Annotated in this window: 49 protein-coding genes (2 of these 49 only partly in view); 16 read left to right on the forward strand and 33 right to left on the reverse strand. The window is 69.7% G+C overall.

Annotated elements, in window-relative coordinates; genetic code table 11:
* Together ACFY3V_RS26045 and ACFY3V_RS26050 are read left to right on the forward strand one after the other, a co-directional pair.
* Window positions 1-141 carry the 3' portion of a hypothetical protein gene (locus tag ACFY3V_RS26045; protein WP_389777000.1) on the forward strand. The gene continues 90 nt to the left of window position 1, outside the view, so 141 of the gene's 231 nt are visible here — the last part of the coding sequence; the start codon falls outside the window, past its left edge; the stop codon is at window positions 139-141.
* Complete coding sequence (locus tag ACFY3V_RS26050; protein WP_362902235.1) at window positions 131-451, forward strand: type II toxin-antitoxin system PemK/MazF family toxin; 321 nt, start codon at window positions 131-133, stop codon at window positions 449-451. The genes ACFY3V_RS26045 and ACFY3V_RS26050 overlap by 11 nt, the downstream gene beginning before the upstream one ends.
* A 137-nt stretch (window positions 452-588) precedes the next feature.
* On the opposite strand, the gene ACFY3V_RS26055 is transcribed toward ACFY3V_RS26050, so the two are convergent.
* A complete protein-coding gene (locus ACFY3V_RS26055) occupies window positions 589-2,079 on the reverse strand; it encodes a pyridoxal phosphate-dependent decarboxylase family protein (protein ID WP_389777003.1) in 1,491 nt (496 codons plus the stop codon).
* A 344-nt stretch (window positions 2,080-2,423) separates the two neighbouring features.
* On the opposite strand from ACFY3V_RS26055, the gene ACFY3V_RS26060 reads away from it, so the two are divergent.
* Window positions 2,424-3,668, forward strand: coding sequence for a hypothetical protein (locus ACFY3V_RS26060; protein ID WP_389777006.1), 1,245 nt, complete (start codon window positions 2,424-2,426; stop codon window positions 3,666-3,668).
* 143 nt (window positions 3,669-3,811) lie between these two features.
* On the opposite strand, the gene ACFY3V_RS26065 is transcribed toward ACFY3V_RS26060, so the two are convergent.
* Genes ACFY3V_RS26065 through ACFY3V_RS26080 form a run of 4 tightly spaced genes read right to left on the reverse strand, consistent with a single transcriptional unit; the run spans window position 3,812 to window position 7,928 of the window.
* A complete protein-coding gene (locus tag ACFY3V_RS26065; RefSeq protein WP_350946032.1) occupies window positions 3,812-4,813 on the reverse strand; it encodes a LacI family DNA-binding transcriptional regulator in 1,002 nt (333 codons plus the stop codon).
* A gap of 42 nt (window positions 4,814-4,855) precedes the next feature.
* A complete protein-coding gene (locus tag ACFY3V_RS26070; RefSeq protein WP_389777010.1) occupies window positions 4,856-5,722 on the reverse strand; it encodes a carbohydrate ABC transporter permease in 867 nt (288 codons plus the stop codon).
* Window positions 5,722-6,624, reverse strand: a complete 903-nt coding sequence (locus ACFY3V_RS26075) for a carbohydrate ABC transporter permease (protein ID WP_389777013.1) — start codon at window positions 6,622-6,624, stop codon at window positions 5,722-5,724. The genes ACFY3V_RS26070 and ACFY3V_RS26075 overlap by 1 nt, the downstream gene beginning before the upstream one ends.
* Complete coding sequence (locus ACFY3V_RS26080; protein WP_389777016.1) at window positions 6,621-7,928, reverse strand: ABC transporter substrate-binding protein; 1,308 nt, start codon at window positions 7,926-7,928, stop codon at window positions 6,621-6,623. The genes ACFY3V_RS26075 and ACFY3V_RS26080 overlap by 4 nt, the downstream gene beginning before the upstream one ends.
* 328 nt (window positions 7,929-8,256) lie before the next feature.
* On the opposite strand from ACFY3V_RS26080, the gene ACFY3V_RS26085 reads away from it, so the two are divergent.
* On the forward strand, window positions 8,257-10,386 hold the full coding sequence (locus ACFY3V_RS26085; protein ID WP_389777019.1) for a beta-galactosidase: 2,130 nt from the start codon (window positions 8,257-8,259) through the stop codon (window positions 10,384-10,386).
* A gap of 86 nt (window positions 10,387-10,472) precedes the next feature.
* A complete protein-coding gene (locus tag ACFY3V_RS26090; RefSeq protein ID WP_389777022.1) occupies window positions 10,473-11,999 on the forward strand; it encodes an arabinogalactan endo-beta-1,4-galactanase in 1,527 nt (508 codons plus the stop codon).
* 126 nt (window positions 12,000-12,125) lie between these two features.
* On the opposite strand, the gene ACFY3V_RS26095 is transcribed toward ACFY3V_RS26090, so the two are convergent.
* The 12 genes from ACFY3V_RS26095 to ACFY3V_RS26150 form a co-directional block, all read right to left on the reverse strand.
* Entirely contained in the window at window positions 12,126-13,472 is a 1,347-nt protein-coding gene (locus tag ACFY3V_RS26095) for an amidohydrolase family protein (protein ID WP_389777025.1), read from the reverse strand.
* Window positions 13,469-15,091, reverse strand: coding sequence for an amidohydrolase (locus ACFY3V_RS26100; protein WP_389777028.1), 1,623 nt, complete (start codon window positions 15,089-15,091; stop codon window positions 13,469-13,471). The genes ACFY3V_RS26095 and ACFY3V_RS26100 overlap by 4 nt, the downstream gene beginning before the upstream one ends.
* Window positions 15,088-16,578 carry an LVIVD repeat-containing protein gene (locus ACFY3V_RS26105; protein WP_389777031.1) on the reverse strand — a complete coding sequence of 497 codons (1,491 nt, stop codon included), beginning with the start codon at window positions 16,576-16,578 and terminating at the stop codon, window positions 15,088-15,090. Before ACFY3V_RS26105 ends, ACFY3V_RS26100 begins: the two co-directional genes overlap by 4 nt.
* A gap of 12 nt (window positions 16,579-16,590) precedes the next feature.
* On the reverse strand, window positions 16,591-17,307 hold the full coding sequence (locus ACFY3V_RS26110; RefSeq protein ID WP_389777034.1) for an ABC transporter ATP-binding protein: 717 nt from the start codon (window positions 17,305-17,307) through the stop codon (window positions 16,591-16,593).
* Complete coding sequence (locus tag ACFY3V_RS26115; protein ID WP_362902211.1) at window positions 17,304-18,077, reverse strand: ABC transporter ATP-binding protein; 774 nt, start codon at window positions 18,075-18,077, stop codon at window positions 17,304-17,306. Before ACFY3V_RS26115 ends, ACFY3V_RS26110 begins: the two co-directional genes overlap by 4 nt.
* Window positions 18,074-19,081: a branched-chain amino acid ABC transporter permease gene (locus ACFY3V_RS26120; RefSeq protein WP_362902209.1), complete on the reverse strand. Its 1,008-nt coding sequence runs from the start codon at window positions 19,079-19,081 to the stop codon at window positions 18,074-18,076. Before ACFY3V_RS26120 ends, ACFY3V_RS26115 begins: the two co-directional genes overlap by 4 nt.
* On the reverse strand, window positions 19,078-19,974 hold the full coding sequence (locus tag ACFY3V_RS26125) for a branched-chain amino acid ABC transporter permease (RefSeq protein WP_389777038.1): 897 nt from the start codon (window positions 19,972-19,974) through the stop codon (window positions 19,078-19,080). Before ACFY3V_RS26125 ends, ACFY3V_RS26120 begins: the two co-directional genes overlap by 4 nt.
* A gap of 78 nt (window positions 19,975-20,052) precedes the next feature.
* A complete protein-coding gene (locus ACFY3V_RS26130) occupies window positions 20,053-21,249 on the reverse strand; it encodes an ABC transporter substrate-binding protein (protein WP_389777041.1) in 1,197 nt (398 codons plus the stop codon).
* Between the two features lie 478 nt (window positions 21,250-21,727).
* Window positions 21,728-22,606, reverse strand: a complete 879-nt coding sequence (locus tag ACFY3V_RS26135; RefSeq protein WP_362902203.1) for an NAD(P)-dependent oxidoreductase — start codon at window positions 22,604-22,606, stop codon at window positions 21,728-21,730.
* A 14-nt stretch (window positions 22,607-22,620) separates the two neighbouring features.
* The gene (locus ACFY3V_RS26140; protein ID WP_350946047.1) at window positions 22,621-23,913 is read right to left on the reverse strand and encodes a Xaa-Pro peptidase family protein; all 1,293 of its coding nucleotides are present in this window, start codon (window positions 23,911-23,913) and stop codon (window positions 22,621-22,623) included.
* Window positions 23,914-23,926: 13 nt separating this feature from the next.
* Window positions 23,927-24,931: a transketolase C-terminal domain-containing protein gene (locus ACFY3V_RS26145; RefSeq protein ID WP_362902201.1), complete on the reverse strand. Its 1,005-nt coding sequence runs from the start codon at window positions 24,929-24,931 to the stop codon at window positions 23,927-23,929.
* Window positions 24,924-25,724, reverse strand: coding sequence for a thiamine pyrophosphate-dependent enzyme (locus ACFY3V_RS26150; RefSeq protein ID WP_362902199.1), 801 nt, complete (start codon window positions 25,722-25,724; stop codon window positions 24,924-24,926). Before ACFY3V_RS26150 ends, ACFY3V_RS26145 begins: the two co-directional genes overlap by 8 nt.
* Before the next feature lie 202 nt (window positions 25,725-25,926).
* Here ACFY3V_RS26150 and ACFY3V_RS26155 point away from each other — a divergent pair, with 202 nt between their 5' ends.
* Complete coding sequence (locus ACFY3V_RS26155; RefSeq protein WP_362902197.1) at window positions 25,927-26,634, forward strand: GntR family transcriptional regulator; 708 nt, start codon at window positions 25,927-25,929, stop codon at window positions 26,632-26,634.
* 154 nt (window positions 26,635-26,788) lie between these two features.
* Here the strand turns inward: ACFY3V_RS26155 and ACFY3V_RS26160 are convergent, their stop codons facing one another.
* The gene (locus tag ACFY3V_RS26160; RefSeq protein WP_350946051.1) at window positions 26,789-27,655 is read right to left on the reverse strand and encodes an NAD(+)/NADH kinase; all 867 of its coding nucleotides are present in this window, start codon (window positions 27,653-27,655) and stop codon (window positions 26,789-26,791) included.
* A 217-nt stretch (window positions 27,656-27,872) separates the two neighbouring features.
* On the reverse strand, window positions 27,873-28,346 hold the full coding sequence (locus tag ACFY3V_RS26165; RefSeq protein WP_389777048.1) for a hypothetical protein: 474 nt from the start codon (window positions 28,344-28,346) through the stop codon (window positions 27,873-27,875).
* Between the two features lie 296 nt (window positions 28,347-28,642).
* Here ACFY3V_RS26165 and ACFY3V_RS26170 point away from each other — a divergent pair, with 296 nt between their 5' ends.
* The 4 genes from ACFY3V_RS26170 to ACFY3V_RS26185 all read left to right on the forward strand — a co-directional run bounded on the left by ACFY3V_RS26170 (window position 28,643) and on the right by ACFY3V_RS26185 (window position 33,706).
* Entirely contained in the window at window positions 28,643-29,440 is a 798-nt protein-coding gene (locus ACFY3V_RS26170; protein WP_362902193.1) for a sulfotransferase, read from the forward strand.
* Window positions 29,437-30,630, forward strand: coding sequence for a glycosyltransferase family 4 protein (locus ACFY3V_RS26175; protein ID WP_350946054.1), 1,194 nt, complete (start codon window positions 29,437-29,439; stop codon window positions 30,628-30,630). Before ACFY3V_RS26170 ends, ACFY3V_RS26175 begins: the two co-directional genes overlap by 4 nt.
* Before the next feature lie 592 nt (window positions 30,631-31,222).
* Window positions 31,223-32,608: a family 2B encapsulin nanocompartment shell protein gene (locus ACFY3V_RS26180; protein WP_362902189.1), complete on the forward strand. Its 1,386-nt coding sequence runs from the start codon at window positions 31,223-31,225 to the stop codon at window positions 32,606-32,608.
* Window positions 32,609-32,665: 57 nt separating this feature from the next.
* Window positions 32,666-33,706 carry a family 2 encapsulin nanocompartment cargo protein polyprenyl transferase gene (locus ACFY3V_RS26185; RefSeq protein WP_362902187.1) on the forward strand — a complete coding sequence of 347 codons (1,041 nt, stop codon included), beginning with the start codon at window positions 32,666-32,668 and terminating at the stop codon, window positions 33,704-33,706.
* A gap of 51 nt (window positions 33,707-33,757) precedes the next feature.
* Here ACFY3V_RS26185 and ACFY3V_RS26190 read toward each other — a convergent pair whose 3' ends face one another.
* On the reverse strand, window positions 33,758-34,918 hold the full coding sequence (locus ACFY3V_RS26190; RefSeq protein ID WP_389777054.1) for an acyl-CoA dehydrogenase family protein: 1,161 nt from the start codon (window positions 34,916-34,918) through the stop codon (window positions 33,758-33,760).
* A gap of 165 nt (window positions 34,919-35,083) precedes the next feature.
* A complete protein-coding gene (locus ACFY3V_RS26195) occupies window positions 35,084-35,818 on the reverse strand; it encodes a hypothetical protein (RefSeq protein WP_350946058.1) in 735 nt (244 codons plus the stop codon).
* A 333-nt stretch (window positions 35,819-36,151) separates the two neighbouring features.
* Here ACFY3V_RS26195 and ACFY3V_RS26200 point away from each other — a divergent pair, with 333 nt between their 5' ends.
* Window positions 36,152-37,789, forward strand: a complete 1,638-nt coding sequence (locus ACFY3V_RS26200) for an ABC-F family ATP-binding cassette domain-containing protein (RefSeq protein WP_350946059.1) — start codon at window positions 36,152-36,154, stop codon at window positions 37,787-37,789.
* An 84-nt stretch (window positions 37,790-37,873) separates the two neighbouring features.
* Complete coding sequence (locus ACFY3V_RS26205) at window positions 37,874-38,854, forward strand: LacI family DNA-binding transcriptional regulator (RefSeq protein ID WP_362902182.1); 981 nt, start codon at window positions 37,874-37,876, stop codon at window positions 38,852-38,854.
* Between the two features lie 512 nt (window positions 38,855-39,366).
* On the opposite strand, the gene ACFY3V_RS26210 is transcribed toward ACFY3V_RS26205, so the two are convergent.
* Window positions 39,367-39,882 carry a hypothetical protein gene (locus ACFY3V_RS26210; protein ID WP_362902180.1) on the reverse strand — a complete coding sequence of 172 codons (516 nt, stop codon included), beginning with the start codon at window positions 39,880-39,882 and terminating at the stop codon, window positions 39,367-39,369.
* Window positions 39,883-40,012: 130 nt separating this feature from the next.
* On the opposite strand from ACFY3V_RS26210, the gene ppgK reads away from it, so the two are divergent.
* The gene (ppgK, locus tag ACFY3V_RS26215; protein WP_362902178.1) at window positions 40,013-40,741 is read left to right on the forward strand and encodes a polyphosphate--glucose phosphotransferase; all 729 of its coding nucleotides are present in this window, start codon (window positions 40,013-40,015) and stop codon (window positions 40,739-40,741) included.
* 10 nt (window positions 40,742-40,751) lie between these two features.
* Here the strand turns inward: ppgK and ACFY3V_RS26220 are convergent, their stop codons facing one another.
* The 6 genes from ACFY3V_RS26220 to ACFY3V_RS26245 form a co-directional block, all read right to left on the reverse strand.
* Window positions 40,752-41,195 (reverse strand): OsmC family protein, encoded by a 444-nt coding sequence (locus tag ACFY3V_RS26220; protein ID WP_389777061.1) that lies wholly within the window; start codon window positions 41,193-41,195, stop codon window positions 40,752-40,754.
* Entirely contained in the window at window positions 41,192-42,556 is a 1,365-nt protein-coding gene (locus tag ACFY3V_RS26225; protein ID WP_362902174.1) for an NtaA/DmoA family FMN-dependent monooxygenase, read from the reverse strand. Before ACFY3V_RS26225 ends, ACFY3V_RS26220 begins: the two co-directional genes overlap by 4 nt.
* Window positions 42,557-42,577: 21 nt before the next feature.
* Window positions 42,578-43,303 (reverse strand): ABC transporter ATP-binding protein, encoded by a 726-nt coding sequence (locus tag ACFY3V_RS26230; RefSeq protein ID WP_362902451.1) that lies wholly within the window; start codon window positions 43,301-43,303, stop codon window positions 42,578-42,580.
* A 1-nt stretch (window position 43,304) separates the two neighbouring features.
* Complete coding sequence (locus tag ACFY3V_RS26235) at window positions 43,305-44,330, reverse strand: ABC transporter substrate-binding protein (RefSeq protein ID WP_389777065.1); 1,026 nt, start codon at window positions 44,328-44,330, stop codon at window positions 43,305-43,307.
* Between the two features lie 54 nt (window positions 44,331-44,384).
* A complete protein-coding gene (locus tag ACFY3V_RS26240) occupies window positions 44,385-45,185 on the reverse strand; it encodes an ABC transporter permease subunit (RefSeq protein ID WP_389777068.1) in 801 nt (266 codons plus the stop codon).
* 323 nt (window positions 45,186-45,508) lie between these two features.
* A complete protein-coding gene (locus ACFY3V_RS26245; protein ID WP_362906877.1) occupies window positions 45,509-46,498 on the reverse strand; it encodes an LLM class flavin-dependent oxidoreductase in 990 nt (329 codons plus the stop codon).
* Window positions 46,499-47,092: 594 nt separating this feature from the next.
* On the opposite strand from ACFY3V_RS26245, the gene ACFY3V_RS26250 reads away from it, so the two are divergent.
* A complete protein-coding gene (locus ACFY3V_RS26250; RefSeq protein WP_389777072.1) occupies window positions 47,093-49,396 on the forward strand; it encodes a glycoside hydrolase family 6 protein in 2,304 nt (767 codons plus the stop codon).
* 399 nt (window positions 49,397-49,795) lie between these two features.
* Window positions 49,796-53,689 carry an ATP-dependent RNA helicase HrpA gene (gene hrpA, locus ACFY3V_RS26255; protein WP_389777075.1) on the forward strand — a complete coding sequence of 1,298 codons (3,894 nt, stop codon included), beginning with the start codon at window positions 49,796-49,798 and terminating at the stop codon, window positions 53,687-53,689.
* Between the two features lie 79 nt (window positions 53,690-53,768).
* Here the strand turns inward: hrpA and ACFY3V_RS26260 are convergent, their stop codons facing one another.
* Window positions 53,769-54,398 carry a Uma2 family endonuclease gene (locus ACFY3V_RS26260; protein WP_389777078.1) on the reverse strand — a complete coding sequence of 210 codons (630 nt, stop codon included), beginning with the start codon at window positions 54,396-54,398 and terminating at the stop codon, window positions 53,769-53,771.
* 250 nt (window positions 54,399-54,648) lie between these two features.
* Window positions 54,649-55,608, reverse strand: a complete 960-nt coding sequence (locus ACFY3V_RS26265; protein ID WP_389777081.1) for a Uma2 family endonuclease — start codon at window positions 55,606-55,608, stop codon at window positions 54,649-54,651.
* On the opposite strand from ACFY3V_RS26265, the gene ACFY3V_RS26270 reads away from it, so the two are divergent.
* A complete protein-coding gene (locus ACFY3V_RS26270) occupies window positions 55,508-56,155 on the forward strand; it encodes an HAD family hydrolase (protein ID WP_350946068.1) in 648 nt (215 codons plus the stop codon). The two genes, ACFY3V_RS26265 and ACFY3V_RS26270, sit on opposite strands and share 101 nt — an antisense overlap.
* Before the next feature lie 121 nt (window positions 56,156-56,276).
* Here ACFY3V_RS26270 and ACFY3V_RS26275 read toward each other — a convergent pair whose 3' ends face one another.
* The 3 genes from ACFY3V_RS26275 to ACFY3V_RS26285 all read right to left on the reverse strand — a co-directional run.
* Window positions 56,277-56,606, reverse strand: a complete 330-nt coding sequence (locus ACFY3V_RS26275; RefSeq protein ID WP_350946069.1) for a DUF5709 domain-containing protein — start codon at window positions 56,604-56,606, stop codon at window positions 56,277-56,279.
* Between the two features lie 81 nt (window positions 56,607-56,687).
* Entirely contained in the window at window positions 56,688-57,182 is a 495-nt protein-coding gene (locus tag ACFY3V_RS26280; protein WP_362906869.1) for an NUDIX hydrolase, read from the reverse strand.
* A gap of 140 nt (window positions 57,183-57,322) precedes the next feature.
* Window positions 57,323-57,671 carry the 3' portion of a GNAT family N-acetyltransferase gene (locus ACFY3V_RS26285; RefSeq protein WP_389777087.1) on the reverse strand. Its footprint extends 197 nt past the window's final position, so 349 of the gene's 546 nt are visible here — the last part of the coding sequence; its start codon lies off the right edge, out of view — the gene reads right to left on this strand; it ends in the stop codon at window positions 57,323-57,325.

A 57,671-nucleotide genomic window follows, 5' to 3' on the forward strand; every position in this document is an offset into this window, starting at 1 on the left:
CGTGAAGCTCTTGTCGTCGCCCAACGACTCCATCGGATGGAGGAGGCTCGGATCGCGGCCGAGAGGCTGGCCAAAGATCCCGCCGACAGGGCCGAAGCCGAAGCGATCATGAGGGACACGGAGCACCTGCGTGCGTGGTGACGTGTACCGGCTGCGCGCTCCTCGTGACGCGATGGCCCATGAACAGCGAGGCGAGCGCTTCGCCGTGATCCTCCAGTCGGATTTCCTCTCCCACCTCTCCACCGTCCTCATCGCACCGACCTCGGCCAGTGCACCCCCCGCACCCTTCCGTCCCGAAGTCGAACTGCTCGGCAAGCAGAGCCGGGTCATGGTCGAGCAGACCATGGCTGTCACCCTGCACCGTCTGGGCGACTTCGCCGGTCGCCTGGACCCCGCCGAGATCGAAGAGGTCGACGAGGCCCTCCACACGGTCCTCGGGCTGCTCCGATAGAGAAAGCGCCGGATGAGCGCCTTTTCGCCGTGATCCCACTTCCGATGGAGTACGAGAACGGGATCACGGCAGAAGGCGGACGCCCCGCGGACTGGACGAATCAGAACCGTTCGTCACTGCCCCGAGGCCGATCGAGCTCACGCTTGGTTCACGACCTCCTGGAGGAGCTTCGCGATTCGGTCGACGTCGGATTCGGTGGTGCGCCAGTTGCTGAACGCGGCGCGCAGCGCGGGCACCCCCTCGTGGACGGTCGGCGTGAGGAACGCCTCGCCGGAGTCGGTGATCGCCTCGGCCACCTCGGCGATCCTCGCAGGGGTGGGGGAGGAGGCGAGGGTGAAGCAGACCACGTTGAGCCGTACGGGGGCGAGCAGCCGGTAGGCGGGCATCGCGGCGATCCGCTCGCCGAGTGCGGCGGCGAGGGCGATGTCGTGCCGGACGATCTCCGCGTGCCCCTCGCGCCCGTACGCGGCGAGGGTGAACCAGGCGGCCAGCGCACGCAGGCGCCGGGAGTTCTCCGGCGTGAGGTGTACGAGGTCGGGGACGTCGCCCACCGGGGTGAGATAGGCGGCGGAGTTCTGGAAGACGCGGAGTTGCAGGTCGCGGCGGCGGGTGAACTGGACCGCGCTGTCGTAGGGCACGTTCAGCCACTTGTGCAGGTCCACGCAGACCGAGTCGGCCTCATCGAGGCCCGCGACGAGGTGGGCGTGCTCGGGCGAGAGCGCGGCGAACGCCCCGAACGCGGCGTCCACGTGCAGCCAGAACGGGTGGTGTTCGCGCAGGGCCGCGATGGCGCGCAGGTCGTCGAAGTCGACGGTGTTCACCGTGCCGGAGTTGGCGACCACGATCGCCGGAGCGCCGTCCAGCCGGTCGAGTTCCTCGGCGAGCCGGGCCACGTCCACCGCCTCCCGGCCGGGCAGGAGGCCGACCCGCCGGAGCGCCGACCGTCCCAGGCCGAGCATGGACAGCGACTTGACGGTGCTGGAGTGCGGGCTTCCCGACAGCACGGTCACCGGCCCGAGCGCCGCGACGCCCTCCTCGGCCACCGAGACGCCGCGCCGCTCGCCCAGCCACTCCCTCGCGATCGCGAGGCCGGTGAGGTTGGACAGGGTCGCGCCGCTGACGAACGCCCCCTCGTGCTCGGGAGGCAGGCCGAAGAGATCGCGTAGCCACGCGACCGTCTCCCGCTCCAGGTCGGGGGCGAGGGAGTCCAGGCCCGAGGTGGGATTCTGGTCGAGGGTGCCGGTCAGCCAGTCGCCCGCGAGCGCGGCGGGCGTCACGCCGCCCGTGACGAAACCCAGGTAGCGGGGGCCCGCACCGGCCGCGAAGCCGGGCTCCCACCGCCGCGCGAACTCCTCCAACGCCCCTCGTAGGCCGATCCCCGCCTCGGGCAGCGACGCGGGCACGGGCCTGACCGGTGTCCGCGCCGCCGCCCGGTCGCCGAGCCCGGCGAGGAGGCGTGCGGCGTAGGCGCGGGTGGCCTCAAGCAGTTCGGGGAGGTGGTCACGGTCGGTGTCGAGCGACCCGCACTCGCGACCGGTCCCCGTCGTCTGCGGCGTCTCGGGCGGGCGGCCGCCGGTGGGCGACGGCCCAGGAGCGTGGGAAGTGACCGTTTTGTCGCTGGCGTCCATGCCTCGACGCTACGACGCCGGTCGGACGTCTGACCAACGACCCCCGGGGTACGGACTCGGTCTTCGGTGATCATGCGAACTCACCCCCCGTGCGGGGCCGGTACGCGACCGCCCGGCCGGGCGGATATCGGCAGGCGGGAGGCTACGAGGCCGTTGCTCGATCGCCCGGCCGACCATGAAGGGGCGGCCGATCGGACGGGAGCCGCTGTCTTTACTGGCTGTCGGCGCAACTGTGTTCACTTCTGTCACGCTCGTGAGCGCCCGTTTCGCGAGCAAGCCACCGAACATTCTGGAATGATCGCTGAATATCCTGTCGGACATTCGAGACTGACGGACAGTGACTGATGCCCCCCATCGATCAAATCACCGCCTTCGCATCGGACCAACCGATCCTGACGGTCATCATCGGCGTGTTCGCCCTCGTCCTGCTGGTCGTGGCCTACTTCGCGCTTCGCGCCGTCCAGCGGATAGCGGTCCGCTTCTTCCACTCCCATGTCGCGCCCCGTCCGGTGGAGGACATCCTCACCATCGTCGCCGCCAGCATCGCGACGGGCGTCTCCGCCCAGGGCATGTGGCGCTTCTCCGGTGACGTGCTCGGCTTCGACGGCCCGCTGAGGCTGCTGCTCTTCGCCTTCATCGAGGTTGCGGTCATCACCAGCGCGGTCCGTGCCCGCCGCAACATGCGGGAGAACTTCTCAGCGGGCATCGACGGCATCGCCGTGTGGGCGCTCACCGGCCTGACCGCAGTGCTGTCCAGCATGGACGCCCGCAGCACGGCCGAGGCCATCTTCCGGCTCGCCGCTCCCCTGGTGGCGGCGTGGCTGTGGGAGCGCGGCATGGCGATCGAACGCCACCGGATCAGTGGGCGCTCGCGCATCAACTGGCGGCTCACCCCCGAGCGGGCACTCGTCCGCATCGGGCTGGCCGAGGTCAGCGACCGTACGGCGAGTGAGGTCGACGCCCACCGCAGGCTGACCAGGGTCGCGCTGGCGGCCAAGCGCGCCCGCGCGCTCCGCGAGTCCGGGGCGTCCGACCGGAAGATGCGCTCGGCCCTCACCAAGCTGGACCGTGCCATGGACCGGGCGGTGGAGCACACCGGCCTGGCCGTCGACTCGGTGCGCCAGGAGGCCCTGCTCTCCCAGATCGGCGCCCTCTACAACACCTCCGCGCTGATCGACCTGACGCCGCCGGTGCCGTGGGAGCCGGAGCCGGCGCGTCCCGCGGTGGCCGCGGGTCCCTCCTCGTCGCGGTTCGGGGACGAGGATGACGACGACGAGGTCCAGGTGCTGGACGGTCCGCCGCCGGTCGTCGACACGGCGCAGCGCGCGGCCCTGATGCGTGCCGCGCGGGAATACTGGGACAAGCAGATCGAGCGGAAGTTCGTGCCCCGCGCGTCCGACATCGCCCACGAGACCGGGGTTTCCCTGGTCACCGCCCGTGAGTACCGCGCCCTGTGGAAGCTGGAGCCCAAGGCTCACGCGCTGCTGGAGGCCGCCTTCCACGAGCACGGGATCATCGACACCGGCACTTTCCCGGCGATCGAGACCGAGCAGGTTCTCACCGTGAACGGGTCCTCGCCCGGTCGTTGACCCCGTCGTTGATTCCGCTCGACCCCGTTCGACTCCGCCGTTCGCCCGGCCGACCTGACGATCAGGTCGGCCGGGCCCGCCGGTCATGCGACCCCGCCTCCGGTGGCCGATCGGTCGCGGACCCGCGGATGGTGGCCGATCGGTCAGGCGGACTCGCGCACGACGAGGGTCGTGGGCAGTATGACCGGCTCCAGGTGTTCGGCGCCGTCGATGAGGGCGAGCAGCAGGCGGACGGTCTCCTCCGCGACCCGTTCCAGGGGCTGGCGGACGGTGGTGAGCGGCGGGTGGGTGGTGAGCGCCACCGCCGAGTCGTCGAAGCCGCCCACCGCGACGTCCTCGGGCACCCTCCGCCCCGCGGCGCGCAGGGCCGAGAGCGCGCCCGCGGCCATCAGGTCGGAGGCGACGAACACCGCGTCGATGTCGGGGGAGCGCTCCAACAGTCTGGCCATCGCGCTCTCCCCGCCCAGCTGGGTGTAGTCGCCGTGCTCGATGAGCCTCCTGCCGGCCTTCCTGCCGAGGATGTCGGCGAAGCCCTCCAGTCGCAGCGCGCCGCCGGGGGTGTCGAGCGGGCCGGTGATGGTGGCGATCCGCCGGTGGCCGCGCTCCACCAGGTAGCGCGTCATCTGCCGGGCGCCCTCGCGGTCGTCGGCGGCGGCGTACGGGATCACGTTCTCCCTGCCGATGACCGCCCCCTGGGCGACGGCGGCCACCGGGATGTCCAGCAGCGCGTCCACCAGCTTGTCACCGGCGTGGGTGGAGACCAGGAAGACCCCGTCGGCGTGGCCGCCGCGCAGGTAGCGGATCACCCGGTCGCGGTCGCCGTCGTTCCCGGCGATCATCATCACGAGCGACACGTCCCGCTCGGCGAGCCGCCGGGTGGCGGTGCGCAGCAGCACGCTGAAGGTGGGGTCCTCGAACAGCCTCTCCTGCGGCTCCGACAGGACCATCACCACCGAGCCGGTCCGCTGGGTGACCAGGCTGCGGGCGGCCCGGTTGAGCACGTAGCCCGTCTCGGCGATGGCCCGCTTGACGGCGGCGTGCGCGGCGGGGCTGACGTACCGGTCGTCGTTGAGGACCCGGGACACCGTTCCCCGGGACACCCCCGCCACCGCCGCGACGTCGTGAATGGTCGGACGCTTCGCCATGCTCCCCATTTTCCCCTCGCCCGGCGGCCGATCGGCCGGGCCTCAGCTTTTCACGGCCCCGCCGGCCAGGTCGGTCCTCCAGTAGCGCTGCATCGTGAGGAAGAGCGCGATCAACGGGATGATCGAGAGCAGTGTGCCGGTGAGGATCAGGTTGTAGAGCGAGGGCTGGTTGGCCCCCGCGGCGAGCAGGGTGTAGAGCCCGACGGTGAGCGGGAACCTCTGGTCGTCGCCCAGCATGATGAACGGCAGCAGGAAGTTGTTCCAGATGGCGACGAACTGGAACAGGAAGATGGTCACCATGCCGGGCAACATGAGGGGCAGGGCTATCCGGCCCAGCAGCAGCCGGTGCCCGGCGCCGTCGATGCGCCCGGCCTCCAGCAGCGCGTCGGGGACGGCGGCGGTGGCGTAGACGCGGGCGAGATAGATGCCGTACGGGCTCAGGATCTGCGGGAGCAGGACCGACCAGTAGGTGTCGGCGAGCCCGATCCGGGAGAACAGCAGATACTGCGGGATGGCGAGCACCACGGCGGGTACCAGGACGCCGCCGAGCAGCAGGTTGAAGATCAGGTTGCGGCCGGGGAAGCGATATTTGGCCAGGGTGTAGCCGGAGACGGCGGAGACGGCCGTGGACAGCAGGGCGCCGCCGCCCGCGTACAGCAGCGTGTTGAGCATCCACAGCCAGAACACGCCGTCGCGGTAGGCGGCGAGGTCGGCGAGGTTGGACAGCAGGCCGGTGCCGGGGGCGAAGGTCGAGGTGGAGAACAGCTCCGCCTTCGACTTGCCGGCCGCCACCAGCACCCAGCTGACCGGCAGCAGGCAGTAGAGCGCGCCCAGCAGCAGGATCGCGGTCGGTGCGATCCCGGCAGGGCGGCGTCGGCGGCCCGCCCCGGTGGGGGTTGTGGTGGCCATCAGCCCTCCCCGAAGGCGCGGTCGCGGACGACGCGCAGGAAACCGAACGACAGGACGAGGGAGATCGCCGCGATGACGATCGAGGTGGCGGCGGCCGAGTAGAGGTCGCCGGTGACGAAGGCGTCGCGGTAGACCTTCATGAGCGGGCTCCAGGTCGAGCTGATCGTGTTGGTGAGCGGCCGCAGGGTGGTCGGCTCGGTGAAAACCTGGATCGTGGCGATGATGGAGAAGACCGTGGTCAGGATGATCGCGGGCAGCAGGATCGGGACCTTGACCCGCAGTGCTATTTGGATCTCGCTCGCCCCGTCGATCCTGGCGGCCTCGTAGTAGGTCCTGGGCACGGCGCGCAGCGCGGTGTAGAGGACCAGCGTGTTGAAGCCGACGCCGCCCCAGACCGCCACGTTCGCCATGGACAGCACCACCGTGCCCGAGCCGAGCAGGTCGATGTCGAGCACCTGGCGGATCGGGCTGAGGCTGGGCAGGTAGAGGAAGCCCCACAGCAGGGTCGCGGCCACGCCCGGCACCGCGTACGGCAGGAAGAGGGAGATCCTGGAGAAGCGGGCGAGCCGCACGTGCGCCGAGTCCAGCAGCAGCGCGAACAGCAGGGCGAGCCCGAGCATGACGACGAGCACCAGCAGGCCGTAGCCCAGGACGCGGAGCCAGCCGGCCCACAGCTCGCCGTCGGCGAGTGTCGCCGCGTAGTTGTCGAGGCCGGCGAAGACCTCGCGGCGGGAGCCCTTGCCCAGGCCCAGTCCCGAGACCTTCGTGCGCCGCAGGCTGAGGTAGGCCGTGTAGGCGATGGGGAGGGCCATGAAGAGTGTGAACAGCGCCATGGCCGGTGCGAGGAGGAGGTAGGGGACGGCGCTCGCGGTGCGAACGCCGCCGCCGGGGCGTCGTGTCATCGGGCGAGCTGGAATCCGGACTTCTGCATGTCCGCGACCGTCGCGTCCTGCATCTTCACGAGGGCGTCTGAGAACGCCGACCTGTCCTGCAGGGCCTTGTCGAAGGCGTCCTTGAAGGCGTTGTAGGTCACGTTGACGTTCGGGCCGAAGGTGAAGCCGCGGGCGCCGCTCGCGATCGTGGCGGTCCGCTGCCAGAAGTCGGGCTGGTTGGAGAAGTATTCGGGGGCCTCACCGAGCATGGTGCCGCCCTTGGTGGCCGCGGGGTAGAGCGCGCCCTCGGAGACGAGCAGACCGAGCGCCTCGGGGTCGGTGTTGAGCCAGGTCGCGAACTTCGCGGCGGCGGCCAGGTGGGGGGACTTGGCGGAGACCGCGGTGGAGGAGCCGCCCCAGAAGCCGCTCGCGTTCTCACCGGCGTTCCACTGCGGCAGCGGGGCGATCGCCCATTTGCCCTTCGCCTTGGGGGCGTTGCCGGACAGCACGCCCGGGGCCCAGACCGCCGAGGGCCAGGTGAGCAGCCTGCCGTCGTTCAGCGCCTTGTTCCACTCGGGGGTGAAGTACGGCTGGTCGTCGATGACGCCCTCGGAGACGAGGCCGCCCCAGTAGTCGGCGACCTTCCTGGTGGCCTCGTCGTCGACGGCGACCTTCCAGGACTCGCCGCTGATCGACCACCACTGGGCGCCCGCCTGCTGGGCGAGGCCGACGAAGGAGCCGGGGTCCTTGCTGGAGAAGGTCCCCAGGAAGACCTTGGGGTCCTTCTTCCGCACGGTGCGGGCGGCCTCGGCGTACTCGTCCCAGGTCTTCGGCACCTCGATGCCGTACTTGTCGAACAGGTCCTGGCGGTAGTAGAGCATCATCGGGCCGCTGTCCTGGGGGAGCGCGTAGACGGCGTCGGTGCCGAGCGTGACCAGGCCCCAGACGCCCTCGCCGAACTCGCCCTTCGCCGCGCCGGCCTCGCCGGAGAGGTCGGCCACCGCGTCGGCGGCGACGAAGGAGGGCAGCATCTGGTACTCGGCCTGGACGAGGTCGGGAGGGTTTCCCGCCTTGGCGGCGGTGAGGAACTTGGCGGCCGCGTCGTCGCCGCCGGCCTGCTTGCTGACGGTGACCTGGATGTTGGGGTTGGCCTGGTTCCAGACCGTCACGATCTTGTCCATGTTGGGGACCCAGGTCCAGTAGGTGAGTTTCACCGGCCCGGCGGGGGCCGAACTCCGCGCGTCCGGGGCGGCCGCCTCCTGGGGGGTGCCCGAGCACCCGGCGGCCAGGGCGGCGGCGAGGAGCGCGGTCGCCACCGCTACGAGCCGGTTCATCTGCATGTGTTCCTCCGTGGGGGGCGTGGGGGTCCGTGTGGGGGTTCATGTCAGGTTCGTGACGGGTTATGACGGGTCTATGACAGAGGCGTCGGCCGCTGGGAGGCCACGAGGTGGGCCGCCGGCGAAGTCGGCGAGAGAGGCCGAGAGGAGGCCGCCGGCACCTCTCTGGGAACGTTCACAGACTGAAATTAGCCGGGAGGTGCTGTCAATGCCCGTTACGTTCTTGTTAACCCGCTGATGTGCCGGGGATCTCGGCGCTGGCCTTCCGGGGGCATCGGTCGTACATTACTGTGCACGTTCACAGAAACCGTTCGAGGGGGAGTCGTTGCCCGGATATCCAGCCCTGCCGGAGGGCATCGCGTACGGCGGGGACTACAACCCCGAGCAGTGGCCGGAGGAGGTCTGGCGCGAGGACGTCCGGCTGATGCGCGAGGCCGGGGTGAACCTGGTCAGCCTCGGGGTGTTCAACTGGAGCATGCTGGAGCCCGCCGAGGGGGGCTACGACTTCGGCAGGCTGGACAGGATCGTCGACCTGCTGCACTCCTGGGACATCATGATCGACCTCGCGACGCCGACCTCGTCCCCGCCCACCTGGTTCAGGACGGCATACCCCGGCGCCCGCCTGGTCGACCGTGAGGGCCGCGTCGTCGCCGGAGGCTCCCGGCACAGCTTCTGCCCGAGTTCCCCCGAGTACGCCGTCGCCTCCGAGCGGATCGCCGAGCGGCTCGCCGAGCGCTACGCCGGGCACCCGGCGGTCGCGATGTGGCACGTCCACAACGAGTACGGCTGGGCCAACGCCCGCTGCTACTGCGAGACCTCCGCCGAGGCGTTCCGCGACTGGCTGCGCGAGCGGCACGGCGACGTGGCGGCGCTCAACGCCGCCTGGGGGACCACGTTCTGGGGGCTGACCTACGGCTCGTTCGAGGAGGTGGAGCCGCCGAGGCTCGCACCGCCCGGCCAGCTGACGGCCCTGCAACTCGACTACGCGCGCTTCTCCGTCGACGCGCACATCGCCAACTTCCGCCGCGAACGCGACGCCATCCGTCGCTTCGGCGACCAGCCGGTCACCACCAACTTCATGATCGCCAACTGTGAGCCGATGGACTACTGGCGCTGGGCGGGCGAGGTGGACGTCGTCTCCAACGACCACTACCTCGACGCCGGGCGGGCCGAGAACCACATCGAACTGGCCATGGCCGCCGACCTCACCCGCTCGGTGGCGGGTGGGCGCCCGTGGATGCTCATGGAGCACTCGACCGGCGCCGTCAACTGGCAGCCGCGCAACCTCGCCAAGCGGCCGGGGGAGATGCGGCGCAACAGCCTCGCCCACGTCGCCCGGGGATCGGACTCGGTGCTGTTCTTCCAGTGGCGCGCCTCCCGGCACGGCGCGGAGAAGTTCCACTCGGCGATGCTGCCGCACGCCGGGACGGACTCCGGCCTCTGGCGCGACGTGGTCGCCCTCGGCGCCGACCTGCGCGGGCTGGCCGGCCTGCGCGGCTCCCGCGTCGAGGCCGAGGTCGCGCTCGTATGGGACTGGGAGTCGTTCTGGGCGCTGGAGCTGGAGTGGCGCCCCTCGGTCGACCTGCGCTTTCGCGAGCGGATGGAGGCCTACTACGAGGCGCTCTGGCGCGAGCACGTCACCGTCGACTTCGCCCACCCGGGTGCCGACCTCTCGGCGTACCGGATGGTCGTCGTCCCCAGCTCCTACCTGCTCACGGAGGCGGCCGGCAAGAACCTGCGCCGCTACGTGGAGGCGGGCGGGCACCTGGTCGTCTCCTACTTCTCCGGAATCGTCGACGAGAACGACGCCGTCCACCCCGGCGCCCCTCCCGGCGCGCTGCGCGACGTGCTCGGCCTGGCGGTGGAGGAGTTCCACCCGCTGCCGGAGAACGGCACGGTGCCCGTCGGCGACGACGGCCTGACCGGCCGGATCTGGTCCGAGCGGATCCGCCTCGCCGGGGCGCGCGCCGTGCACGCCTTCACCGGCGGGCCGGACGCGGGCCACCCCGCGGTGACCCGCCACGAGCTGGGCGCGGGCACCGCCTGGTACGTCGCCACCGCCCTCGACCCGTCCCCCGACCGCGCCCCCGGCGTTCCCGAAGGGTTCCGCGCCCCCGGCCACGCCCCCGGCGTTCCCGAAGGTCGCCGTGACTCCGGTGACCCCGGTGACCTCGGCGGCCCGGCGGGCGACACGGGAACGGGCACCGAGCGGGATCTGCGCGCTCTCCTTCGCGCGGTCCTCGACCAGGCGGGCGTGTCCCGCCCGCGCGGCCTGCCCGACACCCTGGAGCTCGTACGCCGGGGCCGCCACCTCTTCCTCATCAACCACGGCGAGGAGCCGGTCACCGTCCCGGAGGTGAGCGGGACCGGGATGCTCGACGGCGCCGCGTACACCGGGTCGGCGACCGTGCCCGCCGGCGGCGTCACGGTCGTCGAGCCGGCCGGAGACGCGTGATCGTCCCCGGGGTCGCGCCCGCCACCTGAGCGCGGCACCCGGGGTCTCGGGGATCGTCCACATCACTCCTGACCAAGTGAGGACCCTTGAAGAAGATCCTGATGGCACTGCTGGTGTGTGCCGCCGCCGTCCTGGTGCCGTTACCGGCCCGAGCCGCCCCCACGGTCGCCAACGGCGGCTTCGAGACCGGAGGCGGCGTCGCCGCGCCGGTCTCGTGGAGCACCGCGGGCAACGCCTCCGCCGACTTCACCGAGGCCGGCGGTCGCACGGGCTCCTACCGCCTGTCGCACTGGTCCACCGCCGCGTACACCGTCGAGACCAACCAGACGCTGACCGGCCTGGCCTCGGGCGCCTACACGCTCCGCGTCTGGGTGAGGTCGGGGGCGATGAGCCAGAGCTGGATCGCGCTGCGGAACTGCGGCTCCGCCGAGAGGCGGACCCACGCGCCGGTCAGCTCCTCGGAGTGGATCCAGATCGTCGTCACCCAGAACGTGACGGGCGGCCAGTGCACGATCTCCCTCGGCTCCGCGGCGGCGGCGGGCGGCTGGGCCAACTTCGACGACGTCACCTTCGCGGCGGGGTCGGCGACGCTGGCGGTGAAGGGCGCCGACACCTCGAGCCTGCCCAAGTCGGAGGCGTACGGGGGCAGGTACCACGACGCCGGGGGCGCGCGGGGTGACGCCCTCGCGATCCTGGCGGCGGCCGGAGCCAACTACGTCCGGCTGAAGGTGTGGGTGAACCCGGCCGACGGCTACAACAACAAGGCGCGGGTGCTGGCCATGGCACAGCGGGTCAAGGCGAGGGGGATGCGCCTGCTCGTCGACTTCCACTACTCCGACACCTGGGCCGACCCGGGCAAGCAGTACAAGCCGGCCGCGTGGAACGGATACACGTTCGCGCAGCTCAAGACGGCTGTCTACAACCACACCTACGACGTGCTGAACGCGCTGAAGGCGCAGGGCACCACCGCGGACATGGTCCAGGTCGGAAACGAGATCAACGACGGCATGCTCTGGGAGGACGGTCGCAGCTCCAACTTCGGCAACCTCGCCCAGCTGCTCAACTCGGGCTACAGCGCGGTCAAGGCCGTCTCGTCCTCGACCCGGGTGGTGCTGCATCTGGCCGAGGGCGGTGACAACGGGCTGTTTCGCTGGTGGTTCGACAGCGCCGCGGCGCACGGCGTGAACTACGACGTGATCGGCGTCTCCTACTACCCCTACTGGCACGGCACGCTCGGCGCCTTCCAGGCGAACATCAACGACATCGCGTCCCGGTACGGCAGGCCCGTCCTGCTCGCCGAGACCGCCTACCCCTTCACCACGGGCAACGACGACGGCCTCGCCAACATCATCACCGCGGCGACCCCGTACCCCGGATACCCGGCCTCGTCGGCGGGCCAGTCGGCGATGCTGCGCGACGTGATGAGCATCGTGCAGGCCGTGCCGGGCGGGCGCGGGCTCGGCGCGGTGTACTGGGAGCCCACCTGGACCGCGGTGACCGGGAACGGCTGGGACCCGGCCGACCCGTCCTCGGGCAACGGCTGGGAGAACCAGGCGTTGTTCGACTTCGCCGACAGGGCGCTGCCCGCCCTCGCCCAGTTCACCCACCAGTGATCCTCACGGCGGCACGCCCGGGACATGCCGGGCGTGCCGCCGTGAGACGTCGTCGCGGGGCAGAGGCGCGGCCACGCCCCACGGCTCGAGCTTCCGTTTTGAGTCCGGCTCGGGTCAGGGCCGCGACTACTCTCCCGCGGCGCGATCCTCCGTCTTGAGTCCGGCTCGGGTCAGGATGTCCTCGTGGGCGGCGATCGCCTCGGCGCGGAGGCGGGGCAGGTCGACGCCGACCAGGACGCCGCCGCGCTTGCGGATCACACCGGCGACGAGCACCGTGTCGACGTCGGCCCGGTCTGCCGAGGAGACCACGGTGGCCGCCGGGTCCCGCAGGGGGAGGGTACGGATCGAGTCGGCTCGGACGAGGAGGACGTCAGCCGCCTTGCCCGGGGTGAGGGTGCCGGTTCGGTCGCCCAGGCCGCAGGCCCGGGCACCGTCGAGGGTGGCCAGCCGCAGGACGTCGCGGTGGGTGAGCGTCGGGGTGAAAGGATCCTCCGGGTTCTCGGGCAACGCCTCGGCGCGGCCGAGGGCGAGTGCCATCCGCAGCTGGGTGAACATGTCGCCGGGCGAGGTGGTGACGGTGTCGATGCTGAGCGTGGGGGCCACACCGTGCGCGAGCATCGCGGTGATCCGCGGCAGGCCGTGGCCCATCACCAGTTCGACGTACGGCGCGATCGAGACTGTGCCCCCGGAGTCGGCGATCATCGCGATCTCGTCGTCGGCGCTGGTCGTGCAGTGGATGAACGTGGTGTTCTCGCCGAGCAGGCCGAGCCGGTGCAGGGAGCGGATCGGATGGCCGGTCGCGCCGCCTGAGCGCATCGCGGTGTGCACCGAGACGCGGACGCCGAGTTCACGCGAGAGTTTCCAGTCGTTCACGGCGACCTCGTCGACGACGTTGCCGGGCTGGCGGAGTGCGAGCGCCATCGTGAGCAGGCCGTCGTCGGAGGGGAAGTGCTCGGCCCTGATCCGGCGGGCGTCGGCCGGGTGGTTGAGCTCGCTGCGGTACCACCACTGGCCGCCGGCCGGCATGCCGTGTGCGTACATCGCCCGGATGCCGGCCTGCCGAAGGCCCTCGATCGCTCCGTCCGCGTGGTCCGGGGTCTCGCTCGGCGACCAGTCGACCATGGTCGTGATGCCGGCGTCGAGCGCGTCGAGGGCACCGACGTAGTTGCCCAGCCGCATCAGCTCGGGGGTGTAGGCCGGGGCCACGCTGTTGAAGATGGTCCCCATGAACTCCCCGAGCGTGCAGCTCGGCAGCAGGCCGCGGACCAGCGACTGGTAGGTGTGGCGGTGGGTGTCGACGAAGCCGGGAAGCACGACGGTGCCGGTCGCGTCGAGGATCTCCGCGTCCGCGGCGGACAAATCGGGACCGATCTCGGCGATCCGCCCGTCGACCACGAGGACGTCGCCGTCGACGTCGCCCAGCGCCGGGTCCATGGTCACCACGCGGCCACCGCGGATCAGCAGTCGGCTCATCGGCCCTCCTCCAGGACTGCGGCCAGTTCGCCGCTCGCGTACACGGGCCGGCCGCCGAGCAGGGTCAGCTCCGACTCCAACGTAAGGATCTTGTTCACGTCGACGGTGAAGTAGTCGTCGGAGAGCACCGCGAGGTCGGCGCGGAAGCCCGGTTCCAGCGCGCCGATCTCGTGCTCGGCGAAGCAGTTCCAGGCGCTGCCGCGCGTGTAGAGACGCAGTGCCTCGTCGCGGTCGAGCAGGTTCTCGTCGGCGACGATCCGGTCGCCACCGATGGTGCGGCCGGTCAGGTAGAAGTGCAGCGAGGTGAACGGGTCGTAGGAGGCGCCGCGCATCGCGTCGGTGCCGGCGCTGACCGGAACCCCGGCGTCGAGCAGGGCGCGCAGCGGTGGCGCGTCGCGTACCCGTTCGGCGCCGAACGCGCCCACCATCTGGTCGCCGAGGAAACGCAGCAGGCTCTGGGTGAGGACGCCGAGTCCGAGTGCGCGGATGCGTCCCACCTGCGCCGAATTGATCATCTCGCCGTGCACGATGCCCCATCGCAGCGGCGCGAGCGGATGGCGGGCGTTCACCTCCTCGCAGGCCGCGATGACGGTCTCGATCACCTCGGGCCGGTGCGCGTGCATCTGTACCGGCCAGCCACCGGCCGCCAGGTCGGTGAAGACGCGGATCAGTTCGGTCCGGTCGGCGTCGGTCACGTCGACCCGGGTGTGCACCCGGTCGTGCAGGCCGTAGAGCACGACCTCGCCGAAGCCGAGCAGCCGGAGCGTTCCGCTGCCGTGCCGGGGGCGACCGTAGCGCAGGTATCCGGCGATCTCCTCGGCCTCGCGCCCACGCGCCGACGCGTGCACGGTCAGGAACGTCCGTACGGTCAGGTCGCCGCGCCGGTCCACCTCGTACACGGCCTCGTAGACGTCCGGACCGGTGTTCACGCCGCCGCCGTCGATCAGCGCGGTCACCGCGAAACGGTTGAGGTCGCGGGAGAGCCGGGCGGTCGAGGCGATCTGGGCTTCCAGTGTCTCCTTGGGCAGCCGGGCGTAGAGCCATTTGCAGCCCTCCATGCCCAGTACCCGGCCGGTCGGCCGGCCGTGGCCGTCCCACTCGAACAGGTGCGCTCCGGCCGCGCGGGCGGTCTCGGCGGTGAGACCGGTGGCGCGCATTCCCGCGGTGTTGACCTGGGCCCAGTCGTACATCATCTGCACGAAGACGGGGCGATCCGGCGCGACCTCGTCCAGTTCGGCGAGATCCGGTCCGCGTCCCTCCGGGAACTGGCGTTCGTGCCAGCCGCCGATCACCAGCACCCACTCGTCCGGCGTCCGGGTACCGGCCGTCTCGGCGATGGTCCGCAGACCGGCGGCGAGGCTGGGGCAGCGTTCCCAGCGCAGCTCCGAGTTCCAGGTGAGCCCGGCCCGCACGAAGTGGATGTGGTTGTCGACCAGGCCGGGGATCACGCAGCGGCCTCCCAGGTCCACGACCCGGGTGCCGGAGTCGGCGTACCGGCGGATCTCGTCGGTGCTCCCGGCCGCGAGCACCCGCCCGGCGCGCACGGCGAGGCCGCTCACCCGCCGCCCGCCCGCGCTGGTGGTGATGTCGCCGTCGACCAGGATGAGATCGGCCGTCATCGGGCGATCCTCGGCTCGCCCAGCAGCGGGCTGGTCAGCAGGTACATGCCGGAGTTCGTGAAGGCCCAGACCAGGCGGCGGTCCCACTCCACGAAGATGCTCTCGGTCGGCACGAGATAGGAGCGCGGGTCGCCCAGCTCGTCGGTCATCTTCGGCACGAAGTACCCGGCCAGGGCCGGTCGGCGGACGTCGGTGAGGTCGAACATCTGAACACCCGCGTTGCCGAAGGAGTACAGCGTGAGGTTGGGGTCGGCCGTCCCGGGGTGGGCGTTGGAGCCGAAGCGTTTGGGACCGAACTTGCCCCGCCGGAACACGAAGTCCTGGTAGGGCGCTCCGGCAGGCGGAACCGGCCGGGGGAACGTCGCCACGATGTGCGGATTCGCCGGGTCTTTGACGTCGATCACATAGATGTCCTTGTACGGCTCGTACCCGTCCTCGTTCATCGGGCCGCCGTTGACGAACACGACGCCGTGGCTGGTCACCCGGCTCGTGTCCACCACGTCGCCTTCGATGCCGGCCCAGCTGTGCGGCAGGTCGAGATGGCCGCTGACCAGTGGGCGGCGCGGGTCCGCGAGGTCGAGCACGTACAGCCCGAGGCCACCCATGACCGCGTAGCCGTACCGGCCGCCCTGCTCCAGGGGCACCGGCACCGACATGGGCACCCGCGCGCCGATCCACGAGGTCCGGTTGCCGTGTCTGCTCCACGACTCGTAGGCGTCGGTCTCACCCGCCCGCTGGCCGGGCACCCACCAGGTGGACAGGAGCTTCGGGTGCGCCGGATCCTCCATGTCGTACACGAGCTGCGCGGGCGTGTACGGGTAGGTGGCGAACTCCTGGTTGACGAACGTGTCGTCGGGGGCGGCGGCGATGAACATGTAACGGCCGCCGTCGTAGGCGGGCGTGTCCACCCCGCCGGAACCCTGGTGGATCCCGGTGGCCGGGTCGACCGGGCCGGTCGGCACCTCGGCGAGCAGCTTCCAGTCGGTCGGGCCGGTCAGCTCGTAGACCCGAAAGCCGCGGAATCCGGGCGCCGCCATCAGCCGAGGCAGCACGGCGGGGTCGGCGTACTTGTTGGAGTCGGGCCCGTAGGTGCGCGGCACCTCGAAGCACTGCACTAGAATCCAGGCGTCCCGCTGCTTGTTGTAGGCGATGGCCGCCGCCCCGAACTCGCCCTCCTCGGGGCCGTACCGCTTTTCGAGAACCAGTTCACGGGCCGTCGGGTCGGTGATGTCGTAGACGTTGAGAGCCTGTCGGTAGTAGTGGAACATGTAGCGTCGGCCGCCCATGTCGACGACGTTCTGCCAGGTGTGGGTCAGCCTGACGACCGTGGGCCAGCGGGCCTCGACGGTCATGTTGGAGGTGTACTCGCGGTCCTCCAGGTAATCCAGGCTCTGCGGCAGGGGCCGCGGTCCGCTCACGTACGGTGTGCTCTGCGGATGGACGAAGAGCCGGCGCTCTTCGTCCCACCCATAGTCCTTCGTGGTCAACGTTCTTCCCCTCTACTGTGGACCGGCCACGCTCATCAGCGCGCGGACGCGTTCGCGGTCGCCGTGGAAGCCGGCGGGGTCGGTGTGCCAGGCGATCTCGCCCTTGACCATCACCGCGACGTTGTCGGCGAGTTCGAGTGCCAATCGCACGTTCTGTTCGACGAGCAGGACGGTGATGCCGTCCTCGCGCAACGCGCGGACGACGTCGGCGACCTGCCGCACCACCATCGGGGAGAGCCCGTCCGACGGCTCGTCGAGCAACAGCAGGCGCGGGTTGGTCAGCAGCGCCCGGCCGATCGCGAGCATCTGCTGCTCGCCGCCGGAGAGCTGGTCGCCGCGGTTGCCCCGCCGCTCCCGCAGCCGCGGCAGCAGTTCGTAGAGCCGATCCAGCGTCCAGGGTCCCGGCCGGTTGCGGCGTACGGCGATGCGCAGGTTCTCCTCGACCGTCAGCGGGCTGAACACCCGCCGTCCCTGGGGCACCAGCGCGATGCCGGTCGAGGCGATCCTGTCGGTCCGCTCGCGGGTCAGCTCCCGCCCGGCGAACACGACACTGCCCGAGTACGCCCGTACGAGCCCGATCACCGACATGACCAGGGTCGACTTGCCGACCCCGTTCCTGCCGAGCACCGCGAGCACGGTGCCTTCGTCGATGGTCACGTCGACGCCCTGCAGCACCACGCTCCCGTCGTATCCGGCGCGCAGACCGCGCACTTCCAGCAGCGGGCTCACGGGATCTCCTTCAGGTCGTCGTCGGTCGCCGACCAGGACAGATACGCCTCCTGGACGGCAGGGTCGGCCGACACCTCGGCCGGTGTGCCGGTGGCCAGGAGCTTGCCGTGGTGCAGTACGGAGATGTCGGTCGCCAGGCTGAACACGACGTCGAGGTCGTGCTCGACCACGATCACCGTCAGGTCGTCGGGAAGTGTCTTGACCAGCTGGACGAAGGCGTCCGACTCGGTCGCCGACATGCCGGCCGTGGGCTCGTCGAGCAGCAGCAGGCGGGGCTTGGAGGCGAGCGCCAGGGCCAGCTCCAGCTGACGGCGCTCGCCGTGGGACAACGATGACACGAGGTCACCGCTCCGCTCGGCCAGGCCCACCGCGGTGAGACATTCCCGGGTGGCGGCGGCCCGGTCCGCGTATCGGGCGGAGCCGCGCCACCACACGGTGCCGATGCCCTGCACCCGCTGGGCGGCGAGCGCGACGTTCTCGGCGACTGTGAGCGACATGAAGACGCTGGAGTGCTGATAGGTCTGGGCGATCCCCATCCGGACCCGGCGTGGCTGGGAGTAGCGGGTGATGTCGTCGTCGAAGTAGCGGATCCGGCCGTCGGTCGGACGGACCTCGCCGGAGAGCAGCTTGAACATCGTGGACTTCCCGGCGCCGTTGGGTCCGATCAGCGCGTGCCGGGCCCCGGCGCGGACCGTCAGCGTCACGCCGTCGACCGCGCGCAGCGCGCCGTACGCCCGGGTCAGGCCATCCAGCCGTAGTGCGGCGGTCATACCCGCTCCTTCCGTAGCGGCTCGGCGGTCACGGCCGCGGGCGGGCGACGGCGCAGCGGGTTGCGGATCCCGGCGAAGCCGTCCGGCAGCGTGTAGACCACCACCACGAGCACCACGCCGAGTACGAGGGGGCCGAGGCCCTGCATGGAGATCGGCAGCATGTTCTGCGCGACGATGATCAATGCGGAGCCGGCCACCGCCCCCCAGAGGCTCTGCGACCCGCCGACGATCAGCGCGAGCAGTGCCAGCGCCGAGGTGTGGAAGCTCATGTCGGACGGGGAGATGAACAACGTCTGGGTCACCCACAACGACCCGGCCACGCCGGCGAACGCGCCGCTGACGGTGAACGCGGCGTATTTGTAGAGGGCGGTGCTGTAGCCGAGCGCGCGCATCCGCGGTTCGTTGTCGCGCACGCCGCGTAGCGCCCGGCCGAACGGCGAGCGGATCAGCAGCGCGATGAGGGCCGCCATGAGGAGCACGGCTCCGGCGATGTACCAGTAGACGACGGCGATATGCCGCAGCGTGACGCCGGGCAGCAGTGTCAGCGCCGGAATGTTCGCGAGGCCGTCGGAGCCGCCGGTGAGGCTGACCCGCGCGATGGCCACCAGGGCGAGCAACTCGCCGATGGCCAGCGTCAGCATCAGCACGTACGTGCCCCTCACCCGGACGAGCAGCCAGCCGGTGGCGGCGGCGACCAGCGCCCCGGCCGCCGCCGAGATCACCAGCAGTGTGGGTGCGCTGGTGGTCAGGTGGCCGGCCAGCAGGGCGGTCACGTAGCCGCCGACGCCGAAGAAGCCGGCCTGTCCGATGGTCGGCACTCCGGCGATGCCCATGAGCAGGACGATGCTCATCACCATGAGGGAGAAGGCCAGGATCTGGGTGAGGGTGGACACCGCGTAGGGGCCGAGCAGGAACGGTGGCGCGGCGGCGGCCAGCACGAGCAGTGGCGGGACGAGCAGTGGCGGGACGAGCGCGCCCGTGGCCGGACGTTCGAGGATGTTCATGTGGTCGCCTCCGCTCGGCCAAGGAGGCCGTGCGGCCGCACGACCAGGACCAGCGCCATCGCGCCGAATATGAGAAACGGGGCGACCTCGGGCGCAAGGGCCGTGCCGAGGGTCTGCACCTGACCGATCAGCAGGCCGCCGATGAGCGCGCCGCGGGCCGATCCCATGCCGCCGATGACCACCACGACCAAGGCGATCAACAGGACGTGGCCGTCGAGCCCGGGCGCGGCGCCGAGCATCGGGCCGCCGAGGACACCCGCCACCACGGCGAGTGCGGAGCCGACGGCCAGCACGCCGTAAAGGATCTTCCGGGTGTCGATGCCGAGCGTGCTGACGATGTCGGCGTCGGCGACGATTGCCCGCACGACGGCACCCATCATCGTGCGCTCCAGGATCACCTCGGCCAGCAGGGCGATGAGCAGCCCGAAGCCGATCAGCACCAGCCGGTAGACGGGGTAGGGGTTGCCGAGGATCGTGACGCTGCCGTCCAGGCCGGCGGGTGCCGGCACCGAGCGCACATCCGCGCCGAAGATCCACAACAACAGGCTGGACCCGGCCAGCGAGATGCCGAGTGTGAGCAGTGCCTCCGCCATGTGGCCGCGGCGGGTCAGCAGCCGGGTCATCGTGGTGAGCCCGACCCCGGCCAGTGCGCCGACGGCCAGCGCGATGCTGAGCGCCAGCACCCACGACAGCCATGCGCCGCTCGGTGCCACGACCACGGCGGCGACATAGGCGCCGGCGAGGAAAAGCGTGCCGTGCGCCAGGTTCAACAGGTTGAGCATGCCGAACACGAGCGACAGACCGACGGCCAGCGTGTAGAGCAGTAGGCCGTACGCCAGCCCGTTGATCACCGTGATGAGGTTGGCGTCGAACCATTGCGTCGCTACGGACACGTTCCTCCCTTCATTGGATGCTTCATCGATACCTGGGGCGGGCGGCGCGTCCTGTCGGGGCACGCCGCCCGCGGGTTTTCAGGACTTCTTGCCGTCGCTGGAGTAGACGCCCAGGACCTCGATCACCTCGTCGCTCATGACGCCGTCGGTCTCGGTGGCCCGCCGCAGGTAGATGGTCTGGCTGGGTGCCTGGAAGGTGTCGAAGCGCCAGGTCCCGCGCGGCGTTTCGACGTCACCCACCTTGCCCAGCGCCACGTTGACGGCGTCTCCGGTGATCGCGCCGTCGCCGATCGACGCGATCGCCTTGTCCAGCACCGCGGCCGAGGCGTACTGGGCCTCGGAGTAGACGGACGGCTGCGCGTTGAACTTGGCCACGTACGCGTCGACGAACTCCTTGTTGACCGGGGTGTCGATGCTCGGGCTGTAGATCGAGTTCGTCAGCACGCCGGCGGCGGCCGAGCCCTGCGCGGCGAGGTTGCCCTCGGTCAGCGCCTGGTTACCGTAGAGCGTCGCCTGGTCTTTGAGACCGAACTGGCCGTACTGGGTCACGAACTTGGTGGCCTCGGCGCCGGCGTAGAACGCGTACACCGTGCCGGCCTTGCTCTTCTTGATCTCCGACAGGTACGGCTGGTAGTCCTGGGTGGTGCCGAACGGTGTGAACGTGGTGCCGACGACCTCGACTCCGCCGGCCTCCAGGCCCGCCTTGACGTCGTCGATGATGTCGCGGCCCTGCTTGTAGTCCGCGCCGATCAGGTAGGCCGGCTTGTCCTTCGCCTGGGCCACGAGGTGGTCCACGATGGATGTGTTCATCATCGGATTGGTCCAGCCGACCCGCCACCAGAACGGGTTGTCGGCGACCTGGCCTGTGGAGACGACCGGGATCTTCGCGTCGGAGAAGACCGTGGCCACGCCGACGGCCGTGGCGCTGTTGACGATGCCGGTGACGACGCTCACCTGCTCCTGCTGCACGAGCCGCCGGGCGGCGGCCGTGCCGGTCTGCGGCGTGCTGCCCTCGTCGACCGTGACCAGGTCGATCTTGCGGCCACCCAGTTCGCCGTTGTTCTTGTCGAGGTAGATCTGCATCGCTCGATCGAGGTCGGTGCCGATCGAGGCGTAGATGCCGGACTTCGGCACCATGAACCCGATCTTGATCGAGTCGCTCGTGCCGGTTGATTCGGCACTCTCGCCGCCCGCGACGGTGCTGCCGCCGCAACCGGTCAGGGCGAGTGCGAACGCGAGCGCGGCGATCCCCGATACGGCCCCTTTGCGTGTCATGTCGTTAGCTCCCTGTGCTGTGGCACGGCCGGTTCCCTCCTACGGTCGGAGCCGGTGGCCACGCCCGTAACGATGCCTGACTTTGGTGCCTATTTATCTTCGGATAAATACCGGTTTGGGTAATTATGTCGCCTCGAAGTGCCCTAGTGGCCATGTGGCTTAGCCAATTTAAACGGACGATCCGCCCATGGTGTCAAGGTCGCGAACGGCTCGTTACCAAGCCGTAGCTACCGGCCGACGGTCACGTATTCAGGTTCGAATAACGCCTCGACACCGGCCAGGGCGCCACCCGCCGCGGGCGCCGCGCCGACCGCCGCGAGCAGGTCCTCGACCGTTCCCGCCGGCGATTTCGGCGACGACCTCGGCCGTCGCCGGGCCGGTCACCGGGACGTGGTCGGCCCGGCGACGGCCCGACCCGCTCGCCCGCGACGAAATTCCGGCTGAGACGTCCACCGAAATCACAGCGTTCATACAGCGCTCATGTGGAGTCGCGCCGCAGACCGGCGTTGGCCGCCTGCACGTCGTACATGGACAGGAAGTCGTCGTCGCGGTGGCCCTGCCCGATCGCGGCCTGGATGATCTGGTGCACCAGGCTCGCCACCGGCATCGGCACCTCGTGGGTCCGGGCGGCGCCGAGGCCGAGATCGAAGTCCTTGCGCAGCAGCGCGGTCGTGAAGGTCGGACGCCAGTCCCGTTCCAGCAGGTCGGGGGTGCGGTGACGGACCCACTCGGAGCCGAGCACGGTGCCGCCGAGGAACTCCAGGAACGCGGCCCTGTCCACACCGCCCTTCTCGGCCAGCGTCACCACCTCGATCAGGGACTCGACCATCATCCCCAGGTAGAGGTTGTGGCAGACCTTGACCAGCCTGCTCACCTCTCCCGGACCGGCGTAGACCGCGCTCTGGCCGATCGTCTCCAGCAACGGCCGGACCAGGTCGAAGCTCTCCCGGTCGCCCGACGCCACCAGGCGCGCGTCCCCGGCGGCGACCACATGCGGGTTTCCGCTCACCGGGGAGGCCACGAAACGCACGCCGCGCGCGGCCGACTCGGCGCGCGCCTCGGCCGACGCCTCCGCGGAGACGGTCGAGCAGTCGACCACCGTGCCCGGCAGGGCTGTTCCCTCGTAGAGACGGCGCAACACCTCGCGCAGGTCGTCCGAGGTCGAGACCATGATGAACACGACGTCACAGCCGCCCAGGTCGGACACCTCGTCGGCGACCGTCGCGCCGCGCGGCACCAGCGCCTCCGCCTTGGCCCGCGTACGGTTCCAGACCCGCACCGGGAGGCGGGCGTCCAGCAGGCGGCCGGCCATCGCCGCGCCCATCCGTCCAGCGCCGATCCAGCCGATCTCTGTCATCTTCTCTTCTCCGCTCACAGTAGGTCGGCGCCCCGCGTATACCGGATGCCCGTCACGTACAGCTGGTCGGCCGGGAATCGGGTGAGCAGCTGACAGCCGTCCGCGGTCACCACGACCTCCTCCTCGATGCGCGCGGCGGCGCTGCCGTCCGGCGTCGGCCAGTAGGTCTCGATCGCGAAGACCATGCCCTCCTGCAGCGTCACCGGATGCTCGAAGGAGTGGTACCGGCTCATCAGCGGCCGCTCCCAGTTGGACAGGCCGAGCCCGTGGCAGTACTGCAGCCCGAACGCCTCCTCCTCGTTGGCGTACCCGAACTCCTGAGCGGCCGGGAAGTGCCGGACCACGTCGGCCGAGGTCGCGCCGGGACGGATCTCGGCGATCGCGTTGTCCATGAACTCCCGGGCCCGCCGGTACGCCTCCACCTGGGCCAGGCCGGCCCCTCCGACGTTGAACGTCCGGTAGTAGCAGGTCCGGTAGCCGTTGAAGGAGTGGATGATGTCGAAGTACGCGGTGTCGCCGGGCCGGATCAGGCGGTCGGAGAACACGTGCGGATGCGGGCTGCAGCGGCCGCCGGAGATGGAGTTGACCGCCTCGACCTCTTCCGAGCCGTGCTCGTAGAGATAACGGTTGACCAGCGCCACGCAGTCGTTCTCGCGGATGCCCGGCCGCAGGGTGCGGAACAGCTCCTCGTAGGCCCCGTCCACCAGGCCGGCCGAATGGTCCAGCAGGGCGATCTCGTCGGGGGTTTTGACCGCGCGGACGTCCTGCATGAACGAGTGTCCGTCGACGACGGTGAGACCGGCGCCCTCCAGGGCGCGCAGCACCGGCAACTCGACCACGTCGACACCGATCGGCTCACCTGCCAGGCCGTGGTCGCGGAGCAGTTGGGCGATCCTGGCCGCGTTGCCCCGCTCGACACCCACCTCCTCGGGAATCGAGCCACGCCAGCTGGACAGGCCCGCCTGCCAGCTCTCCTTGCCGAACCAGGGCGCGAACCGCTGGTGCGTGCGTGCGGCCGAACCGATGTCCCACAGGATCGGCTCCTGGTCCCGCATCACGAGCGCGCACCGGAAAAGCTTGTCGCGCGCCCAGTTCCCGATGTGGGTGCCGGTCGTGTAGCGGATGTTGTTCATGTCGAACAGAACAAGCGCGCCCAGGTCGGAGTGGGCGAACGCGTTCTGCACCTTGGCGAAGCGCTCCCTGCGGAGCCGGTCGAAGTTGACTCGTTCCTCCCAGTCGACACCCATGGTCGCGCCGAGTGAGGCGATCGAGCCGGTCTCCGCCGGTGGAGCATAGAAATTGGTCACAGGGCCTCCCGTATCAGACTGGTGAGTACTCGCCGACGGCGGCGGGACTTGTCGGGGCGACCGGCGCGGGGCCGCCCGGTTTGAGCACACCCCACACCGCGTCGACGATCGACTGGGTGGTGAGGTCGTAGGTCTGGAAAAGGTGATGGGCGGTCAGCGCGCCCTCGGCGAAGGTGTCCCGCAGGCCGACCCGGCGCAGCCTGGCGCCCGACCCGGCCTCGGCCAGGGCCTCGGCGACCGCCGATCCCAGGCCGCCGACGATCGTGTGGTTCTCCGCGGTCACGACCGCGCGCACCCCGGCCGCGGCGTCCACCACCGTGGCGGCGTCCAGCGGCTTGACCACGGGGGCGTGCACGAGGCCGCAGTCGATCCCGGTGGCGGCGAGTATGTCGGTGGCGACAATGGCGGCGGGAAGCATCATGCCGTTGGCGACGATCACCGCGTCGCCGCCCGTCCGCAGCCGCTGGGCGCGGTGCATCGAGAACTCGTACCCCTCCTCGAAGATCACCGGGATCTCACCGCGCTTGAGGCGCAGGTAGACCGGGCCCGGATGGTCGAGGATCGCGGGCACGACCTGTTGGATCTCCGTGGCGTCGGCGGCGTCGATCACCGTCAGATTGGGCAGCGCACGCATCAGCGCCACGTCCTCGATGGCCTGGTGGCTCGGGCCACCGGGGCTGGAGATGCCCGGCATGAAGCCGACGATGCGCACCGGCAGGTTCGGGTACGCGACGGCGTTGACGATCTGGTCGAACGGGCGCCGGGTGGCGAAGACGCCGAAGGTGTGCACGAACGGCACGTGACCGGCCCGGGCCAGCGCCCCGGCGATGCCGATCATGTTGGCCTCGGCCATGCCGACGTTGATGAAACGTTCCGGCAGCTCGTCGCGGAACAGGTCTATCTCGCACTGACGGGTCAGGTCTCCGGACAGGCAGACGATCCGCTCGTCGACGCGGGCCAGATCCAGCAGTGTCCTGCCGTACGGTTTCAGGACTGTGGGGTACGGCGGTCTACGCAAGGCGGGCCTCCAGTTCGGCGACGGCCTGCTCGGCCAACTTCGGGGGGAGCTTGACGAAGTGTCCGTCGATGGTGCTGGGCAGACAGTCCAGGCCGGTGGTCGTGGCGGTCCTGGCGGTGACGACCGCGGGGCGGTCGGACCGGACGGCCTTCTCGAGCGCGGACTCCAGCGCCTGGATGTCGTGGCCGTCCACGTCCTGGGCGTGCCACCCGAACGCGCGCCACTTGTCGGCGACGGGCTCGATCGTGGTGATCTCCGCGACCGGGCCGTCCACCTGGGAGTTGTTCGCGTCGACGAGCGCGATGATGCCGCCGAGCCCGTGGTGGGCGGCGAACATCGCCGCCTCCCAGACCTGGCCCTCCTCCAACTCGCCGTCACTGACGAGCACAACGGTCCTGGCGTCGGTGCGGCCCAGCAGCCGGTCGGAGAGCGCGAAGCCGACCGCGGCGGACAGGCCCTGACCCAGCGATCCGCAGGTGAGGTCGATCGAGGGGGAGCGTTCCGTGCCGATCGCTTCCAAACGCGAGCCGTCGTGACCGTAGGTCGCGAGCGCGGCCGGATCGAGCAGGCCGCACTCGGCCGCCGCCGCGAACGCTCCGATCACATAGTGGCCCGGTGAGATCACGATGCGGTCCACCTCGGGTCGGTACACCCTGCCGTAGACGGTCGCCAGGATCTCGGCCGACGACAGCGCCTGTCCCAGATAGCCAAGCCCATGCGTCGCCACCATCCGCACGGCGTGAAGCCGGATGCGGTCGGCCAACGCGGCGAGTGACTCGGTTTTTTGGTCCATGTCTGCTCTCTAGTGGTAAAGTGGCTATGCCGCTTTAGTACAACCACAGAGCTTATGCCGTGTCAAGCCCTCTTCCTGGCGATTCCGTGGCGGGCGTACGCTCTCTCTCGTCTTGGTCAAACTGGAGGAATCCATGGCGCTGGCGGACCACGAAAACGGTTCACGCCCACGCAAGGTTGTGGAGTTCGGGGCCGTCCGAACCGTGTCGACCAGCCGGCTCGCAGACGACGTCGCCGAGCAGATTCGACAGCTCATCATCACCCGGGACATCGCCGAAGGTGCGCGCCTGCCGTCGGAACGTCACCTCGCGGAGATGTTCGGCGCCAGTCGGCCGATCGTCAGCCAGGCCTTGCGCACGTTGTCGCTCATGGGGCTTGTCGAGATCAAGCAGGGCTCGGGAGCGTACGTGATGCGCCGCCCGGAGTCGGGCCTGGCCGCCTCCGTCAACCTGATGCTCGACCTCGACAGGCAGTCCTTGTCACGCCTGGTCGACCTGAGGCTCTGGCTGGAGACGCTGGGCGCGACCGAGGGGCTGCGAAACCCCGAAACCGACCTCGCCGAGGTGAGGTCGGCGCTGCAACGCCTCAAGGAGAGCATGGCCCACGGCACGTCGGCGTGGATCGCCGCCGACACGGTCTTCCACGCGGCGGTCGTCCGGACCTCCGGCAACCCGTTCCTGACCTCGATCTACGAGGCGGTCCACACCGCGATCATCTCTTACGAGTACGACGACTGGGTCAACAGGGACCTGATCCCCGACTGGCTGTTACCGGACAGCGCCGACGCTCAGATGGCCATTCACAAGCCCATCCTGGACGGGATGACCGCCGGTGACGACACCGCCACCCGCGCCGCGATCCGTCACCACCACGAGGTGATGCTCCAGCACATCGAGCGCAGCCGCCGTTAGCGTCGCGAGAAAACATCGCGGGCCGCATGCCTTGAGGGGCTCACGCCGGGAAAGACGGCGGACGGGTGATCCGGCCCTCGGGCCGGCACGGGTGAGGTCCGTGTGACAGGACGGTCGCCACCTGAGGTGTCGGCTCCGCCACGACGAGATCCGGCTACTGGTCGACCTCGGCGCTGCCGTTGACGCGGAGCTTGCGGCGGGCGCGGTCGTAGAAGCTCTTGGGGCCGAGCCTGACCACCCAGGCGGCGGCGCGGATGGCGGTGATACCGAGCGCGTCCCCGGGTGTCAGGTGCGCGGCCACCGCGCCGTCCACCTCCACGGCGAGTCGTCCGCTCGTCGGCAGCAGATCGAGCACCACCCGCTCGTCGGCCGACAGCACGAGGGCCCGGTTGAACGACGAGTGCGCGGCGGCGGGAACCACCAGGAACCCCTCGACCGTCGGCGACACGATGGGACCGCCCGCGGAGAAGCTGTAGGCGGTCGACCCGGTGGGGGTGGCCACGATCACCGCGTCGGCCGCGTAGCGCACGAAGGGATGGCCCTCCACGGTGATCGACACCGCCGACAGCCCGTCACCCGGTATCCGCACCAGGGCGATGTCGTTGAACGCGGTCATCGTCGTGCCGTCGGGCAGGGTCGCCCGCACCGCCATGCGCGGCTCGACGCTGTAGTCGTGGTTGTCGATGGCCGACAGCGCGGGAGGCAGCTCGTCGACGTCGATCTCCGCGAGGAAGCCCAGCTTGCCGAGGTTGACGCCCAGGACGGGGAGCTTGCGCTCCGAGGCGAGCCGCATGGTGCGCAGCATCGTGCCGTCGCCGCCGAGGCTGACGAGCAGGTCGGCGCGGTCGACCAGGGTGGGGGCGTCGACCGCGACGGCGCTGCAGTCGATGCGCCCGACCTCGTCGGGCAGCCCGAGCACCGTGACGTCGCGGGCGCGGGCCCACTCCACGATCGTGTCGATGGCCACCTTCGAATCGCGCTGCGGGTGCAGAACCAGTCCCACGGTCTTGACCATCCCCATGCCTCACACTGTACGGGGAGCCGCCATCGGATCCGTACGCCGAATCCCGCGGTCCGCGAGATCGGGGTACGGCGGCGAGGAGCGGGCGAGCCCTTGGGCGGCAGGCCCCGCGGTGAGTGCGGGCACAGGTGCGAGCGCCGGGCACAGATAAGGGTTCGGCGGCGAGGAACGGGCTTCCAGGCGTAGGGGCTTTCGGGCGTGGCGGAGGTGGAGAGCCTCAGCCCTGGCGCCTTTTCTTCATCCGCGCCTCGTGGAGGTGGCGGCGCCCGCCGGCGAGCCGCTCCCTGATCCGCCTTTCCACGCCGGTGAAGGCGGCGTGGTAGCCGTCCTCGTACTCCTCCACGATCTGGAAGGTCCACCTGTTGGGGATGACGTCCAGGCCGATCAGCTCGCGGGTCACCATGTCGGCCATCTCGGGGTGGCCTGCGGCGCACAGCAGTTCCACGGCCTCGTCGAGTTGCAGGTCGGCGTGGCCGGTCAGCTGGTGGAAGGAGTAGAGGTGCCCGCGAGCCCTCTCGGTCGTCTCCAAGGCCTCGGAGAGCTTGCCCAGGGCCTCGGCGGTCGCGTCGTCGACCTCGATATCGGCCCCGGTGCCGGCACTGCTGTCGGCCTCGGTTGCGGCATCGACGCGGGACGAGGCGTCGGGCGAGGTTCGGGAGGAGGCCGTCTCCGGCCGTACGTCGTGGGTCACCCGATCTCCTCCTCGCGGGGCGGCGGCGGTGCTCGGGGCGGTGTGCCGGATCTCGGTCGCTGTCGGCTGCACGCCCTCTGAGCTGTGGGAACGTGTCCCTACCCCGGGTGGAGAGCGTGAATCACCGGCTTTGGACCGTGCGCGAAGAGGTGGTCTTGAGGCAACACACAGTTAAATGCCAGGAAAGGTGGCTACCCTCCGTGGGCATGGACTGGCAGCGCAAGGCAAACAACGCACTTGTCAGGCTCACCGGATTCCAGCTTAACCGAGTAGGAAAAGTTGGTCCACCGGTAGCGGTGAGGACACCCGCGGCGGCGGCGGAGGAATCGTTCAGGCCGCCCTCGGACCCGAAGATCGACCGGCTGCTGATCGCCCCGATCTTCATCCTCTCGCCGGTGCGGTCCGGTTCCACGCTCCTGAGGGTCCTGCTCAACGCCCACTCCATGCTGCACGCCCCGCACGAGCTGCACGTCCGAAGGCTGCGGGTGGAGTTCGGCACCTCGCTGGCGGAGAAGGCGATGGGGGCACTCGGGCACGACCGGGCCGACCTGGAACACCTGCTGTGGGACCGCGTGCTGCACCGCGAGCTGGTCAAAAGCGGCAAGACGTTCGTCGTGGACAAGACTCCGGCCAACGCCTTCGCGTACCGGCGGATCGCCGCGTGCTGGCCGGACGCCCGGTTCGTCTTCCTGCTGCGCCACCCGGCGTCCATCGCGAGTTCGTGGTACGAGGCGGGCGCGGGCAAGAGGACGCCCGAGGAGGCGGCGCTCGACGCCCTTCGCTACATGAAGGCCGTGCAGCGGGCCCGGGGGGCGCTCAGCGGGTGCACCGTGCGCTACGAGGACCTGACCGCCGACCCCGAGACCGAGGGGCGCCGCCTCTGCGACTTCCTCGGCGTTCCCTGGGAACCGGAGATGCTGACGTACGGGGAGCAGTCCGTGCTGGAGAAGGGGCTCGGCGACTGGAAGGACAAGATCCGCTCCGGGAGCGTGCAGCCCGCGCGTGAGCTGCCGACGGCGGAGGAGATCCCCGAGCCGCTCAGGCCGATGTGTGAGAGCTGGGGATACCTGCCGCGCGCCACGGAGCCCGCGTGACGGCCCCGGGGGTGCCCGGAGCTCCCGGTGCGATGAAGATCCGCTACATGCTCCTGCACGCGTACGGCATGGGTGGAACGATCCGCACGGTGATCAACCAGGCGAACGCGATGGCCGCGGCCGGACACGAGGTCGAGATCGTCAGCGTGGTGCGCCGCAGGGAGAGCCCGCAGTTCCCGATCGACGAGCGCGTCCGTCTCCTGGCGCTGTCGGACCAGCGGGAGGCCAGGCCGGTCGACTCGGTGGGACGCAAGGCCTGGCGGCGGATCCGCGGCAAGATCGTGCCCGCGGGGGAGTTCGCGGCCTCCTACTTCACCGAGCGCGTGGAGCGGGCCGTCATCGAGTACGTCTCCGCGCTCCAGGACGGCATCCTGGTCACCACCCGTCCCGCGCTGAACCTCATCTCCGCCCGGCGCACTCCCGCGAGCGTCGTCAGGGTCGCCCAGGAACACATGAACCTGGCCACCCACCCCGCGGCGGTCCGGTCGGCGATCGCCCGCCACTACGGCGGCCTGGACGCGGTGGCCGTGCTCACCGGGACCGACAGGAAGGAATACCAGGAGCTTCTGCCCGACACCCCCGTCGTGCGGATACCCAACGCGGTCGGCCCGGTGCGGCAGCCGCCCGCCGAGCGGGAGGGGAGGCTCGCGGTCGCGGCCGGGCGGCTCGTCGGGCAGAAGGGGTTCGACCTGCTGATCCCCGCGTTCCGGCAGGTCGTCGACCGCCACCCGGACTGGCGGCTGCGCATCTACGGCACCGGCCCGAAGAAGGACAAGCTGCGCGAGCTCCTGAAGGAGCACGCGCTGGGCGACAACGTCACCTTGATGGGACGGACCGAGCACCTCGACGAGGAGCTGGCCAAGGCGTCCTTCTACGTGCTCAGCTCGCGGTTCGAGGGGTTGCCGATGGTGATGATCGAGGCGATGGCCCAGGCGCTGCCCGTGGTCGCCTTCGACTGCCCGACCGGCCCGGCCGACGTGCTCACCCCCGGCGTCGACGGGCTGCTCGTCCCGCCCAAGGACGTCGACGCGCTGGCGGCGGCGATGGTCCGGCTCATCGAGGACCGGGAGTTGCGGGAGCGGATCGGGGCCGCCGCGATCGTCACCGCGCGCGACTACACGCCCGAGGTGGTCATGCCGCTCTGGGAGAACCTGTTCGCCGAGCTTCTGGACCGCGCGCCGGAACGGTAATACTTACCGGCTTTGCCTGACTTTCCGCTTTTAAGGGAAATGTCGCCCTGATTCATATTTCACATTTTTCGTCGCTGTGCTGTCGCGTTTTCGTGCGAGGCCGCGGGCGTGTCCGGGCGCCCGGGATATGGGCGTGTCCGGGACGACCGGGGAGCGTCCGGGATCGGCCGCCTGCGTGTCCGGGGTGCGCCCAGGTCGCGAGGACGTGGCCTGGGCCCGTTTCACACGAGGGGTTTCCGCGTCGCGGCGCCGGTCGCCGAGGATGCGTGATGCCGTGCCTGTCATGACGGACACCCCGGCCCGCGGAGCCCGTCGTATGCGTGCGGCGCCGCGATGAACAAGACATTCAATGTTTTTCGGGCATTTGGCGATGGCGACTTTTTTAATTGCCGGCCGGATCGTAGTCAATGCTTGACAGGTTATTTAAGGACCTCCCAATATTGAGGCGTCCACGATGGCGGGCCGTATCCGGCTCCGCGCATCGGGGGGTCAACGATTCTGCCGTTTCTGTCGCGGGTAATTGACGTTCCCCCCTGGCTGTTTCATGTCTTTTTCTCCCCTGTCAGATACGAGTACGGATCGGTGGTGTGTTGTGACGGAGTTCGAGGCTGGCCGGTCGCAGCTGAGCTTGAGTACGGACGCCGCGCGTAACCTGGCGACGACGACCAAGTCGACTCCCCAGATGCAGGAGATCACCTCACGGTGGCTGCTGCGGATGCTCCCCTGGACGCAGGTCTCGGGCGGCACCTACCGCGTCAACCGGCGGCTGAGCTACACGATCGGTGACGGGCGGGTGAGCTTCACCAACTCGGGGTCGCAGGTGGCGGTCATCCCGGCCGAGCTGTGCGAGCTGCCCCTGCTGCGCGGGTTCGACGACTCCGACGTCCTCGACGCGCTGGCGGGCAGGTTCGTCCAGCGCGAGTTCCAGGCCGGCGACGTGCTCGTGGAGGCGGGACAGCCGGCCGACGAGGTCGTGCTCATCGCGCACGGCAAGGTCAACAAGCTCGGCACGGGTCCGTACGGCGACGAGATCGTGCTGACCGTGCTCGCCGCGGGCGACCACTTCGGTGACGACGCGCTCGTCGGTGACGAGGGCGAGTGGCCGTTCACCGCCAAGGCGGTCACCGGCGGCACGGCGATGGTCCTGCCCCGGCACGCGTTCCATGAGCTGGCAGGGCAGGCCGAGCCGCTCCAGGCCCACCTGCGGCAGCGGGAGACGGCCGAGCGCGGGCCGCAGAACAAGTACGGCGAGGCCGCCGTCGAGGTGGCCGCCGGGCACGCGGGAGAGGCCGACCTGCCGGGCACGTTCGTCGACTACGAGCTCACCCCGCGCGAATACCAGCTGAGCGTCGCGCAGACGGTCCTGCGGGTGCACACCCGGGTGGCCGACCTCTACAACGACCCGATGGACCAGATCGAGCAGCAGCTCCGGCTCACGATCGAGGTGCTGCGCGAGCGCCAGGAGCACGAGCTGATCAACAACCGCGAGTTCGGGCTGCTGCACAACGCCGACCTCAAGCAGCGGATCCACACCCGCAGCGGCCCGCCCACCCCCGACGACCTCGACGAGCTGCTCAGCCGTCGCAGGAGCACGAGCTTCTTCCTCGCCCACCCGCACGCCATCGCCGCCTTCGGCCGCGAGTGCAACGCGCGCGGGCTCTACCCGCAGGGCGTCGACGTCGGCGGCAGCGGGGTGCCCGCCTGGCGCGGCGTCCCCATCTTCTCCTGCAGCAAGATCCCCATCACCTCCACCCGCACCACCTCGATCCTGGCGATGCGCGTCGGCGAGGACAACCAGGGGGTCATCGGCCTGCACCAGACCGGCATCCCGGACGAATACCAGCCGAGCCTGTCGGTTCGCTTCATGGGCATCAGCGAGAAGGCGATCATCTCCTACCTGGTCAGCGCCTACTACTCCGCCGCCGTCCTGGTGCCCGACGCGCTCGGCATCCTGGAAGACGTCGAGATCGGCCACTGAGGACGGGCCGGGCGACCCACCACCTTCGGACCGGCCGCTGAGCGAGGGAGAGCAAGGATGACGACCATCGAGATGTCGACGAACGGGCGGTCCGCGGGTGAGGTGCTCGCCTGGAGCCGGGACACGGTCGAGGCGACCCTGCGCCCGGCGGCCGACACGTTGCCCGCCTCGATGCGGCGAATCGCCGGATACCAGTTCGGCTGGTGGGACGAGCAGGGCAGGCCGTCCACGATCGGCGGGGGCAAGGCGCTCCGTCCCGCGCTCGCCCTGCTCTCGGCCGAAGCCGTCGGGGGGACCGCCGTCTCGGCCCTTCGACCGGCGGCGGCCGTCGAGCTGGTGCACGACTTCTCCCTGCTGCACGACGACGTGATGGACGGTGACCGGACCCGCCGCCACCGCCCCACGGCCTGGGCCGTCTTCGGCGTCAGCCCGGCGATCCTGGCCGGTGACGCGCTGCTGACGCTCGCCTTCGACGTGCTCGCGACCGGAGGGCACCCGGCGACCGCCGAGGCGACCCGGATATTCAGCACCGCCGTGCAGGAGCTCCTGGACGGCCAGAGCGCGGACGTCGCCTTCGAGGATCGCCGGGATGTCGGGCCGGCCGACTGCCTGAGCATGGCGACCGGTAAGACCGGGGCCCTGCTGGGGTGCGCGTGCGGGCTCGGCGCGCTGTTCGGCGGTGGCACTCCCGAGCAGGTCGAGCATCTCGTCGCCTTCGGCAGGGACCTGGGGCTCGCGTTCCAGCTCGTCGACGACCTGCTCGGCATCTGGGGAGATCCCGCGACGACCGGCAAGCCCGTCCACTCGGATCTGCGCAGCCGCAAGAAGTCCGTCCCGGTCGTCGCGGCCCTCACCTCGGGCACCCCGGCCGGACGGGAGCTGGCCGGGCTCTACCACCGGGAGCAGCCGCTCTCCGACGACGAGCTGGTCCACGCGGCCACGCTCGTCGAGGCCGCGGGCGGACGCGACTGGACGCGCGTGGAGGCCGACGAGCTGCTCGCGCGGGCACTGCGTCACCTGGAGGCCGTGGGTGCGCCGCCCCGGCCCGCCGCGGAGCTGACCACCCTCGCTCGTCTCGTCACCCGCCGCGACCACTAGACGGTGCGGAGGCGGGCGGGCGCCTCCGCGTTCGTCTCCTCGATGGAGCCCTCAGACGAAGGCGCCGATGCCGGTGATCGCCCGTCCCACGATCAGGGTGTTGATCTCCCGCGTCCCCTCGTAGGAGTAGATCGCCTCGGAGTCGGCGACGAACCGGCCGACGTCGTAGTCGAGGTCGATGCCGTTACCGCCCAGGATCTCCCTCGCCCACCCCACGGCCTCGCGCATCCGCGCCGTGCAGAAGGCCTTGGCCATCGCCGAGTGCTCGTCTTTGTAGACGCCCGCGTCCTGGAGTTGCGCCAGCCGCACCACCATGCCCAGCGAGCAGGTGATGTTGCCCAGCATCCGCACGAGCAGGTCCTGCACGAGCTGGAACCCCGCGATCGGCCGTCCGAACTGCTCGCGCGTCCCGGCGTACTCCAGCGCCAGCTCGTAGGCGCCCATCATGCACCCCACCGCCTGCCACGCCACGCCTCCCCGGGTCTGCCGCAGGATGGCGCCGGTGTCGCGGAAACCGTTGGCCTTCTGCAGCCGGTTGATCTCCGGCACCAGGCAGTTGGTGAGGGTGATGTCGGCGTTCTGGACCGTCCGCAGGGCTATCTTGTTCTCGATCTTCGTCGCGGCGAAGCCGGGCGTACCCTTCTCGACCACGAATCCCTTGACTGCGCCGTCGGCGCCGTCGGCCTCGTCCTTCGCCCACACCACGATCAGGTCGGCGAAGGTCGCGTTGCCGATCCAGCGCTTGGCCCCGTTGAGCACCCACATGTCGCCCTCGCGGCGGGCCGTCGTGCGCAGTCCGGCCGCGACGTCGGAACCCCCCTCGGGTTCCGTCAGCGCGAACGCGCCGATCTTCTCCATCGCCGCCATCGGCGCCAGCCACCGCTCCCGCTGCTCCTCCGAGCCCAGCCGGTCGACGCTGCCCATCGCGAGGCCGTTGTGGACGCCGAAGAACGTGCCCATCGACGGATCCACCCGGTTCATCTCCAGGACCACGAAGCCGGTCAGCAGGCTCCGCGCTCCCCGACAGGACAGGCCCGCGATGTCAAGCTTGGCGAACCCGGGAACCAGTTCGTGGGGAAAGCGGGAGTTGGTCCACGACTCGTTCGCGATGGGCGCGACCTCGCGCGCCATGAACTCCCGCACCCGGAGCACGATCTCCTTCTCGTGCTCCTCCAGCAGGTCGAAGTAGTCATAGAAATCACCGGTCGTCATCGGCGCGGCTCCCCTCCGGTAGTCGTGTCCCTGTCTTGGCCGAATGCCCGAAAGCCGGGGCATCAAGCGGAACACGCCGGAGACGATGAAGGCCCGGGGGATCCCCGGGCCTTCACGTCGGTCGCCGTCAGGCGTCACCCGGCCGCGACGCGGCCCCGGGCGGGACTACCAGCGGCGGGTGTAAACACGCACCCCGTCGGTCCGGCTGCGGCTCTCCTCGAGCTTGTCGGTGCCGTCGAAGATCGCGCGGTAGTCGCCGCTCTTGGTCGCGCGGGCCTTGGCGCGGAACTTACCCTGCCAGTTCGTGTCGGCGGAGGTCACGTACTTCCAGGCGCTGGAGCCGCGCTTGCGGAAGTAGATCTCCACCTCCTCGCCGCGTACGCCCTTCCAGCGCCTGTCGTCGACCTGGAGGCTGCCGGTGAAGTAGACCGAGCGGCCCTTGCGGACGCGCTCGGGGTTCGCGGAGAACCGGTAGACGCGGGTCTCGGCCTTCTCGGCCTTCTCGTGCACGACGGAGAAGTTGACCTCGTCGGTCACCTTCTTGCCGTCCTTGTCGTACGCGTCGGCGATCGCGACCCAGCGACCCTCGAAGTCGCTCTCGTCGAAGCTGGTCGTGAAGCGCCACAGGTCGCCCTTGTGCAGGAGCCTGGGCTCCTGGGCGGCCATGGTGCGGGCCTGGTCGGAGACCGGCCTGAGGCGAAGCTCGACGCGGGTGGCCTCGGTGGTACGGACCTCGATGGAGACCCTCGTGTCGTCGTCTCCCTTCACGACGACCGGGTTCGGGTCGATGTTGTCGATGCGCACACTGAGAGCGACTCGCTCCGCGGAGGCCGTTCCCGCGGACAGGAGCAGAGAGCTGCCCACCGCGGTCGACAGCAGGCCGATGGCGATTCGTTTCATCAAGACGCTTTCCTCTTCTCCCCGTTTCAGGAGACGGTCAGGGTTGACCGTTCCCGCATCCATAAGACGACACAGAAGCGGGTGATGTTGCCAAAAATCTCCAAAAAAGGAGGTTTAAGTCTCCGTAAGGTAACGTTTCTAGGCGGGAACGGCCAGGTCAGGCGCCAGTCGCCGGGTCCCGAAAATTTATTTGAAGCAAGTCTGTTATATCCGATTTGTCGGAATTCCCCTTGTGGGGCGGAGGGGTTGCGGGTGGGTTCGGTATCGCTAACCGGACATAACGGACAATTGGGGTGTGGTGTCGCGGTGTCGCCGGACGGATAGCGTTTGCGTATGAGTGCCACCATCGTCGCCAAGGACCTGGCCGCCGGACACGGCGACCGCGCGCTTTTCACCGGGCTCGACCTGGTGGTCGCCCCCGGTGACATCGTCGGCCTGGTCGGGGTGAACGGCGCGGGCAAGTCAACCCTGCTGCGGATCCTCGCGGGGCTGCTGCCCGCCGAGCACGGCTCCGTGCGGCTCAGCCCGCCCTCGGCGTCGGTCGGCTACCTGCCCCAGGAGCGTGAGCGCCGCGCGGGCGAGACGATCGCGGAGTTCCTGGCCCGCCGCACCGGGGTGGCCGCCGCGCAGCGCGCGCTGGACGCCGCGACCCAGGGGCTGGTGGAGGGCGCCCCGGGCGCCGACGACGACTACGCCACCGGTCTGGAGCGCTGGCTCGCCCTGGGCGGCGCCGACCTGGAGGACCGGGCCGCCGAGGTCGTCGCCGAACTCGGCCTCGCCGTGGAGCTCGACCGGCCGATGACGGCGCTCTCCGGCGGCCAGGCCGCGCGGGCGGGCATGGCCTCCCTGCTGCTCAGCCGATACGACGTCTTCCTGCTGGACGAACCCACCAACGACCTCGACCTGGAGGGGCTGGAGCGGCTCGAACGCTTCGTCACCGGGCTGCGCGCCGGGACCGTCCTGGTCAGCCACGACCGCGAGTTCCTGGCCAGGACCGTGAACAGGGTCGTCGAGCTCGACCTCGCCCAGCAGCTGGTCAGGGTGCACGGCGGCGGCTACGAGGCATACCTCGCCGAGCGCGAGGTCGCCCGTCGGCACGCCCGCGAGGAGTACGAGGAGTACGCGGGCACCGTCGCCTCCCTCAAGCAGCGCGCGGGGATGCAGCGCGCCTGGATGGAGAAGGGCGTCAAGAACGCGCGGCGAAAGGCGCCCGACAACGACAAGATCGGCCGCAACCTCCGTACCGAGACGACGGAGAAGCAGGCGGCGAAGGCCCGCCAGACCGAGCGGATGATCGAGCGGCTGGAAGAGGTGGAGGAGCCCCGCAAGGAGTGGGAGCTGCGCATGGAGATCGCGGTGGCGCCGAGGTCGGGCGCCGTCGTCGCGACGCTGCGCGACGCCGTGGTCCGGCGCGGCACGTTCACCCTCGGCCCGGTGAACCTGGAGGTCGGCTGGGCGGAGCGGGTGGCGATCACCGGCGCGAACGGCTCGGGGAAGTCCACCCTGCTCGCGGCGCTTCTGGGCCGGCTCCCGCTGGAGGAGGGCAACGCCTCGCTCGGTCCCGGCGTGGTCGTCGGGGAGGTGGACCAGGCGCGCGGGCTCTTCCTCGGTGACGAACCCCTGGTGGACGCCTTCGGCGCGGCCGTGCCCGACATGGTCCCCGGTGACGTCCGCACGCTGCTCGCCAAGTTCGGCCTGCGCGCCGCGCACGTGCCGCGCCCGGCCGCCACCCTCTCGCCGGGGGAGCGGACCCGCGCCGCGCTCGCGCTGCTCCAGGCGCGCGGGGTGAACCTGCTCGTGCTGGACGAGCCGACCAACCACCTGGACCTGGCCGCGATCGAGCAGCTGGAGTCCGCGCTCGCCTCCTATCCCGGTACGCTGCTGCTGGTCACCCACGACCGCCGGATGCTGGAGGCGGTGCACACCACCCGGCGGATCCACGTCGACGAGGGCCGGATCGCCGAAAGGTGACCGAGACGCCCGCGGGACCTGACTGATGACGTAACTTTCGCAAGTCTCTGCAAGTAATTGCTTCTTTTGCCTTATAGTTTCATCATGACGCGACGGCTTGCAGAAGTGGCCAAGAAGGTCGGGATGAGCGAGGCGACGGTCAGTCGCGTGCTCAACGGGAAGCCCGGCGTGTCCGAGGCGACCCGTGAGGCCGTCCTCACGGCGCTCGACGTGCTCGGCTACGAGCGGCCGACCCAGCTGCGAGGTGACAGGGCGCGGCTGGTCGGGCTCGTCCTCCCCGAGCTGCAGAACCCCATCTTCCCCGCCTTCGCCGAGGTGGTCGGGGGCGCGCTGGCCCAGCAGGGCTTCACCTCCGTGCTGTGCACCCGGACCCTGGGCGGCGTCTCCGAAGCGGAGTACGTCGACCTGCTGCTCCAGCAGCAGGTGTCGGGGGTCGTCTTCGCCGGAGGCCTGTTCGCCCAGGCCGACGCCCCCCACGACCATTACGAGCTGCTGCGGGAGCGACGCCTGCCGACCGTGCTGGTGAACGCCGCGGTCGCGCACCTCGCCTTCCCGCAGGTCTCCTGCGACGACGTGGCCGCCGCCGAGATGGCGCTCGGCCACCTGCGCTCGCTGGGCCACGAGCGGATCGGCATGGTGCTCGGCCCTCCCGACCACGTGCCCTCGCGGCGCAAGCTGGACGCGGCCGACCTCGACCCCGAGTTCGTGGAGCACACCATGTTCTCCCTGGAAGGAGGGCACGCGGCGGCCGCCCGGCTGATGCGAAAGGGCGTGACCGGCGTCATCTGCGCGAGCGACGTGATGGCCCTGGGCGCGATCAGGGCGGCCCGCAGGGCCGGGCTCTCCGTGCCCGACGACGTCTCGGTGATCGGCTACGACGACTCCGCGCTGATGAACTGCACCGACCCGCCGCTGACGACGCTGCGCCAGCCGATCGACGCGATGGGACGCGCGGTCGTCGACCTGCTCGCGGCCCAGATCGACAAGGCCCTCGTCCCGGCCGACGAGCTCCTCTTCGAGCCCGAACTGGTGGTCAGGGCCTCGACCGGCCCGGTCAAACGCTGAGGGGCGCCGATCGCGAGGCGGGGGCGTCGCCCCGCGCCCGGTGAGGCGGCCGACGTCCTTCGATCCCCAGTCCTCTCGCAGGTCGGCCCGCCGGAGCTTCTGATGCTCCGGGGCGGGGCATCCTTGGTGCTCGGGCGACGACGCCGCGCCGCAGGACCCGTTTCAGATCACACCACGGATGATCTAGCGGTTGGACATCATTATATTCCGAGCCTGTGTTTATTTATTACGAATATATGTCGTGAAAATGTGCCGGAACATCCCCGTTCTTCCTGAGGGTGCGATCCTCGTCGCCCGCGCTTTCCCGCGGCGGGCTCGGGTCTCTCCGTCGAGCCCTACGACAACCGGCTGCCCGGGTGGAACCGGTGGCTGAGCCGGTCGTGCCGGCCGCCACCCTCGGCATCGTGGTGCGCCGCAGGTGCCGGGCCGCCGCCTCGGCGAGCTGGTCCTCCCGCCGAGGTCGCGGCCCGCGGCCCGGTGGCCGTGCCGGGCGGGGAGACCCCGCCCGGTGCTCACTTCGAGACGTAGAGGATCTTCCAGCTGCCCGCGTACAGGCAGTTCAGGGAGGGCTTGGAAGCCTTGCGCTCGGAGCAGACCTTGAGCTCGACCTGGTAGAGGTCGTGCTGGGTGAACGAGAACGACTTCGGGGTGCCGTAGGAGCAGTCGACGACGCTGCGGTGCTTGAACGGCAGGTTCTTGCCGTCGGGGGTGCGGTAGGTGAGACGGAAGACCGCCCAGCCGCAGGAGGAGTCCCTGGTCAGGTCGTAGACCTTGCCGGAGATCTTGCCTCTCTCGGCGGCGGGGATGTCGGCGTGGTCCTCACCGTAGACGGTGATCGAGCCGTGCGTCTTGGCCCTCCTGCCGGGGGCGTAGTAGGTGCCCCACGGGCCGGCGCCCTGCTCCGCCGTCGCGTCGGCGGTCGCCGGGCCGCTCCGCGTCGGGGCGGTCGCCGCCTGTGCGGTCGCCGGGGCGATGGAGACGAGTGCGGTGGCGAGGGCGAGTCCGGTGAGAAGGCGGCTGATCGTCATGGGAGGGATTCCTTTCCGGCTGTTGTGACCACAGTGTGTGATGGGCCGCTTTCAACCGGGTTGACCGCTCACTGCAAACGAGTATCAGCCACTTATAAGAGGGAATGTGGAGTCAACAGGAGGTAAGTGCATGGAAGCGCTGGGAATAGACATCGGCGGGTCGGGGATCAAGGGTGCGCCGGTGGACGTCGCGAGAGGGCGGCTGACGCGGGAGAGGCTGCGCGTGCCCACACCGAGCCCCGCCAAGCCCGAGGCGGTGGCCGAGGTGGTGGCGGAGATCGTCAAGCATTTCGCCTGGGATGGGCCGGTGGGGGTCACCTTCCCCGGGATCGTGCTCGACGGGGTCGCCAGGTCGGCCGCCAACGTGGACAAGGACTGGATCGGCACGGACGCGCGGAAGCTGTTCTCCCAGGTGACGGGGTTGCCCGTTTCCGTGCTCAACGACGCGGACGCGGCCGGTCTGGCCGAGGTGGCGGCGGGGGCCGCGAGGGGCAGGCCGGGGGTGGTGATGATGCTGACCTTCGGCACGGGGATCGGCAGCGCCCTGCTCATCGACGGCCGCCTGGTGCCCAACACCGAGCTCGGGCATCTGGAGATCAGGGGCAAGGAGGCCGAGAAGCGCGCCTCCGACCACGCGCGCGAGGCGCACGACCTCGACTGGGCCGAGTGGGCCGAGAGGGTGCAGGAGTATCTGGAGCACGTCGAGGCGCTGTTCTCTCCTTCGCTGTTCATCATCGGAGGAGGGGTCAGCAAGAAGGCGGACAGATTCCTGCCCCTGATCAAGCTGCGCACCCCGATCGTCCCCGCGGCGCTGCAGAACGAGGCAGGCATCGTGGGCGCGGCCATGGCGGCCGTGTGAAGACGCCGTCTTACCCCGATGTAGCCGCCCCGTCGGCCCGGACGTGGACGTCGATCGGCGCGCCACCACGTACCAGCGTGTTGTAGATCGGGCAGCGCGCGCTGAAGTCGTCGACGTACCGCAGGCCCTGTTCCTCCGTGACGTCCGCGAACCTGAAGTGGAGCTCGATCCGTTCGAAACGAGTGCTGTCGTTCTCGTCGACGAGGTACGAGCCGGTCACCTCCAGCCGCGGATACGGCAGTTCCCACTCCACCGAGCGTGCCGCGATGATGTTCAGCGCGCACCCGGCGAGGCTCGCCAGGAAGTACTCCGCCGTGCCCGGATGCGCCGGGTTCTCCAGCAGCTTGCCGTTGTCGATCGTGAACGTCGCCGGCTCGCCGTCCGCGACGAAACGCCCGGCGACCTCCGTCGTCCTCAGGGTCAGCGCGTAGGGCCTCCTCTCCGTCGCGGTCATGCCTTACCGGCCAGCCGGTTCGGGACGCTCTTGAGGCCGAGGTGCTCGCGCAGCGTCGAGGTGGTGTACTCGGTACGGAAGACGCCGCGCCGCTGGAGTTCGGGGATCACAAGGTCGACGAACGTGGCCGCCGGCCCTGGCCAGTAGGGCTGGCAGATCGCCACGCCGTCGAACGCGCGATCGTGGAAGTTGGTCTCGATGAAGTCGGCGAGCTGTTTCGGGTCGCCCACGATCGCGGGCTGCGAGATGGGGTTGTTGCCCATGTAGTGGGTCAGGTCCTCAAGGGTGATGTCCTCGTCGTCGAAGCTCGCGACCGCGTTGTCGATGATCCAGGCCTTCTCCGGGATCAGGGTACGGTCGATCGCCTCCAGCACCCGATCCGTGCCGGTCCGCCCGGACAGGTCGAGTCCGAGTTGGCCCGAGAGCACCTCCGGCACGAACACATTGGTGTTCAGATCCTGCACCTCGCGGAACTTCGCGTGCGCGTCGCGGGCGTTCTCGGCGACGTAGGGGGTGATGCCCGAGATGAGCAGGTGGTCGTCCTCGTCACGCCCGTGGCGCACGACACGGGCCTTGATGTCGGCGTAGTACGCCTTGTTCCACGCGGCGTCGCGCCAGTGGATGAACCGCATGTCGGCGTACTTGGCGCCGTACTCCAGAGAGCGTTCCGAATATCCCGGATGCAGGAACGGCAGGTGGCCCTGCGGCGGCCGGGGGAAGTTCAACGGGCCGCGGATCGCGAAGAACTCGCCCGAGTGGTCGAGCCGGTGGGCCCTGGTGACGTCGTGGTAGACGCCTTTCTCCTTGTCCGCGACGAGCCAGCCGTCCTCCCAGCTGTCCCACAGGTCGAAGAGCACCTCGGTGAACTCCTCGGCCCGGTCGTACTTGTCGTCGCCCTCCGGGTGTCGTTCCCTGCCGAAGTTGAGCGCGGCCGAGGTGTCGGAACCCGTGACGATGTTCAGGCCGAGCCGCCCGCGCGAGAGATGGTCGAGGGTGGCGGTGATCCGAGCGATGTGGAACGGATCGTTGTACGTCGTGTTGAACGTCACGACGAGCCCGACCTTCTCGCTGAAGGCCGCGGCGTAGGCCATGGTCGTGAAGCCCTCGATCGCGAACAGGTGGTCGTGGGAGGCCTGGACGTTCTTCCCGGTGTAGGAGAAGTTCCCGCGCTGCGCGGAACTGGTCAGCGAGTTGCCGACGAAGTAGAAGTCCAGCTTCCCCCGCTCGGCGATCTTGACTCCCTCGGAGACGAGCACCGGATCCGTGTATCCGTCCGCCTGGGCCTCCGGCAGCCGCCAGGCGCTCGAATGCCGTCCGACGCCGCTGTAGACGAGTCCGAGTTTCACATGCTGATGGGCCATGTCGAGGCTGACCTTTCTTTGTTATCGAAGAGTGGAGGCGGGTTTGCGTCGCAGGGGGCCCTGCTGGTCCACCCCCAGGTACGACAGGAGTTCGGCCCGGTAGGCGAGCAGGTCGGCGCCCGGGATCGAACCGTCGTTCGCCCGTTCCACCTGGAGCGCGTGCGCGATCCGCCCGTCGCCGAGCACCAGGACTCGGTCGGCCAGCACCACCGCCTCGTCGACGTCATGGGTCACCAGCACCACGGTCGGTGCGTGCCGCTCCCAGATCGTGACGACGAGCTGGTGCATGGAGATCCGGGTGAGGGCGTCGAGCGCGCCGAACGGCTCGTCGAACAGCATGAGCCGGGGCTCCCGGACGAGGGCGCGGGCGAGGGCGACCCGCTGTGCCTCCCCGCCCGACAGGGTCAGCGGCCAGGCGTGGCTCTTGTCCGCGAGCCCGACCTCGGCGAGCGCGGCGAGGGCGGCCGGGGCCGACGTGCGCGGCAGCCCGATGGTCACGTTGTCGAGCACGCTGAGCCAGGGGAACAGGCGCGCCTCCTGGAAGACGACCGCGACCCCGTCCGGCACCTCGACGCGACCCGCGTCCGGCTGGTCGAGTCCGGCGAGCAGGCGCAGGAGCGTGGACTTGCCGGAACCGGACCGGCCGAGGAGGGCGACCACCTCGCCCTCCTCGACCCGCAGATCGAGGTCGTCGAGGACGAGCTGGCCGCCGAACCTGCGGGAGACGCCGTCGGCCAGGTCGAGCACCCTAGCCAAGGGTCGTCACGTCCACGTAGTTCTTGGTGAGGTCGGGAACGCTGTCGCGGAAGCCGAAGCGCACGGTCTGCTCACCGACCTCCTTGATCTGCGCGAGGAGCGCGCTGTCGATCGGGACCACCTGGACCGGGTCGAAGCCGAGGACGATGTCGACCAGGTTGGCCGGCTGCCCGTCGGCCAGCCGTGCCTTCCTCTCGATCTCGCGGTCGGTCTGGATCCGCTTGGCCTGGTCGACCAGCCCGTCGAACACGCCCTTCACCGCGGCGGGGTTGGCGTCGAGGAAGCTCCGGGTGACCACGAACAGGCTCCAATTGCGCGCCTTCGTGCCGGCGTTGGTGGTCAGCACCGTGGTGTCCTTGATCAACTGTGCTGAGGCCAGGAAGTTGTCCCAGGTCGCGAGGGCCTGGACGTCGCCGCCGGCCAGCGCGGAGACGCCGTCGGCGGGGTTGGCGATGTAGACGGTCTCGACGTCGCTCGCCTTCAGGCCGGCCGACTCCAGCGCGGCGAGCAGCACGTACTCGCCGGTCGAACCGCGGGTGCTCACGGCGACCTTCTTGCCCTTGAGATCGGCGACGGTCGAGACGCCGGCGTCGTTTCGCACGACGATGCCCTGGTTGTTGCCGTTGTTGAGGCTGAGGGCGAAGGCCACGAGCGGCGATGCGGTGTCGGCCTCGTTGAAGAAGGTGGCGACGGAGTTCGACGTGAAATCGATCCGGCCGGCCTTGGCCGCCTCGGATGCCTCGACCGGCGCGAGCGGACCGTTCCACTCGACGGATCCGCCGACGCTCTTGAGCGTGTCGGCGACCGCGTTGCTGTCCTCCGCCAGCGTCCACAGGCTCGTGCCGCCGAAGTGCCCGACCCGGGCGACGACCGGCTCGCCGTTCGCCGCCTGCGCTGTCTCCGTCGCGGTGGCCGAGGGCTCGGTGCCACCGCCGCAGGCGCTCAGCGCGAGTGCCGCCACAAGGGTGAGGCCGCCGAGCAGGCGATGCCGGCCGTGGACGCGGAGGGAGGTGTTCATCAGGGGTTTCCTTACTTTCTTGAACCAGCGGACCGGGGAGCGTCCGATGTGGTGCTAAACGCCGCTGTGGGCCTGCCGCCAGCGGAAGATCCTGCGTTCGGGCAGCGCGACCAGCGCGTCGGTCACGAGTCCCAGCACCGCGTACAGAACGACGCAGAGGATGACGATCTCGCCCTGGCCGTACTGGCGGGCGTTCGTCAAAAGGAACCCGATGCCGGTTACCGCGTTGAGGCTTTCGGCGAGCACGAGCACGGCCCACGTGATGCCGAGGGCGTACCGGATGCCGATGAACACCGAAGGCAGGGCGCCGCGAAGCAGCACCCGGGTGGAAAGCTGGTACGCGGTGAGGCCGTACACCTTGCCCGCCTCGACCAGGCGCCGGTCGACGTTCCTGATGCCGCCGAAGGTGTTGAAGTAGACCGGGATCGCGGTGGCCAGGATCACGAGGAGCACCTTGGTCTCCTCGCCGATGCCGATCCAGAGGATGAGCAGGGGGAGCTTGGCGGTGAACGGGACCGCGCGGAGGATCTGGACCGGCTTGTCGAACACGTACTCCGCCCAGCGGGAGAACCCGGCCAGCACACCCAGCAGGACGCCCGCCGCGACGCCGATCGCCGCCCCGATCAGCCCGCGGGTGACCGTGACTCCGATGGAGGTCCACAGGAGACCCGTTTCGGCGAGTTCCATCGTGGAGGCGACGACCCGGGCCGGAGACGGCAGGAACTGGGCGGGGACCGCGCCGATCGCCGTGGTGACGGTCCAGATCACGACGATCGTGAACACGCTCAGCCACGGCGCGAGACGCAGGCCCAGTCGTGGCCATGCTGGGCCTGGGCGAGCGGCGATGGAACTCATCATGACCTTCTGTGCCGAAATTCATGCAATACAAGTCGGGTATGCATGAATAGTAGCGGCAGTTATGGCAGGACCGAAACCCCCAAGTCGGTCATATCGCTCGCCGTCGCGGCGATGTACCTCGCGGCGTTCAGTCCGGCCTTGGGGTGGCGCCATGGGGGGTCGCTGTCCGCGGGCCCATGAGGCCGGTGGTGGTCGTGGTGATCGACGTACTCGTCCGGGTTTCGGTGCCCCGGGAGTTTCGGAGGCTCCCGCGAGACGCGGGCCGGGAGCCCGGTGGCCGGCATCGCACCGCCGCCAGGCCCGGCGGGGGAGCGGCTTGCTCAGGTGGTGAGGAGACCGTGGGCTTCCGCGAGGAGTTCGAAGGAGCGCAGCCAGGCCGTCCGGTCGGGGGTGGCGGAGACGGTGATCAGCTCGTCGGCCTGGGCGTGTTCGGCGAAGCGGTCGAGGTAGTCGGTCACCTCGGCAGGGGTCCCGATGGCGGAGTAGGTGGTCATCTGGAGGATCTGCCGCCCCGCGGGGGAGGCGAGGATGCTGTCCGCCTCCTCCGGCGTGAACTTCCGGCCCCGGCCGAGCAGCAGGCTGACCCGGCTCCGCTTCATGGCCAGGAACTGCTCCTGGGCCTCGGCCGTGGTGTCGGCCGCGAGGACGTTGACGCCGGCGATGACGTACGGGCGGTCCAGCTGCCGGGACGGCTTGAACTCGCGCCGGTAGAGCGAGACGGCGTCCTGGAGCGCGGTCGGCGCGAAGTGGGAGGCGAAGGCGTACGGCAGCCCGAGGGCGGCGGCGAGCCCGGCTCCGAACAGGGAGGAGCCGAGGATGTACAGCGGCACGTCGGTGCCCTTGCCCGGCGTCGCGTCGACACCGGGGATTCTGGACTCGCCGGTCAGGTATCCCTGCAGTTCCAGGACGTCCTGCGGGAAGTCGTCCGCGGACATCGGGTCGCGACGCAGGGCTCGTGCGGTCTGCTGGTCACTGCCCGGCGCCCGGCCGAGACCGAGGTCGATGCGCCCCGGATGCAGGGTTTCGAGGGTTCCGTACTGCTCGGCGATGGTCAGCGGGGAATGGTTGGGAAGCATGACGCCGCCGGCTCCGAGGCGGATCGTCCGGGTGTGCGCGGCCACGTGGGCGATGAGCACGCCGGTCGCCGAGGACGCGATGCTGGGCATGTTGTGGTGCTCCGCGTACCAGATCCGCCGGTAGCCCAGCTCCTCCGCGCGCCGGGCCAGGGTCACGGTGGCCCGCAGGCTGTCGGCGGCCGTCTCTCCCTCGCCGATGTGCGCCAGATCAAGGATGGAGAGTGGAAGAGCCATGGAGAGCAAGCCTTTCGTCACGGGGAGAAAGGAGCGTGCACCCCCCTGAGTGCTGTGCAACGGTGCCGATGCTGCGGTTATTTCAACGCCGCAGGCCGGCTCTGGCCCCCGAGGCGGGCGGCGCGTGGTGATCGCCTGTCTCGGCCTCGGCGAGCGCGGTGGGCCCGCCTGTGCAGCCGCCTCGGGGCGGCGTGCCTTCAGGCCGGTGTCGTCGGGCGGGAAGCGCGCGGCGCGTCCGTCTCGATGACCGCCGGCAGGCCGCCCGGGTTCGGTGCCGGATGGATGTCGTGGAGCACCCGGTCCGGGTCGGCGGCACATGGTGCGGCTCGGGTGTGTGCTTCATGGAGGCGATCCGGAGGCGGGGCCCCGGAGAGATTCGCGGTGCCCCGGGGGCCGTTCACCGGTGGCCGCGCACCGTTTTGGAGCACTTGAGGACAGAGGTCTGAAACTTTCATCGGGTTCGAAACCCGTTCGGTGAGGTCAGGGGCCGGGAGGGTGCCAATCCAAGGGCTCCGACGTGCAACAAGCTGTACACATCCTCGAAACATCCGGACTATGGGAGCGCTCCCACCATCGTCCTGGAGATGATTACGAATGACAGTCAATCCGCGCCGCCATACCTGGCGCAACCGGGTGGCGACCATGGCGGCCATGTTCGTGGCCGCCGCCGGTCTCGCCACCGGGCAGGCCGCCACGGCGCACGCCGCGGTCGCCTGCGACGTCGCCTACACCACCAATGACTGGCAGGGCGGATTCACCGCCAACGTTACCCTGAAGAACCTCGGTGACCCGCTCACGAGCTGGACCCTGGGCTTCACCTTCGGCGCCGGGCAGACGATCCAGCAGGGCTGGTCGGCCACCTGGGCACAGTCGGGCGCCCAGGTCACCGCGAAGAACCTCGCCTGGAACGGCGCCCTCGCCACCGGCGCCTCCACCAGCATCGGCTTCAACGGATCGTGGAACGGGAGTAACCCCAAGCCCACCTCCTTCACGGTCAACGGCGTGACCTGCGGCGGGCAGAACCCGGTCAACCAGCCCCCCACGGTCAGCCTGACCAGCCCCGCCTCCGGCTCCACCCACCAGGCCGGTGCCGCCGTGCCGCTCGCGGCGACCGCGAGCGACGACGGCTCCATCAGCAAGGTGGAGTTCTACGTCGACGGCACGCTGGTCAACACCGACACCACCGCCCCCTACTCCTACTCCGCCACCGGTCTGGCGAGCGGCGCGCACACCGCGAGTGCCAAGGCGTACGACAACGCCTCCCCGGCGCTCTCCACCCAGACCGCCGCGGTGCCCTTCACCGTGGGCGGCGGCAACACGACGCCGTCGATCGTCGCCTCCCCGACCTCCCTCAGCGTTCCCGAGGGCTCGTCGAGGACGGTTGGTTTCCGGCTCAGCCAGGCGCCGAGCGCCAACGTCACGGTCAGCCTGGCCAAGACGGGTGACAGCGACATCACCATCGCGCCCAGCACGCTGACCTTCACCACCGCCAACTGGAACACGGCGCAGAACGTGACGGTCTCGGCGGCCCAGGACGCCGACCAGACCAACGGCACCGCCACCATCACGGCCACCGCCGCCGGGCACACCGCCGCCACCGTCGCCGTGACCGAGGCCGACGACGACGGCACCGACCCGACGCCGGTGCACGTCGACAACCCCTACGACGGCGCCGACGGCTACGTGAACCCCGACTGGTCCACCAAGGCCGCCGCCGAGCCCGGTGGCACCGCGGTCTCCAAGATCTCCACCGCCGTGTGGCTGGACCGGATCGCCGCCATCGAGGGCACCTCCTCGGGCAGGGGCCTGCGCGCCCACCTGGACGAGGCCCTGCTGCAGGACGCGGCCAACGGCAGCAAGCCGCTGACGATCCAGATCGTCATCTACAACCTGCCCAACCGCGACTGCTCGGCGCTCGCCTCCAACGGTGAGCTGCTCATCTCCGAGAACGGCCTGAACCGCTACAAGACCGAGTACATCGACCCGATCGCCGCGATCATGGCCGAGTCGAAGTACGCGGGCCTGCGGATCTCGACGATCGTCGAGATCGACTCGCTGCCCAACCTGGTCACCAACCTCAACCTGGCGAAGTGCCAGGAGGCCAAGAGCAGCGGCGCCTACGTCGACGGCGTCCGCTACGCCCTGAACAAGCTGCACGCGATCAAGAACGTCTACACCTACGTCGACGCCGGACACCACGGCTGGCTCGGTTGGGACTCCAACTTCGGTCCGTCCGCCGACCTGTTCGCGACCACCGTCGCCGGCACCACCGCGGGCTTCGACAGCGTGGACGGTTTCATCACCAACACCGCCAACTACTCGGCGCTGCGTGAGCCGCACTTCACCATCAACACCAACGTCAACGGCCAGAGCGTCCGCCAGTCGACCTGGGTTGACTGGAACTTCTACGTCGACGAGCTCACCTTCGCCCAGGCGTTCAGGAACACGCTGATCCAGAAGGGCTTCAAGTCCAACATCGGCATGCTGATCGACACCTCCCGCAACGGCTGGGGAGGCTCGGCCCGCCCGGCCGCTCCCAGCACCTCGACGAATGTGAACACCTTCGTCAACGAGTCGCGCGTCGACCGCAGGGTCCACGCCGGCAACTGGTGCAACCAGAACGGTGCCGGACTGGGCGAGCGCCCGCAGGCCAACCCCGCCACCGGTCTGGACGCCTACGTCTGGGTCAAGCCTCCGGGTGAGTCCGACGGCTCCAGCAAGGAGATCCCGAACAACGAGGGCAAGGGCTTCGACCGGATGTGCGACCCGACCTACGGCGGTAACGAGCGCAACGGCAACAACCCCACCGGCGCCCTGGGTGACGCCCCGGTCTCCGGCCAGTGGTTCTCCGCCCAGTTCCGCCAGCTGCTGCAGAACGCCTACCCTCCCCTCCCGTAACCCGCTGACCCCGGATCCCGCCCCGGCGGGATCCGGGTGAGGCTCGACACGACGGCCCCGTCACCCCGAATTCCGATTTCGGGGAGGCGGGGCCGCCTCCTTTCCTCCTGAAGTCCCGCTGAAGTCCCGGCCTCTTCTCGGGGCCGCCACCTTCCCGAGGGTCTCCGGTCGCCTTTCCCCGGCCTCCCGCCACCGCGCGCTCGTCTTCGGCACGGGGATCGGCCATGGGACCGAGGGCGGGCCTCCGTACGGTCCGATATTGGGATGCGGTGGCGCGGTGTCTCGGGCAGCATGGGCGGTTGGGCCTTCGCACAGGGGCCTTCAGGTGTGGAGCTCCACACGCGCCTCACGACCGCGGGTGAGCCTTCACACGTGGGCCGAAAGTATCCTGGGTTCAGTATGGGAACGCCTCCTTTGACATCGTCTCTCTCCGACCTGCACGCACGCCTGCCCGAGCTCACGCTGCGTGACCAGCGGCGGCTTCGTCGCAGGCTCGACGGGGCACGCAGGGTCAGAAACCGCGCCGCGCAGCAGAAGATCGCCACGGAGATCACCTCCGACATCGAGCGAGCAGAACGGCGCGTCGCCCGGCGCCGCGCCGGTGTCCCCGCGATCACCTATCCGGAGGCGCTGCCGGTCAGTCAACGCAAGGACGACATCCTGGAGGCGATCCGCGACAACCAGGTCGTGATCGTCGCCGGAGAGACCGGCTCCGGCAAGACCACCCAGCTGCCGAAGATCTGCCTTGAGCTGGGCAGGGGCGTGAGGGGCCTGATCGGGCACACCCAGCCCCGCCGCATCGCGGCCCGCACCGTGGCCGAGCGCGTCGCCGAGGAGCTCGACACCCCGCTCGGCGACGCCGTGGGCTACAAGGTGCGCTTCACCGACCAGGTGGGCGACGGCACCCTCGTCAAGGTCATGACGGACGGCATCCTCCTCGCCGAGCTGCAGAACGACCGCGACCTCGACCAGTACGACACGCTCATCGTCGACGAGGCGCACGAGCGCAGCCTCAACATCGACTTCATCCTGGGCTACCTCAAGCAGCTGCTCCCGCGCCGCCCCGACCTGAAGGTGATCATCACCTCGGCGACGATCGACCCCGAGCGATTCTCCCGGCACTTCGGCGACGCGCCGATCGTGGAGGTCTCCGGCCGGACCTACCCCGTCGAGGTGCGCTACCGGCCGATCGCCGAGGATGACGACCAGATCCAGGCGATCGGCAAGGCGGTCGACGAGCTGTGCGCGGAGGGACCCGGCGACATCCTCGTCTTCCTCAGCGGTGAGCGCGAGATCCGCGACACCGCCGAGGCGCTGTCGAAGCGCAAGGACGCGGAGATCCTGCCGCTGTACGCCAGGCTGTCCGCCGCCGAGCAGCACCGGGTCTTCCAGTCGCACACCAACCGCCGGGTCGTGCTCGCCACCAACGTGGCCGAGACCTCGCTGACCGTGCCGGGCATCAAGTACGTGGTCGACCCCGGCTTCGCCAGGATCTCCCGATACAGCCACCGCACCAAGGTCCAGCGCCTGCCCATCGAGGCGATCTCCCAGGCCTCGGCCAACCAGCGCAAGGGCCGCTGTGGCCGCGTCTCCGAGGGCGTCTGCATCCGGCTGTACGAGGAGGACGACTTCGTCACCCGGCCGGAGTTCACCGACCCGGAGATCCTGCGTACCAACCTCGCCTCGGTCATCCTGCAGATGACCTCGATCGGCCTGGGCGACATCGGCGCCTTCCCGTTCGTCGAGCCGCCCGACCAGCGCCAGGTCAAGGACGGCTACGACCTGCTGCTTGAGCTGGGTGCCTTCGACCAGGGGCGGCGGATGACCCCGCTCGGCCGCAAGCTGGCGGGCCTGCCGGTCGACCCGCGACTGGCCCGCATGGTGCTGGAGGCCGACCACAACGGCTGCGTCCGCGAGGTCATGGTCATCGCCTCCGCGCTGTCGATCCAGGACCCGCGCGAGCGACCGGCCGACAAGCAGCAGGCCGCCGACGAGAAACACCGCCGCTTCGCGGACAAGGAGTCCGACTTCGTCTCGTACCTGAACCTGTGGGAATACCTGCAGGAGCAGCAGAAGGAGCTCTCCTCCAGCGCGTTCCGGCGACTGTGCAAGGCCGAGTTCCTCAACTACCTGCGCGTCCGCGAGTGGCAGGACGTCTACGGCCAGCTCCGCCAGATGTCGAAGACCCTGGGCGTCACCCTCAACAGCACCCCCGGCGACGAGCAGAAGATCCACATCTCCCTGCTGTCGGGTCTGCTGTCGCACGTCGGCGTCAAGGACATCGACAAGAAGACCGCCGACGCCGGCGGCGGTCGCCGCCCCCCGAACGAGCCGCGCAGGCCCATGACCGAGTACGTCGGCGCGCGCAACGCCCGGTTCGCGATCTTCCCCGGCTCCGCGCTCGCCAAGAAGCAGCCGCTCTGGGTGATGTCGGCCGAGCTGGTGGAGACCTCCAGGCTCTGGGCTCGGGTGAACGCCAAGATCGAGCCCGAGTGGGTCGAGCCGCTCGCCCAGCACCTGATCAAGCGCACCTACTCCGAGCCGCACTGGGAGAAGAAGCAGGGCTCGGTGATGGCCTACGAGAAGGTGACGCTGTACGGCGTCCCGATCGTGGTCCAGCGCAAGGTCAACTACGGCCGTATCGACCCCGAGCTGAGCCGGGAGCTGTTCATCCGGCACGCCCTGGTCGAGGGCGACTGGGAGACCCACCACGCCTTCTTCACCGAGAACCGCAGGCTGCTCGAAGAGGTCGAGGAGCTGGAGGAACGGGCACGGCGCCGCGACATCCTCGTCGACGACGAGACGCTGTTCGACTTCTACGACCAGCGCGTCCCCGCCGACGTCGTCTCCGGACGCCACTTCGACTCCTGGTGGAAGAAGGTTCGCGCCGATCAGCCCGACCTGCTCAACTTCGAGAAGTCGATGCTGATCAGCGAGACGGCGGGCGACGTCAGCAGACGCGACTACCCCGACGTGTGGCGCCAGGGCGGCCTGCGCTTCCCTCTCACCTACCAGTTCGAACCCGGCACCGACGCCGACGGCGTCACCGCGCACATCCCGCTCGCGCTGCTCAACCAGGTCAACGTCGAGGGTTTCGACTGGCAGATCCCCGGGCTGCGCGAGGAGTTGCTCACCGCGCTCATCCGGAGCCTGCCCAAGCACATCCGGCGCAACTTCGTCCCCGCCCCCAACTACGCCAAGAAGGCGCTGGAACGGGCCGAGCCCACCCAGGAGCCGCTGCTCGCCATGCTGGAGCGCGAGCTGCTGAACCTGACCGGCGTCCAGGTGCCGCGCGAGGCATGGCAGCCCGACCTCGTCCCCGACCACCTCAAGATCACCTTCCGGGTGATCGACGGGCGCAGGCACAAGCTGGCGGAGAGCAAGGACCTGGCCGAGCTGAAACGGCGGCTCGCCCCCAAGCTCCGCCAGACCCTGTCCAAAGCCGCCGGCCTGGAGAAGACCGGCCTGACGGGATGGACCGTGGGTGCGCTGCCCAAGACGTTCGAAGAGCGCAGGATGAAGGCGTACCCGGCGCTCGCCGACGAGGGCGCCACCGTGGCCGTACGGATGTACGAGACCGAGACCGAGCAGCGCCGGGCCATGTGGGAGGGCACCCGCAGGCTGCTGCTGCTCAACACCCCGTCACCGGCCAAATGGGTGCTCGGCCGCCTCGGCAACCAGTCCAAGCTCGCCCTGAGCCGCAGCCCGCACGCCGGTGCCACCGCGCTGTTCGACGACTGCATCGCCTGTGCCGCCGATTACCTCATGGCCGAGCACGGGGGCCCGGTCTGGGACGAGACGGCCTTCACCACCCTGCACGACAGGGTCAGGGCCGAACTGTTCGACACCACCGCCGAGGTGGTCGCCCGGGTCGAGAGCGTCCTCAAGGTCTGGCACACCGTCTCGACCCTGTTGCCCGAGTCTCGCTCCACCCCCGCCATCGAGGACATCCGCGACCAGGTGGCCAACCTCGTCTACCCGGGTTTCGTCACCGACACCGGTTACAGGCGACTGCCCGACCTGCTCCGCTATCTCAAGGGGGCCGAACGGCGGCTGGAGAAGGTGCACGAGGACGCGTTCCGCGACGGAGAGCGGATGGACAGGGTGCACGACATCGAGGACGAGTATCACGAACTGGTCGAGAAGCTCCCACCGGCCCGCCGCTCGGATGACGACGTCCGCCAGATCCGCTGGATGATCGAGGAGCTCAGGGTGAGCTACTTCGCCCAGACCCTCGGGACTCCGTACTCGATCTCCGACAAGCGCATCCGCAAGGCGATGGAGAAACTCTGAGGGCTGTCCCAGCAGGAACCGCCGACGTTCGGCTCCGGAGTGCGTTGCCGCAGGTTGAGGCTCCGCCGGAGCGCGGGAGCTACAGGAAGATCGAGGTGTCGAGGTCGAAGTCGACGGGGGAGGGGATGCGGAGCGGCTTGCCCATCTCGGTGTGGGTCATGGTCCGGTAGGTGCCCTCCTCGGGGTCACTCAGGACCGTGACCGACGGCGGGGAGGCGACCGGATCGACGATCAGCATGATCGGGACGCCGCAGCCCGCGTAGATCCTGGGCTTCGTGGCGCGGTCCATCTCCATGCTCCCGGGTGAGACGATCTCCGCCACCAGGATGAGCCCCGAGGAGAGGATCTCACGCTCACCCCAGAGCGGAGCGTCCACCGGGACCAGGCAGTAGTCGGGCACGATGGTGTCACGAGGACCTTCGACACAGATGTCGACATCGCCGGAGAAACTTTCCCAGCCGTTCTCGTCCTCCACAGGAATCAGGGCTCTGCTGAGAGATCTGGCTACGCGCGCGTGCCGGGGGGTCGCGGAAGGACTCACGATCAGGTTCCCGTCGATGACTTCGGCCCGAAGGCCGCGGATAGGGGGAAGGGACTCGAAGATCTCCCTCGGGGTGCGAGGGAATGGTTGCTCTTCTGGGACGGAGGGCTGAGCGGGTGGCTGGGGTGCGGTGCGCGGGACGGATCGCTGAGACGCTGTCATCACCATCGGTTTTGTATCCCTCCGTGTCCGAACATGCACTCTGAGTGTGGCACAAGGCCCCCTGTGGTGGGAGAGAAATGAACCCTGTGCGCGGGCCGCGGCGGAGTTTCCGGCGCCGAATGCGGAGGCTTTCGTGAACAGGGAATCCGGGGCAAGCGGAAAGGTCGGAGGTGCCGCGACCGTGCGAGCCGGACGCGGGGGCCTTCCGTGAACGGGGCGCCGAGGTCGCCGTCCGGCGGGTGGACGGTCGGCCGCGTTAAAGGAAGATCGAGGTGTCGAGGTCGAAGTCGACGGGGGAGGGGATACGGAGCGGCTTGCCCATCTGGACGCGTGTGACGCTCTGGTAGGTCCCGTCCTCGGGATCGCTCAGGACTGTGACCGTGGGAGGGGTGGCGATCGGGTCGACAAGCAGCATGAGGGGCACCCCGCCCGTGGCGTAGATGCGAGGCTTGTCGTCACGGTCGACCCGCGTGCTCCCTGGAGAGACGATCTCAGTGACCATGATCAATCCGGAGGAGCGCAACTCCAGTGCGCCCCAGCGTGGGCAGTCGGCGGGGGCGAGTGCGAGGTCGGGGACGAGGCTGTCTCGGGGGCCATCGATGCAGACGTTCACTCCGCCCAGGTGGGCGTGCCACTTCCGCTCCATGACGACCGGCTGCAGCGCGTAGGAGAGGAGTGTCGCGCTCCAGCTGTGTTCGGGGGTGCCCACGGGGCTCACGATCAGGTTCCCGTCGATGACTTCGGCGCGAAAGCCGGGGGTGGGGGGCAGGGTTTCGAGAAGATCCCGCGCCGTGTGAGCCGGCGACGGATTCTTCCGGGGAACATGGCGGGCGGGACGGCCGCGTGCCGTTGTCACCATGAGGTCTCTCCCTCCGTGTCCGAGTGATGACTCTAAGTCTCGCATGGTGGTGTGGTGCGGCGCGACGCGTATGGTCAGTGGTCGCGGGTCGGCCTGGGGCGACGTGGCGCGGGCGTGGAGGCGGGGCCGGGAGCATGGCCGGGTTGCGGGTGTCCCCGGTCCCGTTCGGTGAGGGAGGCGGGTGACGCGGTCCCGCTCGGTGTCGTCCCGGGCGGCCGGACTACGATCGTGGGCCTGAAAGGGAAAGGGAGGCACCGTGGTCCGGGCGCTGGTGTTCGACGTGGGCGAGACGCTGATCGACGAGACGCGCATCTGGTCGCGCTGGGCCGACAGGCTGGGCGTCACCCGGTTCACCATGCTCGGTGTGCTCGGCGGCATGGCCGCGCTCGACCGGTCGTTCGAGGACGCGTTCCGGCTGCTGAGGCCCGGGTTCGAGGTCGAGGCCGAGCAGGAGGCGTGGAAGCGCGACGACCCCACCGGGCTCCGGGTGAACTTCGACGCCGACGATCTCTATCCGGACGTACGGCCCGCCCTCGCGGCGCTGCGCGACCTCGGATACGAGCTGATCATCGCGGGCAACCAGCCTCCGCAGGCGCGCGACGCGCTCGTCGCGATGGACCTGCCCGTCGACGCGATCCACACCTCCGACGGCTGGGGTGTCTCCAAGCCGGCCCCGGAGTTCTTCGCCAGGGTCGTCGCGGTGTCGGGTCGCGAGCCCGGCGAGATCCTCTACGTGGGCGACCGGCTGGACAACGACGTCCTGCCCGCCCGTGCGGCGGGCATGCGGACCGCGCTGATCCGCCGGGGGCCCTGGGGGCATCTCCACGCGGAGCGCCCCCGCGCCGCCGAGGCGGACCACGTGGTCGACGACCTGCACGCCCTGGCCGCCGCCCTCGCCCGCTGACCGCCCCGGGGACGAGACCGAGCCGGCCCCGGGACCTGACCGCATCGCCGAGTTGCGGCTTCGCGGGGCCCCGGGGTCCTCATGTGTCGCGGTGCCCGAGCGGGTGGCGTGCTCCCGGTGCTCAGGTGTCGCGGTACTCGATGTCCGGCTCGATGTGGACGGCGCGCTCCTCGGCCGACAGGTCGCCGTCGTCGGGGCCCACATCCGAGGCGTACTCCTCGGACGTCTCGTCGGGGCTCAACCCTTCGTCCGGCGCCACCAGGCGGGTATCGTCGCGCGGGGCCCTCTCGCGGTCCGGTGCCTCGCGCCGGAGGCGCTCGTCGAGGGTGTCACGGTGCTCGTCGTCGTGTTCGACGATCTCGTGGTTGAGGCCGAGGTCGTCGGTCCACTCCTCGACCTCGACCGCCTGCTCGTCGCTCAGACCCTCGCGGTCTGGGGGCATTTCACTCATACCGCGGCCCTACCCGTTTTATCGCCTTGAATCCCAGGTCAGGTGTTCGTCCCCTACTCGGTGGGCCCGTGATCGGCCGGCTCAGCCGCCGACGTCCGAGAGGCCGCTCGGCAGGTAGACGGGACGCTGGCTCTCGCGGGCGAGGCGCCCCGCGGCGAGGCGTGGGGCGATGTCTCCCGGCAGGAGGGACATCGCGATGTCCCAGGGGAGGAACGCCGCCTCGTCGAGTTCCTCGGCCTGCAACCGGATGTGGACGGTGTCGTCCAGGACGCCGCCGTCGAACATGAAGTGGATCACCGGGCGGGGACGGTCCTTCGCCGGCGGTGTCCACTGGACCACGAGCAGGTCGCCCGCCTTGACGGACACCCCGAGTTCCTCGGCCACCTCGCGCGTCGCGCCGTCGTGGGGTGCCTCCCCCTCCTCGACGATCCCGCCGGGGAAGTTCCAGCCGGGCCGGTAGTTGGGCTTGACCAGCAGGACACGGTCCTCCGCGTCGGTGAGCAGCATGCAGGCAGAAACGAACACGGTGGGCAGGGACGCGTACCACTCGGCGGGGTCGAGATAGGACTCGCTCATTCGTGTCACGCTACCTTCGCCGGCGGCCGGTCGTGGCCGTAACCCGCCGACGCGCGGTTGCCGTCCGTTCGACGGATCGCCGCCGAGCGGACGGCAGCCGAACCGGCAAGGGTGTCCCGGCCGCCGGTGCCGCTTTCCGCTCAGCCGAGTTTCTTGACCAAGATCTCGAATTCCAGGTCGTCCCTGGTCGGCAGGCCGAAGCTCTCGTCGCCGTAGGGGAAGGGGGCCGTCTCACCGGTGCGGGAGTAGCCTCGGCGTACGTACCAGGCCAGGAGCTCCTCGCGGACCGAGATCACGGTCATGCGCATCTCGCGCACGTCCCAGGTCTCGCGGGCGAAGCGCTCGGCCTCGGCGAGGAGCGCCTTGCCGAAGCCGCCGTTCTGCAGGGTGGGGTGTACGGCGAACATCCCGAAATATGCGTATTCGCCGCGATGCTCCACCTGGCAGCAGGCGACGAGTTCGCCGTCCACCTCCATGAGGATCATGTGG

This window comes from Streptosporangium sp. NPDC000095 (assembly GCF_042899335.1).
Classification (GTDB): Bacteria; Actinomycetota; Actinomycetes; order Streptosporangiales; family Streptosporangiaceae; genus Streptosporangium.

Coding starts and splice junctions, on each gene's coding strand:
- ACFY3V_RS26205 (WP_362902182.1), top strand. CDS start 37,874: ATGACGCGACGGCTTGCAGAAGTGGCCAAGAAGGTCGGGATGAGCGAG.
- ACFY3V_RS26060 (WP_389777006.1), top strand. CDS start 2,424: ATGCCCCCCATCGATCAAATCACCGCCTTCGCATCGGACCAACCGATC.
- ACFY3V_RS26220 (WP_389777061.1), bottom strand. CDS start 41,195: ATGACCGCGACGGAGAGGAGGCCCTACGCGCTGACCCTGAGGACGACG.
- ACFY3V_RS26185 (WP_362902187.1), top strand. CDS start 32,666: ATGACGACCATCGAGATGTCGACGAACGGGCGGTCCGCGGGTGAGGTG.
- ACFY3V_RS26075 (WP_389777013.1), bottom strand. CDS start 6,624: ATGACACGACGCCCCGGCGGCGGCGTTCGCACCGCGAGCGCCGTCCCC.
- ACFY3V_RS26120 (WP_362902209.1), bottom strand. CDS start 19,081: ATGAACATCCTCGAACGTCCGGCCACGGGCGCGCTCGTCCCGCCACTG.
- ACFY3V_RS26160 (WP_350946051.1), bottom strand. CDS start 27,655: ATGGGGATGGTCAAGACCGTGGGACTGGTTCTGCACCCGCAGCGCGAT.
- ACFY3V_RS26210 (WP_362902180.1), bottom strand. CDS start 39,882: ATGACGATCAGCCGCCTTCTCACCGGACTCGCCCTCGCCACCGCACTC.
- ACFY3V_RS26055 (WP_389777003.1), bottom strand. CDS start 2,079: ATGGACGCCAGCGACAAAACGGTCACTTCCCACGCTCCTGGGCCGTCG.
- ACFY3V_RS26235 (WP_389777065.1), bottom strand. CDS start 44,330: ATGAACACCTCCCTCCGCGTCCACGGCCGGCATCGCCTGCTCGGCGGC.
- ACFY3V_RS26080 (WP_389777016.1), bottom strand. CDS start 7,928: ATGAACCGGCTCGTAGCGGTGGCGACCGCGCTCCTCGCCGCCGCCCTG.
- ACFY3V_RS26260 (WP_389777078.1), bottom strand. CDS start 54,398: ATGGTGATGACAGCGTCTCAGCGATCCGTCCCGCGCACCGCACCCCAG.
- ACFY3V_RS26245 (WP_362906877.1), bottom strand. CDS start 46,498: ATGGCTCTTCCACTCTCCATCCTTGATCTGGCGCACATCGGCGAGGGA.
- ACFY3V_RS26065 (WP_350946032.1), bottom strand. CDS start 4,813: ATGGCGAAGCGTCCGACCATTCACGACGTCGCGGCGGTGGCGGGGGTG.
- ACFY3V_RS26200 (WP_350946059.1), top strand. CDS start 36,152: ATGAGTGCCACCATCGTCGCCAAGGACCTGGCCGCCGGACACGGCGAC.
- ACFY3V_RS26250 (WP_389777072.1), top strand. CDS start 47,093: ATGACAGTCAATCCGCGCCGCCATACCTGGCGCAACCGGGTGGCGACC.
- ppgK (WP_362902178.1), top strand. CDS start 40,013: ATGGAAGCGCTGGGAATAGACATCGGCGGGTCGGGGATCAAGGGTGCG.
- ACFY3V_RS26275 (WP_350946069.1), bottom strand. CDS start 56,606: ATGAGTGAAATGCCCCCAGACCGCGAGGGTCTGAGCGACGAGCAGGCG.
- ACFY3V_RS26265 (WP_389777081.1), bottom strand. CDS start 55,608: ATGGTGAACCGGGTGACGCCCAGCCTGTCGGCCCAGCGCGACCAGATG.
- ACFY3V_RS26190 (WP_389777054.1), bottom strand. CDS start 34,918: ATGACGACCGGTGATTTCTATGACTACTTCGACCTGCTGGAGGAGCAC.
- ACFY3V_RS26280 (WP_362906869.1), bottom strand. CDS start 57,182: ATGAGCGAGTCCTATCTCGACCCCGCCGAGTGGTACGCGTCCCTGCCC.
- ACFY3V_RS26100 (WP_389777028.1), bottom strand. CDS start 15,091: ATGACGGCCGATCTCATCCTGGTCGACGGCGACATCACCACCAGCGCG.
- ACFY3V_RS26150 (WP_362902199.1), bottom strand. CDS start 25,724: ATGGACCAAAAAACCGAGTCACTCGCCGCGTTGGCCGACCGCATCCGG.
- ACFY3V_RS26115 (WP_362902211.1), bottom strand. CDS start 18,077: ATGACCGCCGCACTACGGCTGGATGGCCTGACCCGGGCGTACGGCGCG.
- ACFY3V_RS26240 (WP_389777068.1), bottom strand. CDS start 45,185: ATGAGTTCCATCGCCGCTCGCCCAGGCCCAGCATGGCCACGACTGGGC.
- ACFY3V_RS26095 (WP_389777025.1), bottom strand. CDS start 13,472: ATGAGCCGACTGCTGATCCGCGGTGGCCGCGTGGTGACCATGGACCCG.
- ACFY3V_RS26070 (WP_389777010.1), bottom strand. CDS start 5,722: ATGGCCACCACAACCCCCACCGGGGCGGGCCGCCGACGCCGCCCTGCC.
- ACFY3V_RS26195 (WP_350946058.1), bottom strand. CDS start 35,818: ATGAAACGAATCGCCATCGGCCTGCTGTCGACCGCGGTGGGCAGCTCT.
- hrpA (WP_389777075.1), top strand. CDS start 49,796: ATGGGAACGCCTCCTTTGACATCGTCTCTCTCCGACCTGCACGCACGC.
- ACFY3V_RS26225 (WP_362902174.1), bottom strand. CDS start 42,556: ATGGCCCATCAGCATGTGAAACTCGGACTCGTCTACAGCGGCGTCGGA.
- ACFY3V_RS26135 (WP_362902203.1), bottom strand. CDS start 22,606: ATGACAGAGATCGGCTGGATCGGCGCTGGACGGATGGGCGCGGCGATG.
- ACFY3V_RS26130 (WP_389777041.1), bottom strand. CDS start 21,249: ATGACACGCAAAGGGGCCGTATCGGGGATCGCCGCGCTCGCGTTCGCA.